The 56,491-nt window shown below is 45.1% G+C and carries 59 protein-coding genes and 1 pseudogene (2 of these 60 running past the window's edge); 40 read left to right on the forward strand and 20 right to left on the reverse strand.

Annotation, left to right across the window (positions count from 1 at the left end; genetic code table 11):
• Positions 1-111, forward strand: partial view of a GGDEF domain-containing protein gene (locus NL647_RS03285; protein ID WP_029789546.1) — the 3' end only. Its footprint begins 1,251 nt before the window's first position; the window shows 111 of its 1,362 coding nt (coding positions 1,252-1,362); its start codon lies beyond the left edge, outside the window; the stop codon is at positions 109-111.
• A 281-nt stretch (positions 112-392) separates the two neighbouring features.
• Entirely contained in the window at positions 393-1,280 is an 888-nt protein-coding gene (locus NL647_RS03290; RefSeq protein WP_005449401.1) for a LysR family transcriptional regulator, read from the forward strand.
• Here NL647_RS03290 and NL647_RS03295 read toward each other — a convergent pair.
• Positions 1,277-1,885 (reverse strand): response regulator transcription factor, encoded by a 609-nt coding sequence (locus NL647_RS03295; protein ID WP_005449400.1) that lies wholly within the window; start codon positions 1,883-1,885, stop codon positions 1,277-1,279. The genes NL647_RS03290 and NL647_RS03295 overlap by 4 nt on opposite strands.
• Before the next feature lie 365 nt (positions 1,886-2,250).
• On the opposite strand from NL647_RS03295, the gene NL647_RS03300 reads away from it, so the two are divergent.
• The 3 genes from NL647_RS03300 (at position 2,251) to NL647_RS03310 (ending at position 6,247) form a co-directional block, all read left to right on the forward strand.
• Entirely contained in the window at positions 2,251-4,170 is a 1,920-nt protein-coding gene (locus NL647_RS03300; RefSeq protein WP_253649625.1) for a methyl-accepting chemotaxis protein, read from the forward strand.
• A gap of 101 nt (positions 4,171-4,271) precedes the next feature.
• The gene (locus NL647_RS03305) at positions 4,272-4,994 is read left to right on the forward strand and encodes a nitroreductase family protein (RefSeq protein ID WP_253649626.1); all 723 of its coding nucleotides are present in this window, start codon (positions 4,272-4,274) and stop codon (positions 4,992-4,994) included.
• 272 nt (positions 4,995-5,266) lie between these two features.
• Positions 5,267-6,247, forward strand: a complete 981-nt coding sequence (locus tag NL647_RS03310) for a chemotaxis protein (RefSeq protein WP_005449396.1) — start codon at positions 5,267-5,269, stop codon at positions 6,245-6,247.
• A gap of 46 nt (positions 6,248-6,293) precedes the next feature.
• On the opposite strand, the gene NL647_RS03315 is transcribed toward NL647_RS03310, so the two are convergent.
• The gene (locus NL647_RS03315; RefSeq protein ID WP_253649627.1) at positions 6,294-6,827 is read right to left on the reverse strand and encodes a prepilin-type N-terminal cleavage/methylation domain-containing protein; all 534 of its coding nucleotides are present in this window, start codon (positions 6,825-6,827) and stop codon (positions 6,294-6,296) included.
• 355 nt (positions 6,828-7,182) lie between these two features.
• Between NL647_RS03315 and NL647_RS03320 the strand changes: the two genes are divergently transcribed.
• The 4 genes from NL647_RS03320 to NL647_RS03335 all read left to right on the forward strand — a co-directional run bounded on the left by NL647_RS03320 (position 7,183) and on the right by NL647_RS03335 (position 10,005).
• The gene (locus tag NL647_RS03320; RefSeq protein WP_253649628.1) at positions 7,183-7,905 is read left to right on the forward strand and encodes a sulfite exporter TauE/SafE family protein; all 723 of its coding nucleotides are present in this window, start codon (positions 7,183-7,185) and stop codon (positions 7,903-7,905) included.
• Between the two features lie 82 nt (positions 7,906-7,987).
• Positions 7,988-8,893, forward strand: a complete 906-nt coding sequence (gene rarD / locus NL647_RS03325) for an EamA family transporter RarD (RefSeq protein WP_253649629.1) — start codon at positions 7,988-7,990, stop codon at positions 8,891-8,893.
• 198 nt (positions 8,894-9,091) lie between these two features.
• Positions 9,092-9,478, forward strand: coding sequence for an MAPEG family protein (locus NL647_RS03330; RefSeq protein ID WP_005449392.1), 387 nt, complete (start codon positions 9,092-9,094; stop codon positions 9,476-9,478).
• The gene (locus NL647_RS03335) at positions 9,472-10,005 is read left to right on the forward strand and encodes a DNA mismatch repair protein (protein ID WP_253649630.1); all 534 of its coding nucleotides are present in this window, start codon (positions 9,472-9,474) and stop codon (positions 10,003-10,005) included. The genes NL647_RS03330 and NL647_RS03335 overlap by 7 nt, the downstream gene beginning before the upstream one ends.
• Before the next feature lie 308 nt (positions 10,006-10,313).
• Here NL647_RS03335 and NL647_RS03340 read toward each other — a convergent pair whose 3' ends face one another.
• The 5 genes from NL647_RS03340 to NL647_RS03360 form a co-directional block, all read right to left on the reverse strand.
• Complete coding sequence (locus tag NL647_RS03340) at positions 10,314-12,470, reverse strand: cytochrome c (RefSeq protein ID WP_253649631.1); 2,157 nt, start codon at positions 12,468-12,470, stop codon at positions 10,314-10,316.
• Positions 12,467-13,078, reverse strand: a complete 612-nt coding sequence (locus tag NL647_RS03345; protein WP_005451574.1) for a cbb3-type cytochrome c oxidase subunit II — start codon at positions 13,076-13,078, stop codon at positions 12,467-12,469. The genes NL647_RS03340 and NL647_RS03345 overlap by 4 nt, the downstream gene beginning before the upstream one ends.
• A 1-nt stretch (position 13,079) precedes the next feature.
• A complete protein-coding gene (gene ccoN / locus NL647_RS03350; protein ID WP_005451576.1) occupies positions 13,080-14,489 on the reverse strand; it encodes a cytochrome-c oxidase, cbb3-type subunit I in 1,410 nt (469 codons plus the stop codon).
• A 15-nt stretch (positions 14,490-14,504) separates the two neighbouring features.
• Positions 14,505-14,873, reverse strand: a complete 369-nt coding sequence (locus NL647_RS03355; RefSeq protein WP_017819538.1) for a cytochrome c — start codon at positions 14,871-14,873, stop codon at positions 14,505-14,507.
• Between the two features lie 468 nt (positions 14,874-15,341).
• A complete protein-coding gene (locus NL647_RS03360) occupies positions 15,342-15,512 on the reverse strand; it encodes a hypothetical protein (RefSeq protein WP_009696160.1) in 171 nt (56 codons plus the stop codon).
• 343 nt (positions 15,513-15,855) lie between these two features.
• Here NL647_RS03360 and NL647_RS03365 point away from each other — a divergent pair, with 343 nt between their 5' ends.
• Together NL647_RS03365 and NL647_RS03370 are read left to right on the forward strand one after the other, a co-directional pair.
• Positions 15,856-16,746, forward strand: coding sequence for a DMT family transporter (locus NL647_RS03365; RefSeq protein WP_017188965.1), 891 nt, complete (start codon positions 15,856-15,858; stop codon positions 16,744-16,746).
• Between the two features lie 141 nt (positions 16,747-16,887).
• Positions 16,888-17,346, forward strand: coding sequence for an acyltransferase (locus NL647_RS03370; protein WP_253260633.1), 459 nt, complete (start codon positions 16,888-16,890; stop codon positions 17,344-17,346).
• Positions 17,347-17,986: 640 nt separating this feature from the next.
• On the opposite strand, the gene NL647_RS03375 is transcribed toward NL647_RS03370, so the two are convergent.
• Both NL647_RS03375 and NL647_RS03380 read right to left on the reverse strand, forming a co-directional pair.
• Positions 17,987-18,466, reverse strand: a complete 480-nt coding sequence (locus NL647_RS03375) for a hypothetical protein (protein ID WP_045487711.1) — start codon at positions 18,464-18,466, stop codon at positions 17,987-17,989.
• Entirely contained in the window at positions 18,454-19,281 is an 828-nt protein-coding gene (locus tag NL647_RS03380) for a winged helix-turn-helix domain-containing protein (RefSeq protein ID WP_301339153.1), read from the reverse strand. The genes NL647_RS03375 and NL647_RS03380 overlap by 13 nt, the downstream gene beginning before the upstream one ends.
• A 305-nt stretch (positions 19,282-19,586) precedes the next feature.
• On the opposite strand from NL647_RS03380, the gene NL647_RS03385 reads away from it, so the two are divergent.
• On the forward strand, positions 19,587-20,204 hold the full coding sequence (locus tag NL647_RS03385) for a porin family protein (RefSeq protein ID WP_110415859.1): 618 nt from the start codon (positions 19,587-19,589) through the stop codon (positions 20,202-20,204).
• A gap of 80 nt (positions 20,205-20,284) precedes the next feature.
• On the opposite strand, the gene NL647_RS03390 is transcribed toward NL647_RS03385, so the two are convergent.
• The 5 genes from NL647_RS03390 to NL647_RS03410 form a co-directional block, all read right to left on the reverse strand.
• Positions 20,285-21,181 (reverse strand): hydroxymethylglutaryl-CoA lyase, encoded by an 897-nt coding sequence (locus tag NL647_RS03390; protein WP_253649632.1) that lies wholly within the window; start codon positions 21,179-21,181, stop codon positions 20,285-20,287.
• The gene (locus tag NL647_RS03395; protein WP_253649633.1) at positions 21,178-22,023 is read right to left on the reverse strand and encodes an enoyl-CoA hydratase-related protein; all 846 of its coding nucleotides are present in this window, start codon (positions 22,021-22,023) and stop codon (positions 21,178-21,180) included. The genes NL647_RS03390 and NL647_RS03395 overlap by 4 nt, the downstream gene beginning before the upstream one ends.
• Positions 22,024-22,048: 25 nt before the next feature.
• Entirely contained in the window at positions 22,049-23,653 is a 1,605-nt protein-coding gene (locus NL647_RS03400) for a carboxyl transferase domain-containing protein (protein WP_253649634.1), read from the reverse strand.
• Between the two features lie 21 nt (positions 23,654-23,674).
• A complete protein-coding gene (locus NL647_RS03405) occupies positions 23,675-24,844 on the reverse strand; it encodes an isovaleryl-CoA dehydrogenase (protein WP_253649635.1) in 1,170 nt (389 codons plus the stop codon).
• A 381-nt stretch (positions 24,845-25,225) separates the two neighbouring features.
• A complete protein-coding gene (locus NL647_RS03410; RefSeq protein ID WP_009704658.1) occupies positions 25,226-25,609 on the reverse strand; it encodes a MerR family DNA-binding transcriptional regulator in 384 nt (127 codons plus the stop codon).
• Between the two features lie 290 nt (positions 25,610-25,899).
• On the opposite strand from NL647_RS03410, the gene NL647_RS03415 reads away from it, so the two are divergent.
• The 14 genes from NL647_RS03415 (at position 25,900) to NL647_RS03480 (ending at position 40,956) form a co-directional block, all read left to right on the forward strand.
• Positions 25,900-27,111, forward strand: coding sequence for a thiolase family protein (locus NL647_RS03415; RefSeq protein WP_253649636.1), 1,212 nt, complete (start codon positions 25,900-25,902; stop codon positions 27,109-27,111).
• A 36-nt stretch (positions 27,112-27,147) separates the two neighbouring features.
• Entirely contained in the window at positions 27,148-28,641 is a 1,494-nt protein-coding gene (locus tag NL647_RS03420) for a CoA-acylating methylmalonate-semialdehyde dehydrogenase (RefSeq protein ID WP_253649637.1), read from the forward strand.
• 17 nt (positions 28,642-28,658) lie between these two features.
• On the forward strand, positions 28,659-29,813 hold the full coding sequence (locus NL647_RS03425; protein WP_045418329.1) for an acyl-CoA dehydrogenase family protein: 1,155 nt from the start codon (positions 28,659-28,661) through the stop codon (positions 29,811-29,813).
• Between the two features lie 69 nt (positions 29,814-29,882).
• Complete coding sequence (locus NL647_RS03430) at positions 29,883-30,671, forward strand: enoyl-CoA hydratase (protein WP_253649638.1); 789 nt, start codon at positions 29,883-29,885, stop codon at positions 30,669-30,671.
• An 8-nt stretch (positions 30,672-30,679) separates the two neighbouring features.
• Positions 30,680-31,804 carry an enoyl-CoA hydratase/isomerase family protein gene (locus NL647_RS03435; RefSeq protein WP_239967725.1) on the forward strand — a complete coding sequence of 375 codons (1,125 nt, stop codon included), beginning with the start codon at positions 30,680-30,682 and terminating at the stop codon, positions 31,802-31,804.
• Positions 31,805-31,815: 11 nt separating this feature from the next.
• Positions 31,816-32,721, forward strand: coding sequence for a 3-hydroxyisobutyrate dehydrogenase (mmsB, locus tag NL647_RS03440; RefSeq protein ID WP_122069919.1), 906 nt, complete (start codon positions 31,816-31,818; stop codon positions 32,719-32,721).
• Between the two features lie 59 nt (positions 32,722-32,780).
• Positions 32,781-33,539 carry an SDR family oxidoreductase gene (locus NL647_RS03445; RefSeq protein WP_005443821.1) on the forward strand — a complete coding sequence of 253 codons (759 nt, stop codon included), beginning with the start codon at positions 32,781-32,783 and terminating at the stop codon, positions 33,537-33,539.
• Between the two features lie 629 nt (positions 33,540-34,168).
• Positions 34,169-35,050, forward strand: a complete 882-nt coding sequence (cyoA, locus tag NL647_RS03450) for a ubiquinol oxidase subunit II (RefSeq protein ID WP_253649639.1) — start codon at positions 34,169-34,171, stop codon at positions 35,048-35,050.
• Positions 35,051-35,055: 5 nt separating this feature from the next.
• Positions 35,056-37,092, forward strand: a complete 2,037-nt coding sequence (cyoB, locus tag NL647_RS03455; protein WP_171370308.1) for a cytochrome o ubiquinol oxidase subunit I — start codon at positions 35,056-35,058, stop codon at positions 37,090-37,092.
• Complete coding sequence (gene cyoC, locus NL647_RS03460) at positions 37,082-37,681, forward strand: cytochrome o ubiquinol oxidase subunit III (protein ID WP_005451611.1); 600 nt, start codon at positions 37,082-37,084, stop codon at positions 37,679-37,681. Before cyoB ends, cyoC begins: the two co-directional genes overlap by 11 nt.
• Entirely contained in the window at positions 37,681-37,992 is a 312-nt protein-coding gene (cyoD, locus tag NL647_RS03465) for a cytochrome o ubiquinol oxidase subunit IV (protein ID WP_005443825.1), read from the forward strand. Before cyoC ends, cyoD begins: the two co-directional genes overlap by 1 nt.
• Before the next feature lie 8 nt (positions 37,993-38,000).
• Positions 38,001-38,873 carry a heme o synthase gene (gene cyoE, locus NL647_RS03470; protein WP_253649640.1) on the forward strand — a complete coding sequence of 291 codons (873 nt, stop codon included), beginning with the start codon at positions 38,001-38,003 and terminating at the stop codon, positions 38,871-38,873.
• A 264-nt stretch (positions 38,874-39,137) separates the two neighbouring features.
• A complete protein-coding gene (locus NL647_RS03475) occupies positions 39,138-40,232 on the forward strand; it encodes an NADH:flavin oxidoreductase (protein WP_253649641.1) in 1,095 nt (364 codons plus the stop codon).
• Between the two features lie 184 nt (positions 40,233-40,416).
• Positions 40,417-40,956, forward strand: coding sequence for a phosphatase PAP2 family protein (locus tag NL647_RS03480; RefSeq protein WP_009701640.1), 540 nt, complete (start codon positions 40,417-40,419; stop codon positions 40,954-40,956).
• Between the two features lie 70 nt (positions 40,957-41,026).
• Here the strand turns inward: NL647_RS03480 and NL647_RS03485 are convergent, their stop codons facing one another.
• Entirely contained in the window at positions 41,027-42,391 is a 1,365-nt protein-coding gene (locus tag NL647_RS03485; protein WP_253649642.1) for an endonuclease/exonuclease/phosphatase family protein, read from the reverse strand.
• A 617-nt stretch (positions 42,392-43,008) separates the two neighbouring features.
• Here NL647_RS03485 and NL647_RS03490 point away from each other — a divergent pair.
• Positions 43,009-43,323 (forward strand): multidrug efflux SMR transporter, encoded by a 315-nt coding sequence (locus NL647_RS03490; protein ID WP_005451619.1) that lies wholly within the window; start codon positions 43,009-43,011, stop codon positions 43,321-43,323.
• A gap of 85 nt (positions 43,324-43,408) precedes the next feature.
• Here the strand turns inward: NL647_RS03490 and NL647_RS03495 are convergent, their stop codons facing one another.
• Complete coding sequence (locus NL647_RS03495; RefSeq protein ID WP_253649643.1) at positions 43,409-44,308, reverse strand: DMT family transporter; 900 nt, start codon at positions 44,306-44,308, stop codon at positions 43,409-43,411.
• A gap of 150 nt (positions 44,309-44,458) precedes the next feature.
• Between NL647_RS03495 and NL647_RS03500 the strand changes: the two genes are divergently transcribed.
• From NL647_RS03500 to NL647_RS03515, 4 genes are all read left to right on the forward strand, one after another.
• Positions 44,459-44,911 carry an NUDIX pyrophosphatase gene (locus NL647_RS03500; RefSeq protein WP_005451621.1) on the forward strand — a complete coding sequence of 151 codons (453 nt, stop codon included), beginning with the start codon at positions 44,459-44,461 and terminating at the stop codon, positions 44,909-44,911.
• Between the two features lie 13 nt (positions 44,912-44,924).
• The gene (locus NL647_RS03505; RefSeq protein WP_005451622.1) at positions 44,925-45,479 is read left to right on the forward strand and encodes a GNAT family N-acetyltransferase; all 555 of its coding nucleotides are present in this window, start codon (positions 44,925-44,927) and stop codon (positions 45,477-45,479) included.
• Between the two features lie 3 nt (positions 45,480-45,482).
• Positions 45,483-45,893: a GNAT family N-acetyltransferase gene (locus tag NL647_RS03510; protein ID WP_005451623.1), complete on the forward strand. Its 411-nt coding sequence runs from the start codon at positions 45,483-45,485 to the stop codon at positions 45,891-45,893.
• A gap of 128 nt (positions 45,894-46,021) precedes the next feature.
• On the forward strand, positions 46,022-47,434 hold the full coding sequence (locus NL647_RS03515; protein ID WP_253649644.1) for a coniferyl aldehyde dehydrogenase: 1,413 nt from the start codon (positions 46,022-46,024) through the stop codon (positions 47,432-47,434).
• A gap of 442 nt (positions 47,435-47,876) precedes the next feature.
• Here NL647_RS03515 and NL647_RS03520 read toward each other — a convergent pair whose 3' ends face one another.
• Complete coding sequence (locus NL647_RS03520; protein WP_009696758.1) at positions 47,877-49,637, reverse strand: ABC transporter ATP-binding protein/permease; 1,761 nt, start codon at positions 49,635-49,637, stop codon at positions 47,877-47,879.
• Between the two features lie 294 nt (positions 49,638-49,931).
• Between NL647_RS03520 and NL647_RS03525 the strand changes: the two genes are divergently transcribed.
• Positions 49,932-50,351, forward strand: coding sequence for a PaaI family thioesterase (locus NL647_RS03525; protein WP_029789393.1), 420 nt, complete (start codon positions 49,932-49,934; stop codon positions 50,349-50,351).
• A gap of 2 nt (positions 50,352-50,353) precedes the next feature.
• Here the strand turns inward: NL647_RS03525 and NL647_RS03530 are convergent, their stop codons facing one another.
• On the reverse strand, positions 50,354-50,794 hold the full coding sequence (locus NL647_RS03530; protein WP_009696756.1) for a DUF4440 domain-containing protein: 441 nt from the start codon (positions 50,792-50,794) through the stop codon (positions 50,354-50,356).
• A gap of 187 nt (positions 50,795-50,981) precedes the next feature.
• Between NL647_RS03530 and NL647_RS03535 the strand changes: the two genes are divergently transcribed.
• Positions 50,982-51,320 (forward strand): helix-turn-helix domain-containing protein, encoded by a 339-nt coding sequence (locus NL647_RS03535; RefSeq protein ID WP_005451632.1) that lies wholly within the window; start codon positions 50,982-50,984, stop codon positions 51,318-51,320.
• 151 nt (positions 51,321-51,471) lie between these two features.
• Complete coding sequence (locus NL647_RS03540) at positions 51,472-51,702, forward strand: hypothetical protein (RefSeq protein WP_017188992.1); 231 nt, start codon at positions 51,472-51,474, stop codon at positions 51,700-51,702.
• Positions 51,703-51,786: 84 nt separating this feature from the next.
• On the opposite strand, the gene NL647_RS03545 is transcribed toward NL647_RS03540, so the two are convergent.
• The gene (locus tag NL647_RS03545; RefSeq protein WP_253649645.1) at positions 51,787-52,401 is read right to left on the reverse strand and encodes a PolC-type DNA polymerase III; all 615 of its coding nucleotides are present in this window, start codon (positions 52,399-52,401) and stop codon (positions 51,787-51,789) included.
• Positions 52,402-52,576: 175 nt separating this feature from the next.
• Between NL647_RS03545 and NL647_RS03550 the strand changes: the two genes are divergently transcribed.
• From NL647_RS03550 to NL647_RS03565, 4 genes and pseudogenes are all read left to right on the forward strand, one after another.
• On the forward strand, positions 52,577-53,059 hold the full coding sequence (locus tag NL647_RS03550; RefSeq protein ID WP_005451637.1) for a tetratricopeptide repeat protein: 483 nt from the start codon (positions 52,577-52,579) through the stop codon (positions 53,057-53,059).
• A gap of 149 nt (positions 53,060-53,208) precedes the next feature.
• Positions 53,209-53,463 carry a nicotinamide mononucleotide transporter gene (locus NL647_RS03555; RefSeq protein ID WP_017188997.1) on the forward strand — a complete coding sequence of 85 codons (255 nt, stop codon included), beginning with the start codon at positions 53,209-53,211 and terminating at the stop codon, positions 53,461-53,463.
• 58 nt (positions 53,464-53,521) lie between these two features.
• A pseudogene (locus tag NL647_RS03560) lies at positions 53,522-53,614 on the forward strand (ADP-ribose pyrophosphatase); the annotation flags it as partial.
• Positions 53,615-53,647: 33 nt separating this feature from the next.
• Positions 53,648-54,127, forward strand: coding sequence for a DUF6795 domain-containing protein (locus NL647_RS03565; RefSeq protein WP_253649646.1), 480 nt, complete (start codon positions 53,648-53,650; stop codon positions 54,125-54,127).
• 130 nt (positions 54,128-54,257) lie between these two features.
• On the opposite strand, the gene NL647_RS03570 is transcribed toward NL647_RS03565, so the two are convergent.
• A complete protein-coding gene (locus tag NL647_RS03570) occupies positions 54,258-55,205 on the reverse strand; it encodes a hypothetical protein (protein WP_029789388.1) in 948 nt (315 codons plus the stop codon).
• Between the two features lie 424 nt (positions 55,206-55,629).
• Between NL647_RS03570 and NL647_RS03575 the strand changes: the two genes are divergently transcribed.
• Positions 55,630-55,890 (forward strand): DUF5062 family protein, encoded by a 261-nt coding sequence (locus NL647_RS03575; protein ID WP_005451643.1) that lies wholly within the window; start codon positions 55,630-55,632, stop codon positions 55,888-55,890.
• Between the two features lie 240 nt (positions 55,891-56,130).
• Positions 56,131-56,491, forward strand: the 5' portion of a protein-coding gene (locus NL647_RS03580) for a YcxB family protein (protein WP_253649647.1). The gene runs 134 nt beyond the window's last position; the window shows 361 of its 495 coding nt (coding positions 1-361); the start codon lies at positions 56,131-56,133; its stop codon lies beyond the right edge, outside the window.

The raw sequence follows: 56,491 nt of genomic DNA on the forward strand, positions 1-56,491 counted from the left end.
GAAGTGAGTGTCAGTACTGGTATTGCAATGAGCACTGAACATGAGACGCTGAACAACGTCATCATGCGCGCTGATGAGGACCTTTATGAATCTAAGCGTCACCGTAGTTAAGTAACTAAGTAACCAAGTAACTAAGTAAACAAGTAACTCAGTATCCAAGTAGGTTAAGTAGCTAAGTAACTAACTTAAGACAGTGTCTTAAACCTGAAAATTGCTTTAACTGACTTTAATGTCATTAAGCAACGGTATAAGAGTTTGATAAACTTGACCAAAACGTGACTTTGGTCTTCTATAGTAAAGCAGCCTTACTCATTAGGCTGCTTTCTGTGTATTTGGCTGAAGGTAAATAAAGAACTCAATTTTCATCTCTGACCCTATTTGGTAGCTGTGCTGTGAATAAAGATCTCGACCTAAACCTACTTAAAATACTGGTGCTACTGGAGCGTCATCGTCAATTGAAACCCGTTGCGAAAGCATTGGGCAAGAGCGAAGCCTCTATCAGCAAATACCTAACTCGCCTGCGTACTCAATTGGAAGATGAACTCTTTATCCGCCATGCACATCACTTTGAACCAACGGATTATCTAAAGCGTAAATTACCAGAAATTACTGATGCGCTAGGGCAGTTAGAATCTTGTCTAGTTCGCCGTGAGTTCGACCCTCTCTCGTACGAGAAAAGCATCTCAATCTGCTTGCCTCAATCAGCACAACAGTCATTTGGTGATCTGCTTCTTATTGATTTAATGGAATTATTTCCTAATGCCTACATCAATGTAGAAAGCAGTACGGATAGCACAATAGACGATATCTTGGTTGATAAAGTAGATATGCAATTGCATTACTTTAACGAAGAGTATCCAAAAACCATCCATCAACAATTTATTGGTTATGCGCCAGCTGTCATCGTGGTACCCGAAGAGCTTGGGATCAACGATCTAGAAACCGCGTGTAAGCTCGATTTCATTTTGCTTGAGTTAGCAGGTTGGAAGGATAGGGAGCAGGTGACCAAGCGAGCGCTCGAACAAAGTGGGATTAATATAAACCGTGTTGCGACGATTGGTAATATCACGAGTCTACTCAAAGTCATAAGAAGCAAGGCTGCAGCGACAATATTACTTGAGTATCAAAAGCCAATTGAAGGCTATACCTTTATCCCTGTACCGGAGAGTTTTTACCCTCAAGGGCGACCAAAGGTCGTGATACAAATGAAGCAATCTCATCGCTACAACTCGATGCATCAGCTATTAACCGATGCTATCGCGAAGTACGTCATTTCTTAGCAGCACAAGCTGCCGCATTCATCTTGCGGAAGTGTATTAAGTAGCTCTACAACGGACTCGGCATGGTATTTCTTCAATATGCGAGTCTTATAAGTACTGATGGTCTTTGCACTTAATGACAGCTGTTCAGAAATCTTCTTATTTGAATAGCCTTGAGCCAAATAATGGAAGACCATTGCTTCACGGTTCGATAAAGCAACGTTACCGCTTGATTGATTGTGCGTTGCTTTAAACATGGAATAACCACGCGTCACGCTAACAATCGCATCCATAATGGTCTCTTTCGATTCATTCTTATTTAAAAATCCATGCGCACCCATTTCAAACGCGGCTTTGGACAAGCTGCTGTAATCGCGAGAGGAAATAAATAAGATTCTTCCTTGATAACCGGTTGCCAGAATGTTCTTTGCCAAACGCATACCGTCTCTGTCACCTAAAACTACATCTAAAATAACCAAGTCAACAGGCTGGTTGCGAATGAGCTCCATAACTTCGGCACTGTCAGTTGATTCTACAACGTTCACAGTTTGGAAAGCGTTTTGAACAAGAGAAGCGAGCGCTTCGCTATATAACGGTTGGTCGTCGATAATAAGAACGTTATTCATATTTTGTGCCTCACCTTATATTTCAATTTACTTGCCGCTTCCATTCAGCACTCATTTAACGAGAAGGGATTGTAGGAAAAATCCTTGCCGAGTGGGTGAAAATGACAATTTCATTATTTGAAAAGGTGTGTCTCATTTTTTAGAAAGTGTCGCGTGGTAGATAATAGAATCAAAGAGATACGGCACGAAAGAATCACCGACCTCAGTTGAAGTACCAATCTTTCTTTGCCGTCGGAAAAGGCTTACATATTCGAATAAATTCAATCATAACAACAAGATAGTGTTGTTTGTGTGTTGGGGCGAGTTTGCGACTTATCCGTTAGGTTTTTAGTATTTCCACTTGCTGTTGTTATGGAGTATGCGGAATGCTTAATAGAATTAAAAAAATAAAACATAAATTTTATCTGATCTTGAGTGCCGTTATTTTGGTGCTGTCTACAGTGTCTGCTGTTGGCTTTTTCACGACCAAACAGGTCAATTCAAATTTTATTCACTTTCAATCAATCGATGAGGCGGCTTTTGAAGCGACAGACGTTGAAGCAAATCTGTTGAAGGCTCGAATCAATGCATTGACGTATCGTACAAACCGCGACCCTCAATTTTTTAATCGAGCAATTGAGAGCTTGAAATTAGCGCAACAAGAGGCACAAAGGCAGGCTTTGAAGTCGACAGATAATGAGCGAAAGGAGCGCTTTGAAAAAGTCACCTCGCAACTCGAAAGTTATATAACAAACTTAACTGAAGTTTCGCAATTAATGCGAGAACGTGACGCTTCTGTTCTTGAACTGGTTTCTTTTCAAAAGCAGATTGAAGCAAAAATATCGCGACGACTGAGTGAGTCAGAAGTGCTTAATAAGCAACGTGCGGAAGTTTCTCGCGTAGCTATGGTATTCAAAGCGTTGACGCAAGAAGCAACGGAGTATCTGTTAACCAATAACGAGCAAGATTACGAACAGTTTCAAGATCAGCTATCGCAATGGAAAAATGATTTGTCCAAGTTAAGCTTCGCAAGCCAAGAACAACTCATTGAACTGACAGAAGGCTTTGCTCACTCGTTGTCTCAAGTTGCCAGCACGATTCGGACTCGAAACGATCGTTGGGAAGTACTTAAAGAGATTGGTTTTGATATTGCTGAACAACTGAATGGCATCAGAGTCGATGCCGTTAATGATCAAAATGCATTGAAAGATGAGATTCAACAATCCACTGAAGAGGCAATAATCAATGTGACGTTAGCTTTGTTGATTGGATTGCCAATCGTCACCTTCTTATCTCTGTATATTTCGCATGATATTACCGCGAATGTTCAGTTTGCTAAGCAAGTAGCTGAAAAGCTGAGTCGTGGTGAAATCGGGATGAGGCATGATCAGGTGAAAGGGAATGATGAAATCGCTGAAATGCTTGATGCGTTGCACCATATGGAAGCGCAGCTGTATAAAACTGTGTCAGGTGTGGTGTCTTGTAGTGACTTGCTTGCTTCGGCATCAGAAGAGTTGTCGGCAGTAAACGGAGAAATTCTGACGAATGCACAAGCCCAGCAATTAGAAACTGATCAAGTTGCCACCGCGGTGAACCAAATGACGGTAGCCATCACCGAAGTCGCCCAAAGTGCGAGTGGGGCATCACAAGAAGCTGCGTTGGCGATGAGTGTCTCTGAACAAGGGCAGACTGTCATGCAACGAGCCATGGAGCAGGTGGGCGGTTTAGCCACGCAAATGGGAACCATGAGCCAAGAGGTGGCTACCTTGTCCAATGGGACAGCAGAGGTTGCGGATATTACGGAAGTGATTCAAACCATTGCTGAACAGACAAACCTTCTGGCACTCAATGCAGCGATTGAGGCCGCGCGTGCTGGCGATCAAGGTCGTGGTTTTGCTGTTGTAGCAGATGAGGTACATCAACTGGCTCAAGAAACCCAGAAGGCGGTAGAAAAGATCGGTCATCGCATCAGTACGCTGCAACAGAATACGACTCAGGTGGTTGATTCCATTAATGCTGGGCAACGCATGCTAGAAGAAACGGTACAGCAATCAGCCTCAGCGAATGAAGCCTTTGTGAGTATTTCGGGGAATATTGAACAGACGAATGTGCTTAACACTCAAATCGCTACGGCGACGGAAGAACAAAGTGCCACGGCTGAAATGATCAATCAAAGCGTGGTATCGGTACGCGATCAAGTGGAGCAAACCGTTAATATGATTCAAGACTGCAATCAGGCAACAGATGAGCTAGCAAGAATGTCGGTTAACTTATCTGATCAAATTCGATTCTTTAAGCTGCAATAGAGAGATGTAAGGAGCGAAATTTTACCTGATGGTGTATTTATACTTGCAGCTAAGCAATGAATCAGTAAAGATCGCGCTTTTACCTAAGTTTTGAGTCCGTTATGAGCCAATCTTCTTTTGAATCTATTGTTCATTCACGTCGTTCCGTTAGAAAGTACGATACGAATGCTGAATTTAACCATGATGATGTAGCCAAGGCGCTCGCGTTGACCACGCTTAGCCCAAACAGCAGTAATATGCAGATGTGGGAATTTCATCGAGTGATTTCAGCGGAGAAGCGAGCGAAATTAGCCGACTTCTGCATGGGACAAAATGCGGCAAAAACGGCGAATGAGTTAGTCGTTTTTGTGGCGACTACTCATAACTGGGAAGAGCGCGCAAAGCGCAACGCAGAGACTGTGCGCCAAGCTTTTGAAGGCCGTGACGACGCTGCGGCCAAGCGCGCTCTAAGGTATTACGAAAAACTTATCCCAATGGTTTATAACAATGATGCATTTGGCATACGCGGGGCGGTACGCAAGTTATACAGCTGGTGGCTAGGTCGAAACAAACCGATGGTAAGAGAAGTGGCTAAAAGTGACGTACGTGTTTGTTTGCACAAGAGTGTTTCTTTGGCAGCGATGACTTTTATGTACGCGATGAGAGAAAAAGGCTATGACACTTGCCCAATGGAAGGCTTCGATTCAAAACGTGTAAAACAGTTGCTTAATCTAAGAGACAGTGATCAAATCACCATGATCATCAGTTGTGGTATCAGAACCGAAGAAGGGGTTTATGGCGAGCGTCATCGCGTAGATAACGAAGCGGTCATTAAAACTCACTGATTCTTTACTAATTATGGCTAAACTTTTTGTTTTCCCTGCCGTTAACTTAAGGAGCCCAGCTGCAATATTGAATACTTGAATGTGTTTTGTACAAAAATGAGACAAATTTTAAGCATTTGATATAGAAGTGTGCAGTCAGCATCCTTTTGATTATTTACAAATTCTGTCTCAACGACTACAAAAGGACTCTTGGATTTTTTCGCCTGTGAAGTGATTCTCTGTGGCATTGCATCAAGCCTTTTTCTTGGTGCGTATTTTGGATAATTGTGTTTATGAGTAACGTAACCAGCACTATATTGACTGAGAGTGGTACCAATGAGCTTGAAATCATTGAGTTCCACCTAGAAAAACAGATGCCAGATGGCAGCACAAAAACATGTTATTACGGTATTAACGTCGCTAAAGTTCGCGAAGTGATTCGCGTACCAGAGACTACCGATTATCCGAACGCACAACCGCATATGATTGGCGTGTTCTCTTCCCGTGAAGTGTTAACTCCTTTGGTGGACCTTGCTGGTTGGCTTGGCGTTCCGACTCGTCGCGACTTAGAGCGTAAGTTTGTGATTGTGACGGATTTCAACAAGATGACGAATGGCTTCTTGATTGACAGCATTTCACGCATCCACCGTATCTCTTGGAATGACGTAGAATCACCGAGCCAGTTCTTAGAAGCAGGTGAACAGGACTGTGTGGTTGCTGTTGTTCGCAAAGATGGCAATCTGATCATGATCCTCGATTTCGAGAAAATCATTGCAGACATCAACCCAGAGCTGAGTATGGAAAAATACGACGTAACGGGTGATAAATCGGTTGACCTTAACCAGCGTATGGTTGGTAAGCGTAATGCGAAAACCGTTATGGTTGTGGACGATTCCGCGTTTATTCGCTCACTGATTCAAGATACTTTAGCATCAGCTGGCTATAACGTGATCACATGTAAAGACGGCGGCGAAGCTTACGAGAAGTTAATGAGTCTCATCGAAGTAGCGAAACAAGAACAACTGCCAGTACGTGAGCTGCTTGATGCTGTTGTTACCGACGTTGAAATGCCGCGTATGGATGGTATGCACTTGGTAAAACGACTACGTGAAACGGAAGCCTACAATGAAATGCCAATCGTGATGTTCTCTTCTCTAATGAGTGAAGATAACCGTGCGAAAGCACTATCACTAGGGGCAAATGACACGATTACTAAGCCAGAGATTGGTCGTATGGTCAATATGATGGATAAATACGTGTTTAACTTTGCATAAGCAGAGAACAAGATGACAAAAGGCTGCCGATTGGCAGCCTTTTTTGTTATTTAGGACAAGGTAAAATTTCTAGTTTATAACTTTTGTTTTTACTCATCGGTGGTCCATATAAAATGCCACATTGAGTAAGGCTTGCACGAGGGTCGTCTCTTGGAGCGATAACCATCTCTCGAGTAAAAGAACCGGCCTCGTGATGAAATGTCTTCCAATCGGAATTGCTGCTCTCATTTATTCCTTGAATCAGTAGACCAATAGTGTGGTCATCTGCATCTGGGTAACCATATAGGAAAGTGCATTGCATCGAGTCACTTGTCTTACAGCCATCAAATGGCAGGTTAGTTGCAGGGTAAGCTGTCTTTTTATTAGAGACGTAAGGTACGCTTTCTAGTCCCGCAGTTGCCATTTTTCCATACCCAATGGCAAGAGCTGATGCAATTGCACCTTTCATTCCTTCCAAACGCGCTTTGCGAGCATCATCTTGAATGTTTAAGAAGCGGGGAGCGGCAGTGACAGCAAGGATGCCAAGAATTACGATTACAACAACAAGCTCAATTAAAGTAAAACCTGATTTTCTTTTCATAAACCATCTTTAAGTTAGGTTGATACGATAGTCTAATATTTATTTGTTATTTAGTGCCTTAGACTGTGAAATTCTACGTGTGGTGAATTTTGATAGCGCATTCACTCTATAAAAGCCGCTGATTATAATGTCGATTTTGTGTTCTGGATAGAGGAGTATTGATAAATTAAACATTGCATCTTTGTACAAAATTCGAAGTTGCAGAAAGTGAGCCTCTAAAGTTCGGTTATTGAAATATTTTGATTGTGTTTTAGATAGGTTTGATGAATCCTACGCAGGGCGAGAGTAGGTGAATAATAGATAATTTATTTTTAACTAACTCTCTAATAAATAGATAAAATATAAGAACGCATCGATGGAATTCGATTCTACTAATTTGCTTGCAATGGGGCTGATTTTCCTCGGCTCTTATGTACAAACGGCTATTGGCTTTGGCTTGGCTATTGTCGCGGCTCCACTACTTATTCTATGGGCTCCGGAATACGTTCCTGCTCCCATCTGTTTAGTTGCATTGTTTATTTCATCAATGAATGCGATGAAGCACCGCAGTAATGTTGAACTCGGTGGTTTAAAGATGGCGTTGATCGGTCGTATTCCCGGATCGTTAGCGGGTGGGGCGCTGTTGTTTTATGTTTCGACAGAAGCGTTAACGCTTTGGATTGGTTTTCTCGTGCTTTTTGCTGTGGCTGTGAGTGTTTTACCTTTTCGCATTGAGCCAACACCAGGACGCATGACGTTTGCAGGTTTCTTTTCGGGGCTCTTTGGTACAAGCTCCGCGATCGGTGGACCGCCAATGGCGTTACTACTTCAGCATCAAGAAGCGAATCAGTTACGTGGTAACCTTTCTGCTTTCTTTGTGTTTAGCTCTATTATCTCGTTGGTGGTTCAAATTCCGGTGGGATTCTTCAATCTTCATCATTTGATCATTACTTTGCCCTTACTGCCTGCAGCCGCATTCGGCTATTGGTTGGCAATAAAAACAACACAGTCCTTGCCTAAAGAAAAAGTGCGTTTCGGTGCGCTAGCGCTGTGTTTCATTAGTGGAATTACCGCGGTAATTCAAGGCCTAGCCTTATAGCGAATATTGGTCCTTTTGTTTCGCTTTACAAACCAAATTTGCTCTATAGAATCGCGTCACTTTTTTATTTGTCGAGTCAGTTATGAACAACAATCGTTACGGCAATTTTATGGCTGCACTTTCCTTTGTTATCTGGGGATTGTTGCCTGTTTACTATCGCTTTCTGCCAAATGCATCAATGGATGAACTGTTGGCGCTGCGCATCATCGGCTCTGTACCTGTGGGGTTTCTATTGGTACTGGTGATCACGCATCACATGCCGAAATGGGCTGCTATCTGGAAAGATAAAAAGTCCCTTTGGTATACCTTTGTTGCAAGTAGCCTAATGTGTATTTCTTGGGTTGCATTCACTTGGGCATTAACCAATAACCGTGTTATTGATGCGAGCTTAGGCTTCTTTATTGGACCTTTGGTTTCTGTTGCGCTGGGTGTTTTTGTCCTTGGTGATAAGCTGTCAAAAGGTCAGTTCATCGCCATTCTTTTAGCAACTATCGGTGTGGTTTATCAGGTTATCCAATATGGTCAGTTACCATTAGTAGCGCTGACAATGGGCTTATTCTTTTCTCTTTATGGCTTATTTAAGAAAAAGATTAACTTTGATTGGAGTACAACACTCTTTATTGAAGCGGTGGTGCTTACCCCAATCGCATTGGCATATCTGATGTTTAAGCAATGGACGATCGGTGAGTTATCTTCAACCGTCGATATGATCACGTTCATGCTTTATTTAGGAAGTGCGCCAGTAACTATTCTCCCACTGATTTTTTATTCGATTGCGATCCGAATTACTAACCTGTCGACAGTAGGGTTGATGCAATACATTGAACCGAGTCTTCAATTTGTATTGGCTGTCGTGTTCTTTGGTGAACTATTCGATAGTGTAAAAGCGGTGACATTTGCTTTTATTTGGGTGGGTCTGCTGTTCACGATCTGCGAAGGTATCGCCAAGCTTTCTAAGCGTAAAAAGCTCGCTAACCACTCTCTTTGATGATTTCTTTCTTTAGATTTATAGGGCTAATTTATACCCAAGCAACTTCGGGATGCCCGGTTCAGGTAGAATGCCTTGGTTTGTAGACGCGGCGGCGATTTAAAGATCTAGTCACTCTAAATCAAGAATGTATGTATTTTATAAATGTGTTTTTTATAGAATAATTAGCTAACAATAATATCTAAAGAAGGAAGTTTTATGGTTACCGCGCTTTACGCATCTATTCTCGCATTACTGCTCATCTGGCTCGCTTTTCAAGTCATCAAGCAACGCCGCAGCAACAAAATCGCTTACGCCGATGGTGGAGTTGAGGCGCTTCAAATCGCTCGCAGCGCACAAAGCAATGCAAGTGAATACGTTCCTATCACTCTCATTTTAATGGCGTTATTAGAATACAACGGCGCTTCGCTACTGTGGATACACCTTGCTGGTATTGTATTTGTGATTGGGCGTGTGATTCACGCAAAGGGAATTCTCGGTGAGGATTTAAAAGGTCGAATTACAGGGATGAAGTTAACCTTCTTTACTATGATTGGTTTAGTAGCCCTTAACTTGATCTATTTACCTTACGGGAGCTTATGGTAAAAAAATCGACATACTTACCGCCTGCATGGCTATTGGTGTTTGTTGGACTGGTTCTTAATATTGCTGCGATTATCTTAACCAGTGTTGTGTTAGATAAACTCGGTAAAGAGATCAGTTTACTGGCTGAACAAAAAGCCGATAACCTCTATTCGATACAACTCGCTTGGAATAGTGTCGAAACATTGGAGCGAAAGGGGGAAGTATTGTTGTTGCATTTGCACCTTGCTCAGAGTGAACCTGTTTCAGAAGAAATGAACCAAGTGTTGAGAGGGCATTTGTCAGCATGGACAGGGCAGGAAGTAAGTCCAATCCAAATTAAACAGTTACCTAATCTGATGTCTGAGATCAATCAGGCGCAAAATAACTACCGTAATCGTATAGACAGCTATTACCTTGCCAACTTGGAAACCACGGAAGTGATGACAGGTTTGGAAGAAAAGATGGCTTGGTATAAAAGTATTGGTTTGTTTCTTCAAGTCTTCGGTTTGGCATTAATTTTAGCGAGAGATCTCGCCCGTAAGCCATAAATGAATTGAAGATTGTATTTGCATATTGCAAGGTCTTGTTCGCAATATGCAATAAGTGGAAAGTGGTTAGTGTGATTATTCGTTCAATTTGACTGCAAATGATTAAATAACAATCGGTTTTACTGCATCGAAAAGTTGGCATGTCTAATGCTTTAGTTTATATGACCCTTTTAAGCCGAGGGTCACCTAGCCAACTGACGTTGTTAGTGAACCAGATTGTTCACAGAAATATATAGCCAATCACCCAATTGTGATTGGCTTTTTTTATTCCTGTTAGCTAGGAAAACAGGTCCTGAAGTCTGCTGACCTTAACGAATGTTGATAGTGTTGTCGCGCCTGTCGTACATGTCTGGGGTGGTGTGCAGACCGCCGGCATATCCAGCCGCTTCCAATGTTTCTCTCACTTCTCGCACATCTGCCGCCGTCACTTCCTGCTGTTGATCCCCGAGATGCCTACGTACAAAGGTAATGAGCTCGGCTAAACGTGCGTCAGAGAGGATATCCTCAAAACTTGCCATCGGCATGAAGTTACGCTCCGGATCAATATAGGTAGGCTGCAAGCCACGCACCGTTACCGCAATAGTGTTGAATGGGTCACTGTGCATGATGATGCCATTATTCAAGAGCGTTGGTGCAATAGGGTCTCGACCTTTACCATCGTTCCCATGACACGCGCCACACGTTTGCTTGTAAGTAGCATAGATCGGATCTTGATAGGCAGCTTCATCGAACCCTTTCGGCTCTAAAGGCACCGCATCGGCAGCAATGAAGTTGTTTACGTCACCGCTGAGTAGGTAATAAGACATGGACTCGATGTCTTCGCGCGTCATCAAACTCAAGCTGTTTTTGACCACGTCAGCCATCCCGGCAAAAGCGGTACCTTTGTCTGAGTGACCAGTGTGCAAGAAGTCGGTTAGTGTTTTCTCATCCCAACCACCCACATACAGCTCTGTAGACGTAATGTCAGGTGCGTTCCAACCATCTATCAAGTTGCCTTGGAAGATGCGTTCAGGGATTAGCGCTTGAGCAATGTTACGCGGCGTATGGCACTCTGAACAGTGCCCTAAACCTGCCACCCAATATTTACCTTTCTGCCACTTCTCGACGTCCTCCACCACGCCCTCAAGCTCTGAAGGTAGGTTGTAGTCGATAGGATCGGTGTCCATAAAGACAATGTTCCAACCAAGGAGACCAAGACGAATGTTCGATGGGAACATCATGTGGTTTTCATCGTTACGACGCGCCACGGCAGGGATAGACTGCATGTACTCCCACAAATCCGTCATATCTTGTTCAGTCAGATATTGATATGAGGTGTAAGGCATAGCAGGGTAGAGATAACCATGTTTGCCTTTACCTTTTACGAGTGCATCACGAAAGTCATCATAGTTATACTCACCAATACCTTCACTGGCATGAGGCGTGATGTTAGTGGAGTAGATGGTACCAAAAGGCGTAACAAATGGCAGACCGCCCGCAAAAGGTTCGCCACCTTCCGCACTATGACAAGCGACACAATCACCGGCGTGTGCCAAGTACTCGCCACGTTCGACAGACTCGGCATTAAGCGCTGAGAGTTTTTGCTCTTCCTCTTCGCCTGCTTTATGGATGTAAGCGCCAATGGCGAGGATCTCGTTTTCGGAAAGCTGGTTTTCAAACGCTGGCATCAGATTATTCAAACCGTAATTGATGGTGTGTTGAATCTCTTCGACGCTGCCGCCATGAAGCCAAACGCTGTCTGACAAATCAGGCACACCGGTTTGTTGGTTTGCGATGGAGCCATCTCCATGGCATGAAGCGCAGTATTCCACAAACAGACGTTTACCAAGTTCAACTTTTACCTCTGGCACGTCACTGTGGCGTTGATTGAGAGAGGCGAGGTAGTAGGCGACTTTATTTACTTCGTCTTTTCTCATTACCTCTACCCATCCCGGCATAGCACCGTTACGCCCTTTTGCGATGGAGTGAATAATGGCATCGTCATCTCCACCATACATCCATTCTTTATCGATAAGGTTAGGAAAGTGTTTTTGCCCTTGCGCGTTATCTCTATGACAAGCGGCGCAATGGGTCTGAAACAGCATGCGTCCAGTGCGTACTATGTCGGTATTTTGTGCAAGTACCGCCAAAGAGGTGTTTGTTACTAGGCTAAACTGCTGATCGAGTGTGGTCGAAGGTGAGTTGAGTTTGTCATTTCCTTGGTCATAATTCACCAATCCTTTCCATTCACCTAGCCCTGGATACAACACTAAATAGCCTGCAGAGAGTAAAAACGCGACACCGTAACTTATAAACAGCAGCTTAGGTGGTGGGGCATCTTTCTCATCTATACCATCAAAAGAAGCAATGGTATGGTCTTGATCTGCTTTGTGGTTGCTTCGCCAATACTTGACGATAACACTCACCATAAGGGCAAAAAATATTATGGTGCAGGCAACTGCCCACCAGTTCCAGAATGTGCTCATGGTGCCACCTCCTGTGCTGTGTCTTGACCAAGGCTTTGAAGGTAACGAATCAAAGCTTCACCCTTGGTTTTACCTCGAATTTGTAGACGTGCGTCTGATATCTCTTGGTCGGTATAGGGTACGCCTAACGTACGCAGTGTTTCCATCTTGTTGCCAATGGCATTACCAGACAGAGTTTGCTCAAACAACCAAGGGTAAGCAGGCATGATGGATGTTGGTACAACTTGGCGTGGATCGATAAGGTGTAATACATGCCATTGGTCCGAATATTTCCGACCTAGGTTGGTTAAGTCTGGTCCAGTACGTTTAGACCCCCACAAGTTTGGGAACTCGTAAATATCATCAGACTCTTGGTTAGCGCGACCATTGCGCTTGATTTCTGGTTCCAATGGGCGAACCATTTGTGTGTGGCACACATGGCAACCTTCGCTGATGTAGATATCGCGACCCGCAAGCTCAATTGCGGTTAGGGGCTTAGCTAAACTGCCTTTGGCGATGTCATCCGTGCGAAGAATATTCGGCACAACCCAAACTGCGAGTGAAAAAGAAGCTACAACCACCGTGGTGATGATTAAGATGATAACTGAGTGAGTAAAATCTTTGCTCATCTTATGCCTCCTTTGCCACTAGTACGGATGGAGAACGCACGGTCTTATACAAGTTAAACGCCATCAGGAACAAACCAAGTACAAAGAGTGCGCCACCGAAGAAACGTAAGAACAACCATGGCGCTTTAAAGTTCATGGCTTCAATAAAGCTGTAAACCAGTTCGCCATTCTCGTTTTGGGTTAGCCACATGTAGCCTTCGCCAATGCCTGCTACCCAAAGTGCGATAGCGTAGATGGCGACACCAGCATGGGCTAGCCAGAAGTGCCACTTGATCAAACGCTGCGACCAAAGTTCGGTTTTGTTCCAGAGACGCGGGATAAAGTAGTAGAACACCGCAATGCCGGACATGCCCACCCAACCTAATGCGCCAGAGTGAACGTGACCGATCACCCATTCGGTGTTATGCGCTAACATGTTGAACCAGCGAATCGCCAATAGAGGACCTTCAAATGTGGCCAAGCAGTAATAAAGAATTGCCGAGAAGAAGAACAGGCAAATGTAGTCAGACTTGAGCTTCTCTTTGTTTTGTAGAAGTGTCATCGCACTGTTGAAAGCGCCTGCCCAAGAAGGAAGCCAAAGGATGAGAGACATGATGATGCCAATGTTTTGCACCCAAACCGGTACTGATGAATAAACCAAATGATGGGTACCTGCCCAAGTGTAAAAACCAACCAAGCCCCAAAAGTGGATAACAGACAAACGGTAAGAGTAGATAGGGCGGTCAGCGGCTTTAGGTATGAAATAATAGTTCATACCAATCACACCGGCAGTCAGCAAAAAGCCCACCGCGTTGTGCCCCCACCACCATTGCACGATAGCGTCTTGCGCTCCGGCAAAGACGGAATAGGATTTCATCAAAGAGACGGGCATGGCAAGGTTGTTCACGATGAAGATCATCGCAATAACAATGATAAAGGCGGCGAAGAACCAGTTCGCAACGAAGATATGGTCAACTTTCCGCTTCGCAATCGTGCCGAAAAACAGCACAGCGTAGAGCACCCAGACCAAGACGATCAGTACGTCGATTGGCCATTCTAATTCTGCATACTCCTTAGATGTCGTGTAGCCAGCCGGTAACGTAACGAGTGCTAAGAACAGCACCAATTGCCATCCCCAGAAAACCATCCAAGATAAACTTTGGTTAAAGAGATTACAGCGTCCGGTGCGTTGAGCGATGTAGAGAGAAGTACCCATCAAAATGTTGACGACAAAACCGTATATCACGCCGGAAGTATGTAATGGTCTCAGGCGACCGAATTGGAAGTATTGAGAATCAAAGTTGAGCACGGGCCAATATAACTGCGCGGCAAGAATGACACCGATGATCATCCCTGCAATAGCCCACACTAACGATGCCAACACAAAATACTTCACAACTTGAGTGTTGTATTGAGTTGCTGCTTGTTCCATAAGAACGCTCCTCGTTTAAGGCTGCGGCTCGTTACCTAACTGTGAGTAGTAATGGGCGATGTCTTCGATATCTTGATCAGAAAGTGCATCAGCTTGCTGCTGCATTAATACCGCCAGACCACTTGTGCGCTCACGCGCTTTGTAATCCTTCAAAGACGAAATTAGATAGCTCTTTTTCTGACCGCGCAAATTCGGGTAGGCGTCGATAGTAGAAATTCCGTCGGTACCATGGCACGTCATACATACTTTCGCCTTTTCCTTACCAACCTCAAATTGAGCATCGGTATTGGTGTCGGATGCGAAGGTGATCGGAGAGAAGCACATAGTGACGACGAGAGCCGTCTTCAGCACTGTGCTCATGCATTGTGTGTTCTTTAATCTCATCACTGATTCCCTAGTAATTTGAATGCGTTTTCACTAACTTGGGCGTTTTACAAACAGGTTCTTCGCTCTTATTCGTGAGGTGAATGAACGAGTTTGTTTTTTATTGTTGTAGGTTAAAGAGTAAGCAGGTACTGGCGATATCGCTATGTACAAGCCGATTTAGTTGTGGTTTTCATTACTAATACGCGCCAACTCGATGGATTGGACAAAATCATTACCAATAAAACTAAAGTGAAAAGAGGTGCTTAGCTTTTGCCTTTTGAAAAATGGTGAGTTTTGTTTGATTTGAGTGGGCTCAGTATTGTTTTAAGAGGTGGAGGAAATTGAAAACCGCCCTGATTTATACCCACTAGACTTTTAAATCGCCGCCGCGTCTACAAACTAAGTTATTCTCGCTGAACCTAGCATCTCGAAGCTACTTGGGTATAAGCAAGAGCGGTTAGAGAATAGGAGATCTTTCAAAACACATTATCGACCACGGTAGATCATCATGTCGTAGATATGTGTGATGGATATTGGATCGGCTTCGATAGTACTCACGCGAAAAGAGGAGATAAGACTAAACAGCGAGCCGAGCGCAATTGGAGCAATGATAAGCAAGGCGATCAGAATGAAAAAGAGTACGGTTGAATGTCTCATAAAGCACCTCCTGACGTCTGTTTTGTTTCGTTGCTATTGTAACATTTTGCCCCGAATTTAGACTTAGGTTATTCCGTACTGTATTTGAGTTTTTACCTAAAGGATTCTTGTTATTCTGATGGTTTCAAATAACAAAATAATGACAGGGTTTCACAGTAATTTTCTCGATGATGAATTAGTCACAATGTATACTGTGAACGCTTCGCAAACGTTAACACTCCTCAGTCTAAGTACACATTTAGTCCAGCATTTGCGATGTAAATATAACTAGCAATCACGCATTAAAATCAATGATATATGAACCCCTTACGAATCCTTCGTAGGGTCTTTTTTGTGAGTAATTATGTTTAACTCAGAACGCAAAGCTGCATTCGTGCTCGTCGCTACTACGATGATCGCGGCATTAGGGTGGATCTTCTCTAAAGAAACCATTCAAGGTCTCCCTCCATTCGGATTTATCGGTCTGCGATTCACTATCGCTTCACTGTGTTTGTTGCCTCTGTGTATCAAACCGCTTCGTGCTGCCAATAAGAAAGATATTTTTGCCGCGGCAGGCGTTGGTGTGCTTTTGGGAGGCGCGCTGATGTGTTGGATCTACGCGATTTCAATTAGTGATACGTTAGGTGAGGGCGCATTCATCATGAGCCTATCAATGCTGTTCGTACCCATTGTCGCGTGGATTATGTTTCGTCAAAGACCTCAACGAATTTTTTGGGTGTCACTACCAATCGCGATTCTTGGCTTAGGGTGTTTGTCTTTAGCTGGTGGTTGGCAACAATCTAGCAGTCAACTTTGGTTCTTAGGCGCTGCTTTGATGCTCGCTCTGCACTTCAACGTAAACAGCAAGTATTCGCAAAAATTGCCTGTGTTGTTACTGACGTGCATCCAATTGTTTGTCACGGGTTTGATTGGTTTGTTGATTTCATCTTTGGTGGAAACGGTGCCAACTGAAGTATCGACGTCTATTTGGATTTGGTTTGCGCTGAGTACGCTTTTGGCAACCAGCTTGCGTTATGTGATGCAAACCATGGGACAAAAGTTTGTCCAAGCGGGTAACGCTGCACTGATTATGATCCTTGAACCTGTCTGGACAGTGATCTTGAGTGTGATTTGGTACGGCGAAGTGCTGACCTCCAATAAACTCGTTGGTTGTGCGCTTATCTTATTCTCTTTGGTGATCTACCGAACTGGCGGTAGACTCCGCTTTCCAAAATCTCGTTACCGTCTACAGTAGTGTAAACAACAATGCCAGCACTCATTTGTAACATATTTTGTTTTTAGATGGCATGCGCAGAATCGTAAAGAAAACGACCTGAGAAATTTATCAATAAGAATTACGGTCTAGAATTAACTGGTGTTTCAACTGGGTCAGAATATGTTTATACATGAGTTAAGCGATGTTAAGAGCAATGCTATTGGAGAGGATACGAGAGTTTGGCAGTTTTCGATTATATTTGCGAACGCTGTTATAGGCTCCAACTGCAACATATGTGCTCATACTTTAATCGAGAATGATGTCGTTATAGGTGATGACGTAACGATAAAATCAGGTGTTTATGTTTGGGATGGCATCACTATTGAGGATGGGGCGTTTATTGGTCCTTCAGTGGTGTTTAGTAATGATAAATATCCACGTTCAAAAGTATATCCAGAGAAATTTATGAGGACATTGGTTCAACGAGGAGCATCAATAGGAGCAAATGCAACAATTTTACCAGGGATTACAATTGGAGAGCGTTCAATGGTTGGTGCTGGTGCCGTTGTTACAAAAGACGTTCCTACAAAAGCTGTAGTAATGGGAAACCCTGCTAAGGTGGTAGGTTACGTAGCGTAATCGCTATTAAATGTTAGATTTAACGGTGATTGCATGTGGTTGATCGCCGCTCTAGATTTATACTGCTTCGGGATGTTTCTTTGATCAGTACGGCGACTCTTGATACCTCATTCTTTTTGATTCCTGTGTAGACCCAACTGTATACCCAAGTAAACTCGAGATGCTAGGTTCAGCGAGAATGACTTGGTTTGTAAACGCGGCGGTGATTTAAAAGTCTAGTGGGTCTAAATCAGGAGTCGCCAACAAAGTATACAAACCAAGCCCTTACTATTTGCAAAGAGTGCCCTTTGGAAGCGTGTCATTGACTCGCTTTTCTATTAAACCAATGGCTAAGTCAAACAACTTGGAAAGAGCTGGCTATTACGCTGCGTTGTTTTCCTTGCTTGTTTTCGGTAAATAGGGAATCAATGACAAAGCTCTGAATCCAGCGCCTTGAAGTCACTTGGGTATATTCATCAGCTGCCATAATTGGGCTGTTTTCACAAGAGGTCAATAGAGAATGTTAGGTATCTCGTTAAGAACGTCCTTTTGCTTTTTGTGCATGGATTGGTCATCGGCTTCCTGTCTTTTGCTAAGTGGCGCATGCCGTTGCACTTTGATATCGGAATCAAAGCTAACTACGAGATTTAACCCCAAGCAATCAAACTTTATGGCAAGGAATGTTCACATCTTCACTTTCGTTGGCGTTGAAGAAGAAAAGACGTTCGTCTTGAATAAAGTAATTTAAATCAGACTCAAAACCGACCAAACTATCTTTATCTCTGATAAACAAGGGAGACTCTGTTGGTGTCAGATTCCAATCGACAGTGTTGAATTTTTGCTGAATTCGCTGACCGTCTACGTCATTTTTTGCTGTGAGTACAATTTCAAAAGGTTCTTTTAAACCAGACTTATGATTGAGCACGCCTGATTGATAATAAATCACGCTGGTATTCGAAGGAAAATAGATAGTTGTATACTCTTCGATGCTTTTATATTGACGATATGCTGCAGAGGTGAAACCTGCCTTTGCTTCAGAACAACGCCATCGAGTTCCGCTAAAATCGTACTCCTCAAATTGCCCGTAATAGACGGCAAATGCAGACGCAATGGCTGTGAATACAATTGTTAAAATTCGCATATAGCCTCCTTATTTACGTAAGAGTCAGCTATATATTGTCGAAGGTGCTCTCTCTGAACATTAAAGTAGCGATACACATGGTTTTTATTTCCGTTAGGTTTTTGAAACCAAATGGTTAAAGCCATCGTATTTGGCTCATAGATCGAGGGGAAAAGGCGTATGTAAACGTCCGCATTGCATTGTGATTGAGCTAGTTCATTGAGTATCTGGTTTAAATCACTGGCAGAAATAAACCCATGAGTTGCGTCATGCAAATAGAAATTGGTTTGACCAACGACTAGGTGTTTATAGTTATCCTTTTTTATGTAGTTTGGCTTCACAAAAAGTGGCTTAACACATAAAAGGGTGAATAAAGCGGTAAGAGCACTAATGACATACACCGTTGCAAGAAGAAAAGTACTGGCTTTCTTTTGCACACGAAGGGGGTGTTTTACTCTTTCATTCTCAATATTGCGAATGGCTTCTGAAGCAGGCTCTGCAATCTGAGATACTGGTTGTAGCAAGACTTCAATGGATTCGGCTTGAATAAAATAACCGACTTTACTGATGGTCTTGATTTCCGCGTTTTGTGCTTTCAAAGAAAGAAGATTACGACGCAGACCCGAAACCACGTTGGTTAATGCTTGATCGGTCACGACCAGTCCTTCCCAGCATGTCTCGAAAAGCTCTTCTCGGGATACGGGCTCATTTTTCTGCAAGAGCAGCATAAGAACTTCGTAAGGAAGAGGTCTGAGAACTATTGTATTTCCATTTTGATTACGTAACGTCCTTGTTGCACATTCTAAAGTTAAGTTTGAAAACTGAATCGATTTCATTGCTAAATTGGCTTTTTAGAAGGCAACTTCTATCTCGATAAACGAGATTAAAAAGTTAAGAGAACCTAATTTTATTTTGAAAGCGGCACAGTCTACCGAGATTAATTTATAAATCAAGCTGACAGTTTAAATAAAAATAAACCTTTAAAAATCATTGGTTTGATATTTTTGATCGTTTTTTAAGCCTCTCTTTTAATAGGGATATGTAAATATAAATGTAAAAACAATTTGATTTCCGTTTAGTTATTGATTGGGCATGCTTTTAGAGTATGCCGAAACAAACAACACGGTAAAGATAATTCAAAATGAAAAAGACTCTTCTTCTTACAGCACTCGTTTCTAGCTTTGCCTCTGCTCACGATGTGAGTGGTTTTTACCTTGGTGCGGGTGTCGGAAGCACTGATTTCGATGATGCGGGATTCATGAATGATGTAAGTCACCGACTCGCTCTACAATCAGGAAGAAGCGTTCCGTTGACCTCAGATACAGATGGCTCTGCTTACAAATTGATTGCTGGCTACCAAATCAACCGCATTATTGCTATTGAAGCGCAATACACTAAATATGCGGATACTGATGTGAAAGTGCACAATATCTCAGCCCTAAAACTAAGCCACGATACGTTTACTGTAGCAGCAAATGTCGGTTACACATTCAACAATGGGCTGCGTCCTTTTGCGACGCTTGGTTTAGGTTCAATCAGTTACGAAGTAAAAGAAAATATCCCAGGCAAAAACTACAATCATAAAGATGATGGCGGCACGGTTCGCCTCGGTATTGGCTTGGAATATGCGCCAGTAATGCTAGGCGGTCTTGCATTCCGTGCAGGCTATGAAGTTGACCATTACACGCTAGAAACTCCGATTAAAGATTACGACCAGTCTATTGGCTCTTGGTATGTTGGTTCTACTTACAAGTTTTAACGCCTTTTTTATCTAAAATTCATCGTACTTAGAAGATGCAAAGCAGCCCTGTTAAGCAAGGCTGCTTTTTTGTTTTATGATTAACGTTGTTTTAATGCCATCGACACCTTCGAGATAGGTTGACGGTTTAATTCTTCACTGATCATCCATCCTGCTTTGGCAAGCAACTCCAAATCTACTCCGGTCTCGATTCCTAAGCCTTGGCAAAGGTAGAGCACATCTTCGGTAGCAACATTACCTGAAGCGCCATGAGCGTAAGGGCAACCACCAAGCCCAGCCACACTACTATCAATGGTATTGATGCCCATCGTTAAGGCTTGGTAGATATTCGCCAACGCTTGCCCCCATGTGTCGTGAAAATGCACCGCAAACTTATTGGTTGGGACTTTTACTTGTACGGCTTCTAACATTTTAGCGATGCGTATCGGCGTGCCTGTACCTATGGTGTCTCCAAGTGAAACCTCATAGCACCCTAATTCCATCAGCAGGTTAGCGACTCTTGCGACTTGCTCGGGCTTGGTTGGCCCGTCGTAAGGGCAGTCTGCCACGCAAGATAAGTAACCCCGAACGGGAATGTTATGCTTTGCTGCCAATTCCATTACTGGTTCAAAGCGGGTAAGGCTATCCGCAATCGAGCAATTGATGTTGTGTTGGCAAAAGCCCTCCGATGAGGAGGTGAAGATCGCGACTTGGTTAGCGCCAGCTTTCAATGCTTGTTCAAAACCTTGCACATTAGGCGTTAGTGCTGAGTAGGTGACGTTGTGGCGGCGGGTGATTTTCTTCATCACATCGAGCGAATCCGCCATTTGAGGTACCCATTTAGGCGACACAAAAGATCCTGCCTCAATATGGGTGAGCCCTGTATCCGAGAGCAGATCGATTAAACGGATCTTGGCTTGGGTGGACACAGGTGATTCGTTTTGCAGACCGTCTCTTGCGCCCACTTCGACAATATTTACCTTGTTTGGCAAATTCATTTCTTGCCCTTAGCTGGCTTGTTTATCCAACCCGGTTCTCGTTTCTCCAGAAAGGCTTGCAAGCCATCTTGTCCCTGCGGCGAAACGCGAATGTCTGCGATAAGTTGGCTTGTGTATTGAATAAGCTGACCATCAATCGGATTTTGGTGGCATTGATGACATAACGCTTTGGCTTTTCGCATCGCATCTGGGCTATTGAGCAGTAAAGAATCAATCAAGCTTTCTACTACGGCTTCGATTTTATCCAGCTTATGAACCTCATGCACAATGCCAAACTTTTCTGCTTTGTCAGCGTTAATTACTTCGGCGCTGAGTATGTAACGACGAGCTTGACGGTTACCCATAGATCGCATGACATAAGGAGAGATGGTTGCGGGAACCAGTCCCAGTTTGACTTCACTCAAGCAGAAGTTCGCATTCTCCGCTGAGATGGCGATATCACAGCAACAGATCAAGCCCAATGCGCCACCAAAAGCGGAACCTTGCACAACCGCAATAGTAGGCTGAGGGAAAGCGTCCAGTGTATGCATCAGGCGTGCAAGGTTTTGCGCGTCTTCTAGGTTTTGCTTTCTGGTGCTACTTGCCATGGATTTCATCCAATTCAAATCAGCCCCAGAGGAGAAATGTTTGCCGTTTCCTCGAAGCACCAAGCATCGAACATCAGTGCGCAGAGCGAGGTAATCCAGCCTATGGATCAGCAGATCAATCATGCAAGCATCAAACGCATTGTGCTTCTCTGTGCGATTGAGCGTAAGCGTTGCGACGCCGAATTCATCGACGTTCCAAAGTACTTCATCTTGTCGTTGGGTATTGGGGATAATACTCGGTTGATGATCCTGCATGTGACGTCCTTTCTTCTCTACATTGCTACATTCTGAATATGCCAAAGTTGCTGTCAGGAATTGGCGCATTGAGCGCGGCTTTTAAGGCTTGAGCCAATACTTGACGCGTCTGTTTCGGGTCGATGATTCCGTCATCCCATAAACGTGCACTGGCGTAGTAGGGATGCCCCTGAGACTCATACAAGTCTACGATAGATTCTCGGAATGCACTTTCTTCGGGCTCTGGCCATTCTTCACCTTGGCGTTTTTTCACTTCTCGACGCACTTGAGTGAGCACGCCTGCGGCTTGTTCTCCGCCCATTACTGAGATTCGTGCGTTTGGCCACATCCACATCATGGTTGGGTCATAAGCACGACCACACATGCCGTAGTTGCCTGCACCGTAAGAGCCGCCAATAATCACGGTGAACTTAGGCACATCCGCACACGCGACCGCCATCACCAGTTTCGCGCCGTGCTTGGCAATGCCTTCCGCCTCAAGCTTTTTGCCCACCATAAACCCAGTGATGTTTTGCAAAAACAGTAGGGGAATTTTGCGTTTGGCACACAACTCAATAAAGTGCGCGCCTTTCTGTGATGACTCAGAAAACAAGATGCCGTTGTTCGCCACAATGCCAATCAGATTGCCGTGGATTCGTGCGAAGCCACATACTAAGGTCTTGCCATAAAGCGCTTTGAACTCATCAAAATCTGAGTCATCGACCACGCGAGCGATGATCTCTCGAACATCAAAAGACAAGCGAAGGTTCGCATTGACGATGCCGTACATCTCTTCTGCGTCATAACGTGGTGGTAAAACCGGTTTGTCGCTTTGAACGGGGAGTGATTGGTTGGTATTGGAGATAGCTTCGCGTGCCAGTTGCAATGCGTGTTGGTCGTTTTCTGCGTAGTAATCGGCAACGCCAGACTTGCGACAATGCACGTCGGCTCCGCCCAATTCTTCATCGGTGACGATTTCTCCAGTAGCCGCTTTTACTAACGGTGGACCTGCCAAGAAGATGGTGCCTTGTTCTTTGACCATGATGGAAACGTCCGCCATTGCAGGTACATAAGCGCCGCCTGCGGTACAAAGCCCCATTACAACCGCGACTTGAGGAATGCCTTGCGCTGACATTCTGGCTTGATTGAAGAAGATACGTCCAAAGTGTTCTTTATCTGGAAAGACTTCTGCTTGATGAGGAAGGTTCGCGCCACCAGAGTCCACCAAATAGACGCAGGGTAATTGGCAACGTTGGGCGATCTCTTGCGCGCGTAGATGCTTTTTCACGGTGAGCGGGTAGTAGGTGCCGCCTTTGACGGAAGGATCGTTGGCGATCACCATGCATTGAATGCCTTCAATGGTGCCAATTCCCGCGACGACACCTGCACATGGAATTGATTCTTCGTAGACGTTCCACGCGGCGAATTGTCCGACTTCAAGAAACTCGCTGTCTTCATCTAAAAGATGCATAACACGTTCACGAACGGGCAGTTTTCCTTTCAGGCGTTGGCGGTCAATGGCTTTTTGTCCGCCACCTTGTTTGATGGCTTTTATATTGGCTTTAAGGTTGCTCACCAACTCGGTCATGACCGCTTTATTCGACAAAAACAGTTCGTCGGTTGGCTTGGTTTTACTTTTAATGATTGCCATAGTGACTTCCTTGTCGGTGGGTTAGCGAGACTCTTCGAACAGCTCTCGTCCAATTAACATGCGGCGAATTTCAGAAGTGCCAGCACCAATCTCATACAGCTTGGCGTCGCGGAGTAAACGCCCGGTCGCGTATTCGTTGATGTAGCCATTGCCGCCTAAAAGTTGAATAGCATCGAGCGACATTTGTGTGGCAAGTTCGGCGCTGTAAAGGATCACGCCAGCGGCATCTTTACGTGTACATTCACCTCGGTCACAGGCGGCTGCAACAGCATAAACATAAGCTTTGGCAGCGTTCATTCGTGAATACATGTCAGCGAGCTTTCCTTGCACTAGTTGGAATTCACCGATGGATTTGCCGAACTGTTTGCGGTCATGAACATACGGAACCACTTCGTCCATACAGGCTTGCATGATGCCAAGTGGACCGGCTGCTAATACCACGCGTTCGTAATCCAAGCCACTCATCAACACTTCGACACCGTGGTTTAGTTCTCCCAATACATTCTCTTTTGGTACGACGCAATCTTGGAACACTAATTCACAGGTGTTGGAGCCGCGCATACCAAGTTTGTCGAGCTTCTGCGCATGGCTAAAGCCTTCAAACTCCCGCTCAATAATGAAAGCGGTGATACCGCGAGAGCCGCCATTGGGGTCGGTTTTTGCGTAAACTACTAAGGTATCGGCATCAGGTCCGTTGGTGATCCACATTTTGTTGCCGTTCATTAAAAAGTGGTCGCCTTTATCTTCGGCTCGTAGCTGCATACTAACCACATCAGAACCTGAGTTCGGCTCGCTCATGGCTAGTGCGCCAACGTGAGAACCATCGATGAGTTTAGGTAGGTACTTTTCTCGTTGAGCAGGAGAGCCATTGCGAAAGATTTGGTTAACACAAAGGTTGGAATGTGCGCCGTAACTGAGCGCGACAGATGCCGAAGCTCGGCTGATCTCTTCCATCGCGACAACGTGAGCGAGATAACCCATGCCTGCACCGCCAAACTCTTCGTCGACGGTTACGCCAAGCAAGCCCATTTCGCCAAACTGGGACCACAGATGATTGGGGAATTGGTTATCGCGGTCGATGTCTGCGGCTATGGGAGCGATATGCTCGGTGGCAAACGCGTTGACGTGGTCTCGGAGCATATCGATGGTTTCACCAAGCCCAAAGTTGAGTGGGGTGTAGCTGCTTTTCATAACATTTCCCTGTTGCGAGTACTGCGGTTTTTAGGGTCTGTTGATCTTTCGCGGTTAAATTTTGTTCGAGATAAAATCGTTTTAGGGGAGGCAAGGAGTGTGTCGCCTAGTCATTCTAAGCAAATACTCCTTAACAAAGCATAAAACGATTTTAGCCGAACCCTTTGGGCAGCGTTTGTTGGTAATTTCTACTTCGTTTTCGACTTCTCATGTAGGCTAACTACACATCAAAGTCTCTGCCTAGTATCAATGCCCAACAATTCGCTGCAAAAATCAGCTCGAAAGGTCAACAGACCCTAGTACAAATAAGGTTCGAGTTACACTGCTTGGGCTTGGAAATTATGGTTGTTCTTGTTTGTTTTCGTCGTTACAAGTTTTTAGTTATTGGCTGTTAGTTTTATTGTCGCTTAGCGCTTGCTTGCATCGCTCTTTGGCGGTTTCTAGCTCGTTCATTACAACGCTAATATCATCCAGTTGCTGCTGTAAGTGCGCTTGTTTTTCATCAATGATGGTTAGCATTTTAAGCAGCTGACCATCGCTTTGTTGGGTATCGTAAAGCTCAAACAACTCTCGAATTTCCGCAAGCGAAAAACCCAATCGCTTTCCACGTAAAATCAGCTTGAGACGGATCTTATCCCTGCGTTGATATACGCGAATATTTCCTTTTCGTTCCGGCTCTATCAGCCCGACATCCTCATAAAAACGGATGCTTCGGGTCGTGATGTCGAACTCTTTGGCGAGGTCACTTATCTTGAATTTATCCACTCGGTTTTTCCCTCTAATGAATAGTTTTGGCTTCTTAAAATCCCTTCAAGCCTTGAACTAAACGGGCTAGCTAAAAGCATGAGAGTAAATTTGTGTTGTTATTAATGTGTTTCTTTACGTTAACGTAAATGTTAGTGCTATGCTTACGTAAACGTCAAGAAATCACAGTGCGAAAATTCATCGTTTTACGAGAGGCTGGAGTGACAACACATTCTGTGTGAAAGCTCCGTGGTAGCAGGTGTGAGGGATGAGTTCGTGAACTGTGAATTATCGTCAGAAGGGACGAGATCATGGGAAACGACATCTGGATAGTCAGTGCAAAGCGAACGCCAATTGGGCGCTTTCAAGGTCAGTTACAAGGTTATTCAGCGCCTCAATTAGGGGCATTTGCTATCAAAGCGGCAATGGATGCGAGCGGCGTTAACGAAGTCGACGAAGTCTATATGGGCTGCGTATTACCTGCGGGGTGCGGACAAGCACCAGCCAGACAAGCAGCACTAGGTGCAGATCTTCCGCTGACGACAGGCTGTACCACCATCAATAAAGTGTGTGGCTCTGGCATGAAAAGCGTCATGTTAGCTCACGACCTTATCAAAGCGGGCAGCATTCGCAGTGCTATCGCTGGTGGTATGGAAAGCATGACAAATGCGCCGTATCTGCTTAAAGAAGCGCGTAACGGCATGCGAATGGGTCACCAATCTACTCACGACCACATGTTTCTCGACGGTCTTCAAGATGCGTATGAAGGGCACTTGATGGGAGTCTATGCGCAGCAAACGGCTGACCGCTCTGAGTTTACTCGTGAACAAATGGATGAATGGGCAATCCTATCCGCGACAAGAGCATTGGAAGCGCAAGAGCAGCGTCTGTTTGACGACGAAATTTCGCCGGTAGAAATCACGACTCGTCATAGCACTTCAACATTGGATTACGACGAGCATCCACGCTCCATCAAGCTCGACAAGATTCCCCAACTCAAACCTGCGTTCGATAAGAACGGCTCGGTGACGGCTGCAAACTCAAGTGCGATATCCGATGGTGCTGCAGCCTTGGTGTTAATGGACTCGCAGGTGGCACAGCATCAAGGTTTAACGCCATTAGCAATCATCAAAGGGCACTCGACCCACGCCAGAAAGCCCGCCGAATTTACCCTCGCGCCCGTCTTTGCAATAGAGCAGTTGTTATCTCAACTCGATTGGTCAGTAGATGAGGTTGACCTTTGGGAGATCAATGAAGCCTTTGCTGTTGTCACGCAAATCGCGGTACGCCAATTAGGCATCGATAAAGACAAAGTAAACATCAAAGGCGGTGCGTGTGCGCTTGGGCATCCAATTGGCGCAAGTGGCGCTCGTATTTTAGTGACCCTCATTCATAGCCTACGCCAACTGCAATCGCTTGGTGTAGATGGCGACAACAACAATAAAAAAGTGATGCGAGGTATTGCATCACTGTGTATCGGTGGTGGTGAAGCCACTGCTATTGGTATCGAGATACCGCTTTAATTCCAATTACGACAAACGCTAACAAAGGACTAGATTATGACTCGCACGGTTCCCTTATTCATCGATGGTGAGTTTCGTGAATCTCAAGCAACGGATTGGGTAGAAGTGACAAACCCTGCCACCAATGACGTGATTGCGCGCTTGCCATGCGCAACGGATGAAGAGATGCACGCGGTAATTGAAAGTGCAAAAGCCACCTCTACCTGTTGGAAAGATGTCGCCGTGTCTGAGCGTGCGCGTTTAATGCTGCGCTACCAACATCTACTGAAAGAACATCATGATGAATTGGCGACGCTGCTGTCTCACGAAACAGGCAAGATCTTTGCGGATGCAAAAGGGGATGTGTGGCGTGGTATCGAAGTGGTTGAGCAAGCTGCCAATATCGCCAGCAACATGATGGGAGAAACCGTCGAGAACGTTGCGACCGATATCGACAGTTATTCGCTGATTCAACCGCTTGGGGTGTGCTGCGGTATTACGCCGTTTAATTTCCCTGCCATGATCCCTTTGTGGATGTTCCCAATCGCGATTGCGAGCGGTAATACCTTTGTCCTTAAGCCCTCTGAGCAAGTGCCTCTCACGTCAATTCGCTTGGCTGAGTTGTTCGAAGAAGCGGGTGCGCCAAAAGGTGTGCTGCAAATCGTGCATGGTCGTAAGGAGCAGGTCGACTTATTGCTGAAGCATTCCGATATCCAAGCCATTTCTTTTGTCGGTTCGGTACCTGTAGCGCAATACATTTACACCACAGGCACGCAGAACTTCAAACGTGTTCAAGCCTTTGCTGGCGCGAAAAACCACATGGTAGTGATGCCAGATGCGAACAAAAACCAAGTGGTGAACAACTTAGTTGGCTCTTCGGTTGGTGCGGCAGGGCAACGTTGTATGGCGATATCCGTTGCGGTGTTTGTAGGCAGTTCGAAAGAGTGGATTGCCGACCTAAAACAAGAAATGGCGAAAGTGCATCCGGGTGCTTGGGATGACGAGAATGCCGCGTATGGTCCTTTGATCAGCGCACAAGCAAAACAGCGTGTGCTTGGTTTGATTGAAGAAGGTAAACAACAGGGCGCGGTGTGTGAACTTGATGGTAGCCAATGCGAAGTCGAAGGCTTCCCTGAAGGTAACTGGGTCGGTCCAACTTTATTCAGTGGCGTCACCACAGAGATGTCGGTTTACACCCAAGAAATCTTCGGACCTGTTTTGGTGTGTATTGAGGTCGACACGTTACAAGAAGCGATAGATCTGGTGAATCGCAACCCATACGGAAATGGCACCTCTATCTTCACTGCAAATGGTGCGGCGGCGAGAAAGTATCAACATGAGATTCAAGTCGGTCAGGTAGGTGTAAACGTGCCGATTCCCGTGCCTTTGCCATTCTTCTCGTTTACTGGGTGGCGCGGCAGCTTCTACGGAGATTTGCACGCCTACGGCAAACAAGCGGTGCGCTTCTACACCGAGACCAAAACTGTGACGGCTCGTTGGTTTGATGACGATATCCCAACTGGTCCAAACCTGACTATTAACCTGCGCTAACGAAGTAAGGAGCTCATATGGATTTTGAACTCAACGAAGATCAACGTATGTTTGCCGACACGGCTCAGCAGTTTGCGGCAGAGCGTTTAGCGCCAATGGCAGCAGAGTGGGATGAGAAACAAATCTTCCCGAAAGACATTCTTCGAGAGGCAGGAGAACTCGGTTTCTTGAGCCTCTACACCCCAGAAGAGCAAGGTGGTTTGGGATTAAGCCGTTTGGATGCGTCTATCATTTTCGAGCAACTCTCCATGGGGTGCACATCGACTACCGCGTTTATGACCATTCATAACATGGTCACTTGGATGGTCGCGAGCTTTGCAACTGAAGAAGTGAAAGACGCGTTCTGCCCAAAACTTATTACGGGTGAGTTTCTCGGATCTTATTGTTTAACCGAGCCAAACGCAGGTTCGGACGCGGCGTCTCTAACGACTTCTGCGACTAAGCAAGGTGATAACTACATTCTCAACGGCGGCAAAACCTTTATTTCTGGCGCAGGCGATACCGACGTTTTAGTCGTGATGGCGAGAACCGGCGATGCGGGCGCGAAAGGTGTATCCGCGTTTGTTGTCCCCGCCGATGCAGACGGTATTAGCTACGGACGTAAAGAGCCGAAAATGGGCTGGAACAGTCAGCCGACACGGGCGGTGACTTTCGACAATGTTTCTATTCCAGTATCACATCTGCTCGGGGAAGAAGGACAAGGTTTTGTGTTCGCCATGAAAGGTTTGGATGGCGGACGCATCAACATTGCGACCTGTTCTGTCGGTACGGCTCAGCAAGCGTTGAATCAAGCGGCGCAGTACATGCAAGAACGTAAACAGTTCGGCAAATCATTAGCTCAATTCCAAGCATTGCAATTCAAACTGGCAGACATGGCAACTGAGCTTGTCGCTGCCCGCCAACTGGTGCGGTACGCCGCCAGCAAGTTAGACCGAGGTGACCCAGACGCCACGACTTATTGTGCCATGGCAAAACGCTTTGCAACCGATGTCGGCTTTCAAGTCTGTGACCAAGCGCTACAGCTTTACGGTGGCTATGGCTACATCAAAGAATACCCAATGGAGCGCTATTTCCGTGATGTTCGAGTGCACCAGATTTTGGAAGGCACCAACGAGATCATGCGGTTGATCATCGCGCGTCGATTGCTCGCAGAAGAGTCCGCATTGCTATAAGTGCAGCCGACAAGCTCTGCTTTTATTCATAAAGCTCAGGTCATTTTCATCAAGAAAGGATTCAGAGATATGCCACTAACAGAACAACAAGCGATTCAACATACCATCAGCAATCATGTTGCGGTGGTGACCATGAACAACCCGCCCGCTAATACATGGACGTCACAAAGCTTAACCGCATTGAAAGAGCTAGTGCTAGCGCTAAACGACAACAAAGACGTTTACGCTCTAGTGCTTACTGGGAATGGAGAGAAGTTTTTCTCTGCAGGGGCAGACCTCAAGTTGTTTGCCGATGGCGATAAAGCGGTGGCGTTAGAGATGGCGCGTATCTTTGGTGAAGCCTTTGAAACGCTGTCTGCATTTCGAGGGGTTTCTATCGCTGCCATCAACGGCTACGCCATGGGAGGTGGATTAGAAGTCGCATTGGCGTGTGATATTCGTGTGGTAGAAGAGCAAGCCGTGCTGGCACTGCCAGAGGCGAAAGTCGGATTACTGCCTTGTGCTGGTGGTACGCAAAACCTAACCGCATTGGTCGGTGAAGGTTGGGCGAAACGCATCATATTGTGCGGTGAACAAGTCGGTGCAGCACAAGCTCGAGAACTTGGACTAGCAGAAGAAGTGGTGGAAAAAGGTGGAGCGCTTAATAAAGCCATTGAGCTTGCAGAATCGGTTGCCAATCAATCGCCTCCTTCGGTAACCGCATGTAAAGCGCTTATCCAAAACATGCGCTCAGCGCCACTCAAACATGGTCTGATTAAAGAGCGAGAACTGTTTCTAAACTTATTCGATACCGAAGATCAAACCGAGGGGGTTCGTGCCTTCTTAGAGAAACGTAAACCCAACTGGAAGAATCAATAGGAGGTCGCATGACAGGGAAAGTAACCATTAGCGAAATAGATTGCTTAGACGGCGAGCACCGGATTGGTATCGCGACGTTAGACAACACGGCTTCTTTGAATGCGTTGACTTACGACATGTTGGCAGAGCTCAACGACCAACTTATCGAATGGCAAGATGACCCTGATTTGGTGTGTGTCATCCTCAACGGGGCGGGTGAAAAAGCGTTTTGTGCAGGGGGCGATGTACGAACCATGTACCACGTCATGCACGAAAAAAGCAAAGAGGAGACTGCCGAGTTCTGTTCTAACTACTTCTCGCTCGAATACGAATGTGATTACCTGATTCATACCTACCAAAAGCCAATCATTGGCTGGGGAGAGGGTATTGTGATGGGCGGTGGCATGGGCTTATTTATGGGCACCAGCCACAGAGTCGTCACGCCTAAATCTCGTCTCGCGATGCCAGAGATCAATATTGGGCTTTACCCAGACGTAGGTGGTACTTGGTTCTTAAGTCAAATCGACCCAGAGGTAGGTTTGTTCCTTGGTCTAACTGGCGCAATGGTGAATTCAAGTGACGCTGTCACTATAGGGTTGGCGGAATGGTTGCTGCTGGAAGAGCAATATCCGGCGTTGCTTGAAGAGCTGAAACAAGTCGACTGGGGCTCTGCCGATGCCAAATCGCTTGTCAGTGCGTTACTTCAGTTGATGGAAGATCAAGTCATCGACAGTAAGCCGACAACTCAGATTTGCCCTTATCTCGACCAAATTAAAGAAGCCTGCAAAGGCTATGACTTAAATCAGATTTCCCAACGTATTCAAGCAATGGAAGGCGAGACTCAATGGCTTGAGAACGCACAAAAATCGTTTGTTGCGGGCAGTCCAATCACCGCACATATCTGTTTTAGACAAGTCAAAGAGTACCACCGTTTGTCGTTGGCGGATTGTTTCCGTCTAGAGCTTACCTTGTCAGTTCGCAGCGCATTACTCGGTGAGTTTGAAGAGGGCGTGCGCTCTCGATTAGTTGATAAAGATGGCAATCCAAAATGGATGTTTAACAGCGTCAGTGAAGTCGATGAGAGCGTCATCGACACCTTGTTCACTTCTCTTTGGTCAGAAGAGGAACATCCACTTGCACAGCTAGGAAAATAAGGAGAAACAACATGAGTACCATTGCATTTATTGGCTTGGGCAACATGGGCAGTCCAATGGCACAAAACCTATTGGCGTCAGGGTTTCACGTGCAAGTGTTCGATGTGGATGTGAATGCGGCGAGGCAACTCGAACCGTTTGGCGCAGTGGTCGCCAGTACGCTAGAAGAAGCCGTAGATGGCGCAGGAACAATCATCACCATGCTACCAGCAGGTGCACACGTGCGCGCGGTGTATTTGGGGGATTTACACGGTGGTGTCGGTCTGCTCAACATTGTGCAGGACAACGCATTGCTGATTGACTGTTCGACCATCGATCCAGATTCTGCTCGCTTGGTGGCGAACGAAGCTCAGAACAAACGATTGTTGTTTGTCGATTCGCCCGTCTCTGGTGGTGTAGCAGGCGCAAAAGCAGCAACGCTGACCTTTATTGTTGGAGGCTCGGATGAAGCATTCTCCAAAGCCAATGCGATCTTGCAATACATGGGCAAGAACGTGTTCCACGCTGGTAAAGCGGGCGACGGTCAGATGGCAAAAATCTGTAATAACCTGATGTTGGGTATCTTGATGTCGGGAACCTGCGAGGCACTCAATCTCGGCATTGACCATGGTCTCGACCCGAAAGTCTTATCCAATATCATGCTGCAAAGCTCTGGTCGAAACTGGGCGTTGGAGCTCTATAACCCATGCCCAGGCGTGATGGACTCTGCGCCAGCGAGTAATCAATACAATCCCGGCTTTATGAGCAAGTTGATGCTCAAAGATCTCGGCTTAGGCTTGGATGCGGCGCTGCAAACCAACTCTTCTGTTCCGATGGGCTCTTTGGCTCGTAATCTTTATGCATTCCATAACGCAGCAGGTCATGCAGAACTCGATTTCTCTAGCTTGTTTGAATTCTATAAGAACCAGAAGGGCTAACGGAGATATTTCCTATCAGGCGTTTGAGCATGGAAGTTATCCAGTAATGGAGTACAGATATGGATTTAAAAAACAGTGTCATTGCAATCACAGGTGCGGGACAAGGACTAGGGCAGATGATGGCGGTCAGCCTCGCTCAAGCGGGCGCGGATTTAGCATTGCTTGACGTTAACGAAACGGGACTGCTGAATACCCAAGAACAATGCCGCATGCTCAGTGCCAAAGCATTGATCTATCGACTTGATGTCACCAATGAATCTGAAGTGGAGGATACCTTTAATGAGATTCTTCAAGACTTTGGGCAGCTAAATGGCTTAGTTAATAACGCTGGCGTCTTGCGAGATGGGTTATTAGTCAAAGCCAAAGACGGTGAGATCACCAAGATGTCGCTTGAGCAGTTCAACCTAGTGATGAACGTCAATGTCACGGGCACCTTCTTGTGTGGTCGAGAAGCGGCAGTCAAAATGATCGAGAGTGGCTCGAAGGGCGCCATCATTAACATCTCCAGCGTCGCAAGAGCGGGCAATATTGGGCAAACCAATTACTCTGCATCGAAAGCTGCCGTCGCAACCATGGCAACAACATGGGCAAGAGAACTCGCCAGATATGGCATTCGCTCTGCGGCTATTGCGCCCGGTGTCGTCAAAACGGCAATGGCAGATCAAATGAAACCAGAAGCCATAGACCGGCTGCAAAAGATGATACCCGTCGGTAGGATGGGGGAGACGAGTGAGATTGCCCATGCTGTGAAATACATTCTTGAAAACGACTACTTCACAGGGCGAGTGCTCGAAGTGGATGGCGGAATGAGAATGTAGCATTGAGCCATTTGTTTCTAACAGCGAGCGCTAGTTAAGTAGCGCTCGTTTCTTTTTAGTGAGTTCATTCGATTAACAATTGAACCAAATATCACTCATAAAAAGCACTTGGTATTAATCTGGTAGATTGGATTGCCTAAATAATCATTTACTGCGGAAATGCCATGTAAATAGTATGTGAATTCATAACTATGATACTGATCACGCTTTCCTTAATTCGCACTTTCTAATGTAGCTCACACTCTCGCGCCGAATACGCAACTGATTACTCTTCTCGTTTGGGTTGCTTAAGTTGCTGTATAGAAAAGAATATATGCTGTAGTACGTCAATCTTGTGCACCTGCTTTGCTATTCCTTTATCAATATTAGCTTTCATAAATGGAACGTTAGTTTCCATCTGTGGCTAATGAGCTTTCCTTTTTCCCTCCGCATAATGCGCTCGAATGTAACAATGTATTTCAAAGTGTAACAATAAACTCACGTTGTGAGTGTGGTTTTAACCATCAAGCAACTTGATACCTCCCACCAAGAAGTCCATTGCTGCACAAGCTCAACACAAAAATATTCTAATGACCAAGACAACCAATCGCAGGGCTTGCTCTGTTGTTGGCTAACCATCGAGAAAGTTAATGGAAGCTTCAAGATACAAACGCATCTTAGCGAGGATAAGTTTGGCAGGAACCATTCTTATGCTTTCAGGGTGTAACTCTGCTCTACTTGACCCGAAAGGTAGTATTGGCGTTCAGGAAAAAGAACTGATCATTACAGCGCTTTTACTGATGCTGATTGTCGTGATCCCCGTGATTTTAATGACAATCTATTTTGCTTACCGCTACCGAGAGTCGAACACTGGCGAGGAATACGCTCCAGAGTGGGCGCACTCGACCAAGATCGAAGTGGTGGTGTGGACGATTCCAATCATCATCATCGCGATTTTGGCAACCATCACTTGGCGTTCTACTCACGAGTTAGAGCCGTCTAAGCCCATCGTAAGTGACGTCAAACCCATCACCATTGAGGTGGTCTCACTCGACTGGAAATGGCTGTTCATCTACCCCGAAGAGAACATTGCGACAGTGAACTACGTGGCGTTTCCGAAAGATGTTCCGGTTCAGTTCAAACTGACCTCAGACAACATCATGAACGCGTTCTTTATCCCTCGTCTCGGAACTCAGATTTACGCGATGCCAGGTATGGTGACCAAGTTGAATCTGATTGCGAACCACACAGGGGATTATAAAGGCTTTGCTTCTAACTACAGCGGTAAGGGCTTCTCGCAGATGAAATTTACCGCAGCAGCAATGGAAGATCGCACTGCATTCCTGAATTGGGTACAGCAAGTGAAAGCCAGCCCTGACCGAATCGAAGACTGGGAGCAATTCCGTGCGCTTGCATCACCAACGGTGGCGGAGCCTGTGAAGATGTTCTCTAGTATTCCACCATTTTTGTTCACCGACGTCGTGACCCAGCATCCGGGTTCAATGAACTGTTTGCCGGAAAATCTAGGATAATCGCAATGTTTGGAAGATTAACACTTGAATCAATCCCTTATCACGAGCCGATTATTGTCGTCACTCTTGCGGTGATCGCGATCGTTGGTTTGGCTGTCGTTGCGGCGATAACCAAAGCGGGTAAGTGGCAATACTTATGGAATGAATGGTTTACTTCGGTAGACCACAAAAAACTAGGCTTTATGTACATCGCCGTGGCAATGGTGATGTTGATTCGTGGCTTTGCTGATGCGGTCATGATGCGTAGCCAACAATTGCTTTCTGCAGCAGGCGAGAGCGGTTATTTACCACCACATCACTACGATCAAATCTTTACTGCCCATGGCGTAATCATGATTTTCTTCGTGGCGATGCCGTTGGTGATTGGTTTGATGAACATCATCGTACCGCTGCAAATTGGTGCGCGTGATGTGGCATTCCCTTACCTAAACAACCTGAGTTTCTGGCTGTTTGTTGTGGGCGTGATCCTCACCAATATGTCACTTGGCTTAGGTGAGTTTGGTCGTACTGGTTGGTTGGCGTATCCGCCGCTTTCTGGTATTGAGGCAAGCCCCGGAGTTGGGGTGGATTATTGGATATGGGCGCTGCAAATATCCGGTGTCGGCACCACGCTGACCGGCGTGAACTTCTTTGCAACTATTTTGCGCATGCGTACGCCGTCTATGCCAATGATGAAGATGCCAGTGTTCACGTGGGCTTCCCTGTGTGCCAACATCCTAATTATCATTTCATTCCCAATCCTAACCGTAACCATCGCGCTACTAACGTTGGATCGCTACATCGGTACGCACTTCTTCACCAATGATCTCGGCGGCAACGTAATGATGTACGTCAACCTGATTTGGGCATGGGGTCACCCAGAAGTATACATCCTGATCTTGCCTATTTTTGGGGTGTTCTCAGAGGTAACGGCAACCTTCTCACGCAAGAAGCTATTTGGTTACACCTCGCTAGTATGGGCGACCATTGTAATTACGATTTTGGCGTTCGTCGTTTGGCTGCATCACTTCTTCACCATGGGCTCAGGTGCAAATGTGAATGCATTCTTCGGCATCGCCACCATGATTATCTCTATCCCGACCGGGGTGAAGATCTTCAACTGGCTATTCACCATGTACAAAGGGCGTATCCGCTTTACCACGCCGATGATGTGGACAGTTGGCTTCCTGATTACCTTCTCTGTAGGTGGTATGACGGGCGTACTAATGGCGGTTCCGGGCGCGGACTTTGTTCTGCACAACTCCGTGTTCCTGATTGCGCACTTCCATAACGTAATCATTGGTGGTGTGGTATTCGGTTGTTTCGCGGCGATCACTTACTGGTTCCCGAAAGCGACAGGTTTCACCATGAACGAAACATGGGGCAAACGTGCATTCATTTGCTGGATTGTTGGTTTCCTAATGGCGTTCCTACCGCTTTATGCGCTGGGCTTTATGGGCATGACGCGTCGTCTAAGCCAAGATCTTAACCCAGAGTACTTCCCACTGTTAGCAGTTGCTGCAGCGGGTACGGCAGTGATTGCGCTTGGCGTGGTTTGTCAGTTCATCCAAATCTACGTGAGTGTTCGTGACCGCGAGCAAAACCGCGACCTAACGGGTGATCCATGGGGCGGTCGTACCTTTGAGTGGGCGACGTCTTCACCACCGCCGTTCTACAACTTTGCACACCTACCAAAAGGCGATGAGCTAGACGCGTTCTGGTACCAAAAGCAGAGTGGCGAATTCGATCCAACCAAAGAAGTGGAATACGAACGCATTCACATGCCGAAGAACACACCAACAGGTATTTATGTTTCTGCATGGGCGTTGGTGTTTGGCTTCGCGATGATCTGGTACATCTGGTGGCTGGCAGCAGCAAGCTTTGTTGGCATCATCGTGACGTGTATCCAACACAGCTACAACGACGACGTGGATTACTACGTTGAAGTAGAAGAAATCAAAGCGATTGAAGCGGAGCGTCGAGCTCAACTTGAAGAAGCGAAGAAAAACGAAGTGAAAGACAACGATAAGAAAGACGATCTGGAGGTGACTTATGCAAGCTAATGTTGCGGTTCACGACCACGATCATCACCATGATTCTGCAGGTATTAAGCTGTTTGGTTTCTGGATTTACCTAATGAGTGACTGTGTATTGTTTGCGACCTTGTTCGCGACTTACGCAGTACTAGAAAGCGGTTCTATTGCGGGTCCAACCGGTAAAGACATTTTCGAACTGCCGTTCGTGTTTGTAGAAACCATGTTGCTGCTGTTCAGTAGTATCACGTTTGGCTTCGGCATGATTGCGATGAAGCGCAAAGACGTTGCAGGGTTAAAGCGTTGGTTAAAAGTGACCTTCTTACTTGGTGCCGGCTTTATCGGGATGGAAGTGTATGAGTTCCATCACCTGATTGTTGAAGGCTATGGTCCACAAGAAAGTGCATTTCTATCTGCGTTCTTCACTTTGGTCGGAACACACGGTCTGCACGTAACCTTTGGTTTGATCTGGCTAGCCGTTTGCTACCACCAACTATCAACCAAGGGCTTGAACGATAACATGTCGATGCGATTCCAGTGCTTGAGCTTGTTCTGGCACTTCCTCGATATCGTTTGGATTTGTGTATTCACCATCGTTTACTTATTGGGGGTTATGTAATGGAACAACATCTAGATACAGGTGCCTCTGATTACGTAAAAGGCTTTATTGCGTCTCTGATCCTGACCGTGATTCCTTTCTATTGTGTGTGGGCGCAAGTGCTGCCAGATACCGCGACTTATGCCGTGTTATTTGGTTGTGCGATTGTGCAGATCTTCGTGCACTTTAAGTACTTCTTGCACATGGAAGTGAAAACGTCAGAAGGGCAGTGGAACGTGGTGTCACTGATGTTTACCGCCATTGTTGTGTTGATTCTGATCGCTGGATCGATCTGGATCATCTACAACATGAACGTCAACATGAAGTTGTAGGCTAGGGTATGCTGAAAAGTTATTTGTCTATTACTAAACCGGGCATCATTTTCGGCAACCTGATTTCTGTTGCGGCGGGGTTCTTCCTCGCCGCAAAATCAGAACCCGCTAACTTTCTGTTGTTGCTAACAACGTTAGTTGGCGTCGGGCTTGTGATTGCATCAGGATGCGTGGTGAACAACATCTTCGACCGCGATATCGACCAAAAAATGCAGCGCACGCAAAACCGTGAATTGGTGATGGGAAACATCAACATCGACGCGGCGTTTGTTTACGCTTTGGTATTGCTGCTTAACGGCACAGCGTTACTGTTCCAACTGGTGAATCCGCTCTCGGCTGTGGTTGTACTCTTGGGTTACGTGTTTTACGTTTTCTTCTACACCATGTGGTACAAGCGAAACTCGGTCTACGGCACCTTAGTCGGCAGCATTTCTGGCGCGGTTCCTCCGTTGGTGGGCTACCTTGCGGTGACGAACTACATCAGCTTAGAAGCGATTTTACTCTTCATTATGTTTTGTCTTTGGCAGATGCCTCACTCTTACGCGATTGCTATGTTCCGTATGCAAGATTATCGCGATGCAGGCATTCCTGTTCTTCCCGTTAAAGAGGGGATTGCTAAAGCGCATCAGCATATGAAAGCGTACGTGGTTGCTTTTGGTGTGGTTGCTATTGGGTTGTTTATGCTGGGTGAAGCCGGCTACGAATATTTAGCGGTCTCGGCGGCGGTGTGCTTTATGTGGACGCGGGTGACATTCCAAAAAGTGAATTACAACAACTATATCCAATGGTCCAAAGTGGTGTTTAAGGTGTCGTTATTGGTCGTGATGAGCATCAGTGGCGTGCTTGGTTTAGAGTTAATTCCATTGCCGTTTATTCATTAGAGGAAAGTAAATCTGAGTTAACGATTGATGACATCAGTAGTTGTGATGAGAACAAAACCAATGAATGCGGAATCGGTGATCTATCTCACCAAACCTTAATCCAGATTAAAGTTTTGCCGCAGTTTCGGCGGTAAGGTTCGCGTCGCTCATCGCACTGAACAGAAATTCAGAGAAGGAACAGCCATGCTTTGTGTATCGCTGTTCCTTTTTCGTTCCTGCTCGGTAGTGATGCATCTAAAAAGACAGATTTTAAGAGGACTGGACTTGAGCATTTTGTTTTCAGAAGCCCGCATTGGCAACATGACACTAAAGAACCGCTTTGTACGTAGTGCAACGTGGGAAAATATGGCGACAGAAGACGGTCACATGACCGAGAAGCTGTACGACATTTATGAAGAACTTGCCAAAGGTGAAGTGGGTCTGATCGTTACTGGCTACGCAAACATCGTAGAAGAAGAGAAGCCGAACGCAGGCATGATGGGGATCTACAACGACTCTTTCATCGATGAATACAAAAAGCTGACTGACCTTGTCCATGAGCATGACGCTAAGATCGTCATGCAGATCGCTTACGGCGGTACAAAAACGACATTTAACGTGGGTGAACGTGTAATTTTTGCTCCAAGTGAAGTGCCAGAGCGTGGCACCAAAACTGAAGGCAAAGCGATGACTCAAGATGAGATCGACTACATCGTTAAAGCATTCGCATTAGCAAGTAAGCGTGCGCAAGACTCTGGCTTTGATGGTGTAGAAATCCACGCGGCGCACACGTACTTGATCAACCAGTTCTTAAGCCCATATTACAACCGTCGCGAAGACCAGTACGGCGGCAGCCTTGAGAACCGCATGCGTTTCCTTATGGAGATCTATGCCGAAACACGCAAGCTAGTTGGTGATGATTTCCCGATTCTGGTGAAACTGACAGCCACAGAATTCTTCGATGGCGGTTTGACGTTCGATGAAACGCGCATTGTTTGTAAGAAGCTAGAAGAAGTGGGCGTGGATGCGATCATTGTATCGGGTAACATTCATGGCAACGCAAGCACCATGGTAGGTGAATCGTTCGACGGTTACACGCTACAAGAAGAGGGCTACTTCCACGAGTACGGACAAGTGATCAGTCAAGATGTGAACGTGCCTGTGATTACCGTAGGTGGCTTAAACGACTTCTGTGCGATCGAAGATTTGGCTGAAAACACCAAGATCCAATTCTTCGCGCTTTCTCGTCCGTTATTAGCAGAGCCACAATTGATCAAGCGCTGGAAAGAAGGTAACCGCGCCGAAGTGGACTGCGAACGTTGCTCTAAGTGTCGCACCAAGCGTGGCAACTTCTGCGTGGTTTACAAGCGCAGAAAGTAAAACATCCGAAACGGGCAGTTTGTGTGTAACTGCCCGTTTTATGTCTCAGGTTGTTCCCTTCAGTCCAGTCATTGATTCTCCTTTCACAAACAATTCACGCTTTAATTGTTACAGTTTGCAGTCGAACAATCGCGAGAGCTGTGATAGTTTTCGCTCGCACTTTTAAATCTAATTGGTTGTATTAATGAAGAAAATTGTACGTTTGGTTGGCGTAGTCTCAACTCTTTGTGCCCAATCTACTTATGCCATGAGTGAGAAAGATTGGGACGTGTTGACCGATATTGGCGCGTATGGCTTGGTCGCAACGGCGGCGGCTGTTCCGGTATACAAAGGGGACTGGGACGGCTTTTGGCAAGCTGGCTTTAGTATTGGTGCTGCGTCTGGTGTTGGCTTAATTGGTAAAACCACCATTGATGCTGAGCGTCCAGATAAAAGTGGCAACGACAGTTTTCCTTCTAACCATACGGCTAATGCTTTTGCTTCGGCTACTACTCTTTATTTGCGTTATGGTTGGGAAGCAGGTTTACCTGCATACGGTGTTGCCACATTAGTCGGCTATGGCAGAGTAGAGGCGAAGAAACACTATTGGCGAGATGTGTTAGCTGGTGCTGCATTGGGCACATTGAGTGCTTACGTGTTTACAGATGCTTATGATGAGAATGTTCAACTCGTGCCTTGGGTGACAAGTGAAGATGTCGGTGTTTCAGTTACTTACCGCTGGTAATTTGAGACTCGATAAAAAAGCCTCGGCATAAACCGAGGCTTTGTGTTACTAAATTCTAGAACGTTCGTGATTAGAACTGAGCTTTAATCCAGATCATGCGGTGGTCAGAAGAAACATCCTTACCGCTCCCTTTCTCACCAATGCGAGGATCGTTAAATAGCTTACGACCTTCTTCATAAGATGCAGCCCAGTAAACGCCAGAATCCACAACGTTTAGGTTTGCTGATGGCATAGCGTAGTCAACACCTAGACCAAATGTTGAAGTAATGCGATTTGGAATTGGGTGAGTAGAACTGCCGTCCGCTGCGTGTTCTGCTGCGCCAAAGCTTGTTGGGTAAAGCTCGCCATTCATCACGTCTTGGTTAACTAATGGATCATTGTGGAATGCTTGCATGATCTCACTAAAGCCATCACCATCCAATGGATCAAGGTTTTGGTCGCCCATCATGACGAACTTCGCACCTTCTGCCAGACCGCCTTTCTTACCAGCATCATCGTAGAAGTAGTCTTTACCCTGTACGTAATGATGCCAGAACTCAACCTCTGCACCGTTTTGTACTTTGTTTTTACCTGTATCAAACACTGGTGGGGTCGGGTGTGACATAAGCAGGTGAACAACTTCATCGCCTTTTTCTGTTGGGATGATAATTGGTGCGTCTACGTGGTTTTTAGAAGACAGACGAATTTGCTCCCACTCTTCAGCAGTGTACCAATCGTCACCACAGTCCATGCCTTCAGGGAATTTGCTTGGGTCATCACATAGCGTGATGGTAGGGATCTTAGCGCCTTCCATATCTTTCCATTTAAACTCTTGGAAAGTACGTGTGTTGTCTGTGTCGATTTTGTATTTAGACATTAAAGCGAACGCGTATTGACCGTGGTAGTTACCAAAGCCCCAAGCGTCACCAGGTAGTTTGCCTTTTACGCCATCGTTATCTAAGTCTAAGCCACTATTTAAGCCAGTATTTGTCGAGTAAGACTCCGCGTACGGGTACTCGATAGGCTCTAGATCAGCTTTACCGCCTGCACCTTCAAGGCTTTGTGCGATAGAAAGGTAGTTTTTCTGGAAGCCCTCTAGCGCGGTTTTGTTTTCGCCAGTGCCATCGTTGTTGTATTCCGCCATCATCAGAACATCAGGACGGTTCTTCTGGATGATTGCTGCTACGTTACGGATCTGAATGACTTTCTCAGCCATTGCTTTGTCTTCCGCAGCAATTGATTTATCAAGGTACGCAGTAACGAGCTGAGTTTGTTTTGCTGGTTCAACTTGCATTTCTGCAACAAGAGCTTTGAAAGTATAGCGATCAAAAGAGAGGTTATAAGTGGCGATCTTTACTTCTTTAGGTTGAACATTCACATATTCAGTATCGTCATTGCATCCGGTAAGTAGGGCCGCACCAATGAGGAGAGCAAGAGGTGTTTTTATATATTTCATGGGTATGTCATACCTTATAATTGGATTCGCGCAAATACTAAAGTTATCAGTAGCTTTTGTAAGCGACATGAATCACACAAACGATTGCGAAGTTGCATTCTTGTTCCGGTTTTGTGTGATTTGTGCAATAAATGCATCACTTTCAACAGCAGAAGTTTATATACAAACTGTTAAATAAAGGTGTTTATACCCAAGTGACTTCAAGATGCAGGATTCAGAGCGTTGTCATTGATTCGAGCTCAAGGAAAACAACGCAGTGTAATAGTTAGCTCTTTCCAAGTTGTTTAACGCAGCAATCGGGTCAATGACACGCTCCCAAAGGGCGAGCTGTCTTGGCTTGTATACTTTGTTGACGATTCTTGATTTAGAATGACTAGATCTTTAAATCGCCGCCGCGTCTACAAACCAAGTCATTCTCGCTGAACCCAACATCTCGAGGTTACTTGGGTATATTAAATGAACTTATTTTTCCTATTAATCGGTTCGACGTTTGCGTGAAGTCACTTCAATGTTGTTGGTAAGCGCTTTTTATTTATAATGTGGATTCACAAGAAGTGAGGACGACCTCACCGCTCTTATCACTATCGGGGACGACCCCAATCATTTGGAATCTCTCAATGGCTTGGGCAATTCTATTTCTCGCGGGGCTATGCGAAGTGGCATGGGCAGTCGGTCTTAAATACTCGGAAGGCTTTAGTAAGCTTGCGCCGTCTGCCTTTACGGTCGGGTTTATGGTGTTAAGCTTTTGGTTACTTGGTATTGCACTTAGAACATTACCTCTAGGCATTGCCTACGGTGTTTGGGTCGGAATAGGGGCTATAGGAACTGCGATTGCCAGCATCTATTTATTTAATGAACCAGCCACGTTAATCAAGCTCATCAGCTTGCTGCTCATTGTTGCCGGTATTGCTGGCTTAAAGTTCGCCGCTTAATCTAGTTGAGCTGTCAAAAGAAAAGCCAGAGTCTTGATCTGGCTTTTGTTGTTTGAAACCAAGGGATTCCTTTATAAAGAGCTTATTATCGCTTCATAAATGGCAGTTTTAGGTGCTGTCCAAAGACATTAATCAAAGCGCCAGTCACGATGAGAGCTCCCCCTAGATATGTCCATGCCGCAGGCAGTTCTCCAAAGAAGACGATACCTAACACAACAGAAAAAATGATCTGTACATATGAGTAAGCCGATGCTTTACCAGCTTCTTGTGTTTGCATTGCCTTCGTTAACCCCAGTTGTCCTATCTGAGTAAACACACCAACCAAAACAAGCATCATTGTTAGATACAAATCCGGCATGACGAATTGATCGCCAATCAAAAGAATCGATGCAGGCAGCGCCACTAATGGGAAATAAAAGATGATGACAGAGCTGTCTTCTGTCTGGCTTAGCTTACGTACGATTACATACGCAATAGAGCTGCCAAATGCGCCTAAGATAGCAATCATCACACTGAACATTGGTAAGGCATGTTCGGCGTCTGGACCAGTTTCTGGTTGCACCATGACGTAGACCCCAAGTAAACAAAGGGCGATACAAATAAACGTCGAGAACTGGATACGTTCTTTAAGGAAGAAAACGGCGAGTAAGGCAGTAAAAACAGGGTGGATATACTGAAAAATGGTCGCTTCAGCCAGTGGCAAAGTCGTAACGGAATAGTACACGCACATCAGAGCCATGCTTCCAACGGCACCGCGAGCAAAGAGCAAGGGCTTATTATTACCCCAAACGGATATACCTTTACGTTTTACATCGAGATAGCTGATCACTAACGAAACCAGCGCCCTAGCGGCTACGATTTCAAATACGGGAATGCCGTGTAAGCTGACGTGCTTGACCGTGGCAGACATCAGTGCAAAACCAAACGCGGACAGCACCATAAAGCGCACGCCAATGGGAATCATTGAGTTGAGTGAGTTAGGCATCTTACTGCTCGTTTATTGCGGGAGATCGCACTTTAGCACACTAAACTCACAAAAAGATCAGTGCGCTGGGATAAAGCCCGCGTTTCTTTTTGAACCGAGGTAGACTGTCTTGCTCAGAGTAAAAAACAATAATTTCTAAAGGAAAAGTGGATGATTCCTATTCAAGCAACGCATGTGTCCGGTGTGGTGATTTCTGAATTCGACGGCATAAAGAAAATGCTATTACTAGAACGAGTAAAAGGCGGTTACTGGTGTCATGTCGCTGGTGGTGTCGAAGAGGGGGAAACTGGCTGGCAAACGATCGTACGAGAGCTTAAGGAAGAAACACAGATTGAAGATGTAGAGCTTCATACTGCAGATTTTCTCGAACAGTTTTATGAAGCGCACAAGAATCGAATCATGGTTATTCCTTGTTTTGTATTATTCTGCAAACCAAATCAAACAGTAACGCTTAATCATGAACACACCGACTACCGTTGGTGCACGTTAGAAGAGGCAAAACAGCTCGTACCATTTGCCAATCAACATCACCTGTACGAGCATGTATGGAAACACTATGTTGAAAGCGAACTGACGCCATTCACTTTGATCAAGCAAAGTTAACTACGGAATCACTATGTACCAAGGCTATGAACAACATCAGGCGCTACAAATTACTGAGCGTATTTCCATTGAGCCTTTGCTGACTAAACATGCTTCTACCTTGCTCTCTGTGGTTAATGAGAGTCGGGAGAGTTTATCTCAATATCTGCCTTGGACAGACTGGGTCACTAACCGTAGAGAAGCGGTGGCGTATATTTCTCAACGGATTAATTCCAATGCTCTCGATGCTTATTGGTTTGCGATAAACCTAAATCAAGAGTTTGTCGGTGTGCTTGGTATCAAAGGCATCGAAACACAAAGCAAAGCAACCGAGATTGGATATTGGTTGGCTGAGAAAGGTCGGGGTCATCAAATAATTGATTTGGTCTTGATGAGTTTGGTGCCACTGATTCGAGAAAGAGGCAATGCCAAAGTGATCCAATTTCATTGCATGGAAGACAACATACCAAGCATCAAAATTGCAGAGCGCGCTGGTGCGACGCTAAAGGAATACATTGATCATGATTTTGAGATGCTCGACGCCAGTCAGCGTTTGGGCATTTATGAATTGCATTTGAGAGAGTCGTAACGCATGAACATCAGTATAGATAAAATCACTTGGCAAGATGCGATGCCAATTCGCCATCAAGTACTTTGGGCAAATAAACCCATCGAACATTGCAAAGTAGAGGGCGACGAGGAAGCGGAGCATTTTGGCGCATTCGTCGACAGCGTATTGGTGGGGGTGGCGTCGATATACCGAGATGACAATCAAGCTCGATTGCGCAAGTTTGCTATCTTGCCTGAGTATCAAGGGTTGGGTATTGGTTCGTCTATGATTCGATATGTGTTAGAAAGTCTTAAGTTCTCACCTGTTGAATATTTCTGGTGCGATGCGAGAGAATCCGCACTGGCTTTTTACGAAAAATTTGGGATGAACGTTGAAGGCGAACGCTTCTACAAATCTGACGTCTCTTACTACAAGATGAAACTTGCGCTTTAACCGAAACAAATCTGAGTTTGAACTCTAACTTCCTTATTGTGTTAATAGTCAGGATGTTGCCCTTATGTTAACTTTAAATCATACATAAGTGCGACATTGCCCTAGATTGGGTGCACAAGGAGAAAATCATGAATGCGATCGTCGACGTCGAAGTTGGTCAACTGCTGCAACAAAAATTGGATAAGCTCAAAGCTGCATACAATGCCGAACCTTATCCGGGTTTAGAGGCAAGAAAGCAAAAGCTTAACCTTCTTAAGCAGACTATTTTGAATAACCAGCAAGCGCTGGTGGAAGCCTTAAGTGAGGACTTTGGTTACCGCTCAGAATTTGATACAGCAATGACGGATGTATTGCCGACGGTTGCTCAAATCAATTACACCTTAAAACGCCTTAATAAATGGTGTAAGCCAAGTCGCCGTCATTCTGGTTTGTTACTTGCCCCGTCTAAAGTCACCGTTGAATATCAACCTGTTGGTGTGGTGGGTATCATCTCGCCTTGGAACTTCCCAGTAATCCTCAGCTTATCGCCATTAGTCACCGCGCTTGCGGCAGGTAACCGAGTGATGATGAAACTGAGTGAATTCACTCCTATGACCAACAAGGTGATTTCTGAGATTTGTCGAGCGTTGCCTGAAGATGTGGAGGTGGTTGAGGGCGAAGCCGAAGTGGCTCAAGCGTTCAGCAAATTACCGTTCGATCACTTGCTGTTTACTGGCTCTACTAATGTTGGTCGCGCGGTTGCTCGTGCTGCCGCGGAGAATTTAACCCCAATTACCTTGGAGCTCGGTGGTAAGTCTCCAGTTATCGTGGCAGACGATGCTAACTTGAACAAAGCAGTTGATGCGATTTTGTTCGGTAAATGCATCAATGCCGGACAAATTTGTGTTGCGCCAGATTATGCCTTTGTACCAGAGGGAAGGGTTAACGAGTTCGTCGCACTCTTCTTACAACGCTTTGAAGCGCTGTACCTCAAAGGTCAAGAAGAACAAGGTTTTACTCATATCATCAATCAGCGTCAGTACGACCGATTAAAGGCGGTATTGGAAGATGCCAAAGCCAAGGGCGCGGAGTTACATACCGTGCCTGAAACGAGAACAAAAGGTCGACGATTATATCCGCACTTAGTCACCAATGTTTCGGAAGAGATGACCATTATGCAGGAAGAGATCTTTGGTCCTCTTATGCCAATCAAGCCTTACCGTGATATCCAAGAGGTCATCAGCTACATCAACCAGAATCAACGCCCACTTGCGCTCTACATCATGTCAGAAGATAAGAGCATTATTGAGCGAATTACCCGTAATACTCACAGTGGCGGGGTCGGAGTGAACGACACGATTTTGCACGTTGGCGCGGAAGACGCACCATTTGGTGGTATTGGTGAATCTGGTATCGGTCACTACCATGGCGAGGAAGGGTTTAGAACCTTTAGTCACGCCAAAACCATTCTGAGCACACCAACGTGGCTACCTCGTGTAGGCATGTTGCTGGAACGTCGTGGCATGGCGATCAAAGCATTGCAAAAGTTCTTTATGCGTTAACGCTATTGATATTGGAACTTCAAGAAAAACATTCTGCGGCAGAGTCGGAGGTCTATGACTGACTCATATTAGCTGCTGGGCAGACAAATAAGCGCACCTTAACATATCGTCGTGGTGCGCTTTTTCATATTTATACCCAAGTAACCTCGAGATGCTAGGTTCAGCGAGACTGACTTGGTTTGTAGACGCGGCGGCGATTTAAAGATCTAGTCATTCTAAATCAAGAATCGGCAACAAAGTATACAAGCCAAGGCAGCTCGCCCTTTGGGAGCGTGTCATTGACCCGATTGCTGCGTCAAACAACTTGGAAAGAGCTGGCTATTACACTGCGTTGTTTTCCTTGCTCTCGAATCAATGACAACGCTCTGAATCCTGCATCTTGAAGTCACTTGGGTATATAGTTTCTTTGTTTCGTTAACATCGCTAGCGTTAAACGCCGTCGCTATTCTAGATGTTTAAACTGCAACGCGACCAATCGTTGATACAGTTCACAGCTTTGCATCAATGATTGATGATTACCGATATCAATCAGTTCGCCACCGTCGAGTACTGCAATTTTATCTGCGTGCTGAATTGTCGATAAGCGGTGTGCGATGATCAACGTAGTGCGGTCTTTCATCAAGGCTTCAAGCGCTTGTTGAACATGATGTTCACTTTCACTGTCAAGTGCGCTGGTGGCTTCATCAAGCAGCAGAATTTTCGGATCTTTTAGAATTGCACGAGCAATGGCAATTCGCTGTTTTTGACCGCCAGATAGCCTTACGCCACGCTCACCTAAAAAACTATGATAGCCGTCAGGTAGCTTTTCGATAAATTCATGAGCATGGGCTTTCTTTGCTGCTTCAATCACTTGTTCGTCTGTGGCTTCCGGATTACCGTAGCGAATATTGTGGAATACATCATGGCTAAACAATGCGGGTTGCTGTGGGACTAATGCCATTTGGCGGCGAAGATCGTTAGGATCGAACTGTCGAATATCTTCACCTCCAAACAATACATGTCCTTGCTGCGGGTCGTAAAATCGTTGTAGCAGCTCAAACAGCGTTGTTTTACCGGCACCAGAAGGACCAACCAAGGCTAACACTTTCCCTTGTTCTGCTTTGAGATTTAATCCTTTAATAGCTGGCTGATCGGGGCGAGAAGGGTAGTTGAAGTTCACTGAGTCAAACGTGACTTCTGCAGGCATGCGGTCGGTAATAGTAAGGTGATGGCTTGGTGCACTGATATCACTCTCAACTTGCAGGATCTCAATCAATCGTTCGGTTGCACCAGCGGCTCGTTGCAATTCTCCCATCACTTCAGAAATAGTGGCAGTAGAGGATGCAACCATGATGGCATAGAACACAAACGCAGCTAAATCACCAGCCGACATCTTGCCATGAATAACGTCACTGCCACCTACCCAAAGCATGCCTGCAATAGCGCTGAAAACAATCACAATAACGCCGGAGATCAAGATTGCGCGCTGTTTGACGCGTTGTCTGCCAACCTCGTAGGCTTTTTCTACTTCGACAGCAAACGCTGCGCGTTCATGCTGCTCTGAGCTAAAGCTTTGCACCGTTTTAATGTGTTCTATCGCTTCGCCAGCGTAGCTGCCCACATCCGCCATTGTGTCTTGGCTTTGACGCGATAAAGCACGAACGCGCCGGCCATAAACTAATATCGGCACCAAAACAAAAGGCACAGACGCCAAAACAATCAAGGTGAGCTTAACGTTAGTAGCGAATAACATAATGATCGCACCAAAGCACATCAATGCGCTGCGCATCGCCATGGAAAACGACGAACCAATAATGCTCTGAAGTAGAGTCGTATCAGTCGTGAGGCGAGACATAATGTCGCCGCTGCTGTTGGTCTCAAAATAGCTCGGATGCAGGGTAATCACATGATTAAACACCGCAAGGCGAATATCTGCGCTGACGCGTTCTCCAACCGAAGAAACCAGGTAGAAGCGGAAGAACGTTCCAACGGCAATACATAAAGTGACGGCAACAATAAACTGAATCGCGTTGGTTAGCTCTTGTAATGATTGCTGAGCAAAGCCTTGGTCAATCAAGATACGTACGCCATAACCGACGGACAACGTTAGGCTTGCTGTCGCGACAAGTGCGACTAGGGCAGCAGCGACACGCCATTTATAAGGCGAAATAAAGGTGTTGAGTTTAAGAAGAATGCCAAGGTTTTTATTATTTTTACTGCTCATGAGTAGCTCACAAAGCTTTATAGGTACTTGGCATAGTAAGCGACTTTTTGAGACGTGACCAGTGGCGCGTCTGATTCGAGTCATGGTTCATTAGTTAAAAAGAACACAGTCTCATGGAACCTAATTTCTCACTATTTGTTATTGGCATATGCTAATAATGAGGGCTACAGTTCATATCCCATTACCAATGAATAAGCGCCTCTCACCTTTGAATGTTGAGTTAGATGCATGATTCGTGAACGCTCTTATTAAAGCAGCTTAAGTTCAGAGACGTCTCAGATACAGAAGGATTTTATGTCACACCACAACCCCAAAAACCATCAGCAGTGTGCAGTGTGTTGCCAGCCATTTTTCAACGCCAACGATACTGTTCAGTTTTCCCAGATGCCGAATGGCGGCGTGCAGTGCGAAATCGTACCAACAGAGAAAGTTCAGGGATATCAAGGTGTCATGCAAGGCGGAGCAATCTGCGCTTTGCATGACACGGCTATGACCCACTGCCTTTTTGCTCAAGAGATATGTGCGATGACAGCAAAGCTCGAGGTTCGCTTTATCAAACCGGTTCCCCTTAATGCCATCATTCGCGTTGAGGCGCATTGCGTAAAGAGCAAACGAGGAATGTTTCTACTACAAAGCGAAATCTATGTGGGGGAACAATGTTACTCAAAAGCAGAAGCGAAGTTCATGCAGCATGTTGTCGACGCCGAATATTGACCTCAAAAGCCATTGGGATTATCGATAACATAAACCCAACCTCCATCTACATAATGCATGACTTCCAATGCCGTTCCTTGTATCGCGTTTTTTGTCTGAGTTGCACCTTGCGAAGTGTTCATTATTTCCCAATCTGAACGCACCATGGCAATGTCATCATTAATGTGGATGGAAACGCGCTTTGTATGCATGGTGACATCGCCTTTCATAAAACCTTCCAATACGCGTTTGATCGCTTCCTGCCCTTTGGCTTGATTGCCTTCTTTATCCAAAATAAATACCGCATCTTGATGGAAAAGTGTTCCTAATCCCTCCAAATCTTTATCCGCAAAGTATTGACCAAATAATGCATGTAACTCTGATGGTGTTTGTGGCTTCGGATAGAGCGTCTCCGCATGTAAACCAAGTGAGACAAAAGAAATAAACAGAAAAATATATCGCATAACGTAGTCCTCTAATTATTGGCTCAGGCAGCTTTCGTCCCTTTGCCTAATTGCCAATTCAAGATAGAACGGTTAGTTACGAATTAAAATTAGCTTCCCAAAAGTAACTAGTTACTCTCAGGTAACTAATGGTCTGAGGTGTAGTGTTTGATTACACTGGCGGTAAAAAACGGATTAGGGAAGGGCGATGTCGTCAAAAGTAAATCATCAAGTACAGCCTGTTGGCTATTGCAGCGTGGATAAATACTTAACATTGATATCGACTAAGTGGACCGCTCACATCGTTTGGTTGCTCGGGCAACAAGAAGAGATGCGATTCGGTCAAATTCGCAAGCAATTGGCGCTGGTTTCAAGCAAGGTGCTCACCGAACGCTTGAAGTTACTGTGCGAATATGGGTTTGTTTGGCGAAAACAAGAAGACACTATCCCTGTGACTGTGAATTACGGTTTAACCCCAAAAGGCAGAGAGTTTGCTAGTGTTGTCGACATCATAGTCCAAAAAGTTGATGACTGGGATGCCGAGTAGGTTACGTATCTAACCCCTTAGAACCCTTATGTAGAAACTAATAGATATGTTGATTGCATCTGATTGTGGAATGAGACTGAGAATTAACATATACCTGTATTACCGACCTTAAAAAAGAGTCACAATCATTACGGTTTTGACGGGTTGATTTATGAAATTTAATACATCTATTGACGATAATTTTGCTTCTTTCTACGACAGAGAGAACGACAACTATGTCTTTGTCGAAAGTACTGATAATGAAAACTTTGATGTAACAATAGGTACGGCAAGCGGCGCGACTTTGATAGGTACTGTATCTGCAAAAAATAATGAGGAGCTGAATGCTAAGCTCGGAGCTCTGTATCAAGGTTTTATGATGAAAAACGAGCGCGACTCTTAACGATTAGGTATTTCTAATCATAAACAACCATAGATTATTTACCTTTACTATGATGCTTGAGAACAAACATCATAGTCGCGAGATCTAAGCGCGGTTTTTCGCGAGTAGCAGATCGACTTTCCCTTTCGCTGTTTTACTCACGGTTTGCATAAACTTAAAGCTTGGATTGTGAATGCCGGATTGCTCCAAGCCCTCGACCATTTCAATCCAGAGTTTTGCTGTCATCTGTGCATCGGCTAACGCTCGGTGAAAAACGCCGTCATTATCGATGTTTTTGAAGCGAACTAGTTCTCCGAGTTTATGAGAAGGAGCATCTTGAATTAAACGTCTTGCCACTAGCAATGAGCATGCAAACTCGCCTGAGTAACCACAGTTGATTCGTTCAAGCTCCGCATCGAGGAAGCGCTTATCAAAAGATGCGTTGTGGGCGATAAGGTTTTCACCGGCAATGAACTCGCTGAATGATGCCATCACTTCAGCGCAGCTTGGTGCGGTGCGTAACATGTTATTGGTAATGCCAGTGTAGCCCTCGATGAAAGAACTGACTCTAAAGCCTGGGTTCATCAGTTGCTGAAAACTATCGACAACCTCACCGTCGACTAATTTTACTGCACCGATTTCAATAGCGCGGTCACCCATATTCGGAGAGAGACCAGTGGTTTCAAAGTCGAGTACGACAACAGAGTTAGCTTGGGGCATGAAAGTTTTCCAACTGAACGATAAGGGGCAAGAGTATCAACGAAACGGATACAAAAAGAAAGGTTATGATGGGTAGACTGTGTGAGTTAGGTTATTTACTATTCTTGATTCATTCGAACAAAGACATTGCGATTGCGCGCTCTTTAAACGAGCGCTTTTAGCTTCGAGGGAAATTATGGAAACGATCATCAAACAAGCAATTGAGCTGCGAAAAGAAGCTAAGTATCAAGCGTCGAGAGCGTTACTTACAACACTACTAGACGATGAACATTTTGCCGCAAAAGCGCACTTACAAATCGCTTGGTCGTACGACAATGAAGGCAAAGAGCAAGAAGCAATCGGTCATTACTTGTCTGCACTTTCAGGAACACTCTCTTCGGTAGAAAGATTTGATGCGTTGTTCGGCTTAGCGAGTACCTACCGAAGCCTTGGCGAGTATTCAGAAGCATTAAGCTATTTTGAACAAACGTTGGATGAATACCCTAATGCGATCGAAGTTCAGCCTTTTTATGCAATGTGCCTTTACAATGTGGGTCGACATAAAGAAGCCACATCATTGTTACTCGAACTCTTAGTGTCCACCACCAACAGCGATGCAATTAAAGAGTATCAGCGAGCCATTTCTTTGTACGCTCGAGATCTCGATAAAACTTGGTAGCTTTTGGTTCTAGTAATCATCAAATATTCAAAAAAGATTCACTACGCGCGGCATTTACGCTGTGTTGTTTTTATCATTAAAGTGGTGTGTTAAAGCTTCATTAAGGCGCTTTCTCACCGTTTTAAAGTGTTACATCCATGGAGAGGACAATGGAATACTTTCAGTACTATGGGATCGACTGGGTTGCGATGGTACTTACGTTTCTTGCCATTTGGCAAATCGGAAACAAGAACAAAATTGGTTTCATCTTAATGATGTGCGGAAACACCTGTTGGGTTGCAGTCGGCTATCTCACAGGCAGTGTGGCAATGATAGTCGCAAATATCGTCTTCTTCTCTATGAACCTACGCGCCATCATCAAGTGGTCAAAGCCAGAGCAAAGAACTAACGGCGTTGAGGTGTAGTCGTTAACCAAAACTACACTGAGGTAGAGTTAAAAGTAGCGCTTTTGAAGGATGTAATGTGAATAAAGAAGTAAGAGTTGGCGCTACGACCATTATCCTTCGTGACGGAAAAATAATGCTTGGTGAGAGCATTGGTTCTCATGGTGCAAACGCACAATAACAGTTGCACTTTTTGTTTTTTATTATGAGTTATAGTGACGTGTTTAATTATTTTAAACCCTATAAGCTAGTAGTTAGCCCTCCTATATCAGGTACTGTTTTAAAATACGGGGAGCCAATTGATAATATCGAAGTGACCCTGCTTGCGGGTTTTAGTCAGTATTATGAAAGAACTACTATGACAGACAAAGACGGTAGGTTTCATTTTGAATCAATCATTCACCGTCAATGGTTTAAGCCGCTGTCAATCAACACAAATTTAATTGGAATTCAGATCACTGCAAATATAAACAACAGTCAAATTTTAATGTGGTCTTCACATACTGGCTTGGATATCCATGATTATGTTATTGATAATTTGGAGAATCTAGAGTGCGATCTAGATGACTCTTCTTATGAATATCACTTTAAAAATCGAGTTGTACCAAACGGTCGCGAGCACTCGGTTTTTGGAATATGCCGCCTTCGAGGATATGACGAAAAAATACATCGAGAGGATTTATAACTCCCTTATCTCCAAAGTTAGCTTCAGAGCTAGCTTATCTGCCTTATCAATTGATTTCAAACAAGGAAGACCAGAAGCGCGGTCTTCCTTGATAGTCTGATACGAGAATATCTTCGAGAAGGGTTTATCGTTATCTATTCGTCATATTGTACTGAATAGTTTGGCTAAAGCTTGGCAGTGTGACCTCTAGCAGTGCCACATCTGGCAGAGTATCACCGTCGCTGTTCTGGTATTGATAGCGGTATGTGCTGACTGCATCGCCAGCGGTTTGTTTCATTGATTTGATTGGATGGAAGGCAAGACCAAAGAAATCTAAGTCTACTTTCCACTCTTTCACTGGATCTACATAGTAAACACCATAAACCAATGAACCATCATCCACATACTCCATTTCAAAGGTTTTGGTGCCTTTGCCGAACAACTTCTGAGTTGCTTTTTTGATTTCGCCATTCGGGTAGTATTGCAGTAAGAGGGTACTCTTTTCCTTTGGTGTCGAGAGCTTAACCTCACGGATTTTTCTTAACTTACCATCTTCATGGTAGGAGTAATGAAATTCGCGAACAGACATATCGTCGCCAGACTGCGGTACTTGGCGGCGTTGAAGAAGTTTGCCATCAGCACCATACGTATATTGAATTCGATATGTCGCGATAGGTGTACCGTTAAGATCGGCAGCCTCATCCTGAAAGACTTGCTTATTCTCAACATCAACTTGACCAAGTTCGTTATAGCTGTATTGAGAGATGAAGTTTTCTTTGGTGTGTCTTACGTAACTGTTGATTGAGCCGTGCTTCATTAGCGCACGCGCAGATTCCAAAAAGCCTGCATCGTTATAGGCGTAGTCAAATGTACTGTCTGCGTAGTCGCGCTGTGTTACTCGTCCTAGCTGATCGTATGAGTACGCGCCAGCTACAGTCAGTTGCCCTTGGTTAGACTTTGCTATTTGTGTTAAGCGAGATTGGTTTGCAGTGACCAGACCTTGGTCAATGTAATCTTTAAACACAGAATAGTGTTCGTAAGCCGTAGCGTTAAATGCAGCGAAAATTGCCAGACCGGCGAAGCTTCTTTTAATGTTCATAGTTAATAGCCTGTTATTTATGGTTTTTATTAATTTTTCAATCGGAAGATAGGTTTAACTCGACCGATGTAAGCGCCCTCAATTTCAGTATCGAGAAGCAAAGCTGAGCTTATCAGTAGGGTTTTATAAAGTAAGTATAAATATGATAATAATTATCATTTAAACTTATTTGTTTGAGATTGATTCAAAGAAAAAGCCAATGAAAACGCTCAAAGACCATAAAAAGAGGGGGTATTTTGAAACCAGAAATAATGTGGTGAAGTGACTTGCCTACATTGCTGTATCGCCAATATCAGCATGCCTGGTCGTTGTTTAATCAGTTGCGCGGCAATGTCAGGGAATCTTACTAATATGCGAGCTTACTAACACGCCATACGTGACACTTATTGTATTCTTACTGGAAGCGAAGAAGAGGAATCTATCAATGTCAAAAAGCTCCAAGCTTCAGAATGAAGACAAACTGGTTAAGAAGGCACTAGAGATTGGCGGGAAGATGGCGAAGCTACAAGGCTTTGACCTTCCGCAGTCACCACAACCTGTAAGAGTAAAAGCGATTTACCTATTCTTGGTCGATGCCAAGCAAATCACGCCACTGCCAGAAAGCAAGCTCGACGGCGCAAACATCAAACACAGACTGGCAGTATGGATACACAGTGCTTTGCCAGATAACGACCCTCTAAAGTAGCAAACTCAAGAAGTCGCATAGGTCATTAATTAACATAGAACATTAATTAACAAGGCGAGCCAAATGGTTCGCTTTGTTTGATCTTGGTAAGTGTACCGAGGTCTTCGAATGTTTCGTTATTATTGATTTACAAAACAGAATCAAAAGGACTAAAGATAAACCAAGAGAAGCGCTACAATGCACGCGTTGCGAGAGAGCAACCAAGTAGACTCATTCACAGAAACCTTAAAGTAACCATACATGTCTAAAGATTTCGAATTCACCACAGAATACACACTCGACAAACCGTTCTTTGCAGAGTGTTATGATCAAACTAGCCAGCCTGTTAAGTTCCCACACGCATACCTGAAAGGGATCTTGTTTCTTATTTTTGGTGTGGTCTTATTGGAGTTTGAGCTACTACCAAACGGTTATGTGGGTTGGTTCTTTATCGTATTGAGTGTAATTGAAGCGTGCAGTGTTTACTTCAAAAGAACTTGGTGGCTGTGGCGCCAAACCATCAGCTCAAGCCGTGGCAACAAAGTGGTGTTTGAAGTTAACGCGGATGGCGTGCGCTACAAAAGCGGTAAAATCGATCGCAGCCTCGCTTGGAATGAAATCG

Source organism: Vibrio sp. Y29_XK_CS5 (assembly GCF_024181835.1).
Taxonomy (GTDB): domain Bacteria; phylum Pseudomonadota; class Gammaproteobacteria; order Enterobacterales; family Vibrionaceae; genus Vibrio; species Vibrio harveyi.

Excerpts from the sequence above, each read along its gene's own strand:
- NL647_RS03330 (WP_005449392.1), top strand. The coding sequence starts at position 9,092 with ATGGTTACCGCGCTTTACGCATCTATTCTCGCATTACTGCTCATCTGG.
- cyoC (WP_005451611.1), top strand. The coding sequence starts at position 37,082 with ATGCAAGCTAATGTTGCGGTTCACGACCACGATCATCACCATGATTCT.
- NL647_RS03365 (WP_017188965.1), top strand. The coding sequence starts at position 15,856 with ATGTTTAACTCAGAACGCAAAGCTGCATTCGTGCTCGTCGCTACTACG.
- NL647_RS03385 (WP_110415859.1), top strand. The coding sequence starts at position 19,587 with ATGAAAAAGACTCTTCTTCTTACAGCACTCGTTTCTAGCTTTGCCTCT.
- NL647_RS03370 (WP_253260633.1), top strand. The coding sequence starts at position 16,888 with ATGTTTATACATGAGTTAAGCGATGTTAAGAGCAATGCTATTGGAGAG.
- NL647_RS03545 (WP_253649645.1), bottom strand. The coding sequence starts at position 52,401 with ATGCCCCAAGCTAACTCTGTTGTCGTACTCGACTTTGAAACCACTGGT.
- NL647_RS03340 (WP_253649631.1), bottom strand. The coding sequence starts at position 12,470 with ATGAGCACATTCTGGAACTGGTGGGCAGTTGCCTGCACCATAATATTT.
- NL647_RS03300 (WP_253649625.1), top strand. The coding sequence starts at position 2,251 with ATGCTTAATAGAATTAAAAAAATAAAACATAAATTTTATCTGATCTTG.
- NL647_RS03425 (WP_045418329.1), top strand. The coding sequence starts at position 28,659 with ATGGATTTTGAACTCAACGAAGATCAACGTATGTTTGCCGACACGGCT.
- NL647_RS03535 (WP_005451632.1), top strand. The coding sequence starts at position 50,982 with ATGTCGTCAAAAGTAAATCATCAAGTACAGCCTGTTGGCTATTGCAGC.
- NL647_RS03570 (WP_029789388.1), bottom strand. The coding sequence starts at position 55,205 with ATGAACATTAAAAGAAGCTTCGCCGGTCTGGCAATTTTCGCTGCATTT.
- NL647_RS03435 (WP_239967725.1), top strand. The coding sequence starts at position 30,680 with ATGACAGGGAAAGTAACCATTAGCGAAATAGATTGCTTAGACGGCGAG.
- NL647_RS03515 (WP_253649644.1), top strand. The coding sequence starts at position 46,022 with ATGAATGCGATCGTCGACGTCGAAGTTGGTCAACTGCTGCAACAAAAA.
- NL647_RS03575 (WP_005451643.1), top strand. The coding sequence starts at position 55,630 with ATGTCAAAAAGCTCCAAGCTTCAGAATGAAGACAAACTGGTTAAGAAG.
- NL647_RS03525 (WP_029789393.1), top strand. The coding sequence starts at position 49,932 with ATGTCACACCACAACCCCAAAAACCATCAGCAGTGTGCAGTGTGTTGC.
- NL647_RS03430 (WP_253649638.1), top strand. The coding sequence starts at position 29,883 with ATGCCACTAACAGAACAACAAGCGATTCAACATACCATCAGCAATCAT.
- NL647_RS03295 (WP_005449400.1), bottom strand. The coding sequence starts at position 1,885 with ATGAATAACGTTCTTATTATCGACGACCAACCGTTATATAGCGAAGCG.
- NL647_RS03485 (WP_253649642.1), bottom strand. The coding sequence starts at position 42,391 with ATGAAATATATAAAAACACCTCTTGCTCTCCTCATTGGTGCGGCCCTA.
- NL647_RS03380 (WP_301339153.1), bottom strand. The coding sequence starts at position 19,281 with ATGAAATCGATTCAGTTTTCAAACTTAACTTTAGAATGTGCAACAAGG.
- NL647_RS03345 (WP_005451574.1), bottom strand. The coding sequence starts at position 13,078 with ATGAGCAAAGATTTTACTCACTCAGTTATCATCTTAATCATCACCACG.
- NL647_RS03375 (WP_045487711.1), bottom strand. The coding sequence starts at position 18,466 with ATGCGAATTTTAACAATTGTATTCACAGCCATTGCGTCTGCATTTGCC.
- NL647_RS03510 (WP_005451623.1), top strand. The coding sequence starts at position 45,483 with ATGAACATCAGTATAGATAAAATCACTTGGCAAGATGCGATGCCAATT.
- NL647_RS03360 (WP_009696160.1), bottom strand. The coding sequence starts at position 15,512 with ATGAGACATTCAACCGTACTCTTTTTCATTCTGATCGCCTTGCTTATC.
- rarD (WP_253649629.1), top strand. The coding sequence starts at position 7,988 with ATGAACAACAATCGTTACGGCAATTTTATGGCTGCACTTTCCTTTGTT.
- cyoA (WP_253649639.1), top strand. The coding sequence starts at position 34,169 with ATGGAAGCTTCAAGATACAAACGCATCTTAGCGAGGATAAGTTTGGCA.
- NL647_RS03520 (WP_009696758.1), bottom strand. The coding sequence starts at position 49,637 with ATGAGCAGTAAAAATAATAAAAACCTTGGCATTCTTCTTAAACTCAAC.
- NL647_RS03405 (WP_253649635.1), bottom strand. The coding sequence starts at position 24,844 with ATGAAAAGCAGCTACACCCCACTCAACTTTGGGCTTGGTGAAACCATC.
- cyoD (WP_005443825.1), top strand. The coding sequence starts at position 37,681 with ATGGAACAACATCTAGATACAGGTGCCTCTGATTACGTAAAAGGCTTT.
- NL647_RS03335 (WP_253649630.1), top strand. The coding sequence starts at position 9,472 with ATGGTAAAAAAATCGACATACTTACCGCCTGCATGGCTATTGGTGTTT.
- NL647_RS03495 (WP_253649643.1), bottom strand. The coding sequence starts at position 44,308 with ATGCCTAACTCACTCAACTCAATGATTCCCATTGGCGTGCGCTTTATG.
- NL647_RS03305 (WP_253649626.1), top strand. The coding sequence starts at position 4,272 with ATGAGCCAATCTTCTTTTGAATCTATTGTTCATTCACGTCGTTCCGTT.
- NL647_RS03555 (WP_017188997.1), top strand. The coding sequence starts at position 53,209 with ATGGAATACTTTCAGTACTATGGGATCGACTGGGTTGCGATGGTACTT.
- NL647_RS03550 (WP_005451637.1), top strand. The coding sequence starts at position 52,577 with ATGGAAACGATCATCAAACAAGCAATTGAGCTGCGAAAAGAAGCTAAG.
- ccoN (WP_005451576.1), bottom strand. The coding sequence starts at position 14,489 with ATGGAACAAGCAGCAACTCAATACAACACTCAAGTTGTGAAGTATTTT.
- NL647_RS03415 (WP_253649636.1), top strand. The coding sequence starts at position 25,900 with ATGGGAAACGACATCTGGATAGTCAGTGCAAAGCGAACGCCAATTGGG.
- NL647_RS03320 (WP_253649628.1), top strand. The coding sequence starts at position 7,183 with ATGGAATTCGATTCTACTAATTTGCTTGCAATGGGGCTGATTTTCCTC.
- NL647_RS03445 (WP_005443821.1), top strand. The coding sequence starts at position 32,781 with ATGGATTTAAAAAACAGTGTCATTGCAATCACAGGTGCGGGACAAGGA.
- NL647_RS03395 (WP_253649633.1), bottom strand. The coding sequence starts at position 22,023 with ATGCAGGATCATCAACCGAGTATTATCCCCAATACCCAACGACAAGAT.
- NL647_RS03355 (WP_017819538.1), bottom strand. The coding sequence starts at position 14,873 with ATGAGATTAAAGAACACACAATGCATGAGCACAGTGCTGAAGACGGCT.
- cyoE (WP_253649640.1), top strand. The coding sequence starts at position 38,001 with ATGCTGAAAAGTTATTTGTCTATTACTAAACCGGGCATCATTTTCGGC.
- NL647_RS03565 (WP_253649646.1), top strand. The coding sequence starts at position 53,648 with ATGAGTTATAGTGACGTGTTTAATTATTTTAAACCCTATAAGCTAGTA.
- cyoB (WP_171370308.1), top strand. The coding sequence starts at position 35,056 with ATGTTTGGAAGATTAACACTTGAATCAATCCCTTATCACGAGCCGATT.
- NL647_RS03310 (WP_005449396.1), top strand. The coding sequence starts at position 5,267 with ATGAGTAACGTAACCAGCACTATATTGACTGAGAGTGGTACCAATGAG.
- NL647_RS03530 (WP_009696756.1), bottom strand. The coding sequence starts at position 50,794 with ATGCGATATATTTTTCTGTTTATTTCTTTTGTCTCACTTGGTTTACAT.
- NL647_RS03540 (WP_017188992.1), top strand. The coding sequence starts at position 51,472 with ATGAAATTTAATACATCTATTGACGATAATTTTGCTTCTTTCTACGAC.
- NL647_RS03500 (WP_005451621.1), top strand. The coding sequence starts at position 44,459 with ATGATTCCTATTCAAGCAACGCATGTGTCCGGTGTGGTGATTTCTGAA.
- NL647_RS03400 (WP_253649634.1), bottom strand. The coding sequence starts at position 23,653 with ATGGCAATCATTAAAAGTAAAACCAAGCCAACCGACGAACTGTTTTTG.
- NL647_RS03315 (WP_253649627.1), bottom strand. The coding sequence starts at position 6,827 with ATGAAAAGAAAATCAGGTTTTACTTTAATTGAGCTTGTTGTTGTAATC.
- NL647_RS03505 (WP_005451622.1), top strand. The coding sequence starts at position 44,925 with ATGTACCAAGGCTATGAACAACATCAGGCGCTACAAATTACTGAGCGT.
- NL647_RS03490 (WP_005451619.1), top strand. The coding sequence starts at position 43,009 with ATGGCTTGGGCAATTCTATTTCTCGCGGGGCTATGCGAAGTGGCATGG.
- NL647_RS03480 (WP_009701640.1), top strand. The coding sequence starts at position 40,417 with ATGAAGAAAATTGTACGTTTGGTTGGCGTAGTCTCAACTCTTTGTGCC.
- NL647_RS03420 (WP_253649637.1), top strand. The coding sequence starts at position 27,148 with ATGACTCGCACGGTTCCCTTATTCATCGATGGTGAGTTTCGTGAATCT.
- mmsB (WP_122069919.1), top strand. The coding sequence starts at position 31,816 with ATGAGTACCATTGCATTTATTGGCTTGGGCAACATGGGCAGTCCAATG.
- NL647_RS03390 (WP_253649632.1), bottom strand. The coding sequence starts at position 21,181 with ATGAATTTGCCAAACAAGGTAAATATTGTCGAAGTGGGCGCAAGAGAC.